This is a genomic window from Rhodococcus sp. P3_B8 (genome assembly GCF_056402775.1).
In genome coordinates this window covers 1-57,671 of sequence record NZ_JBFUGT010000008.1, presented here as the reverse complement: position 1 = coordinate 57,671, position 57,671 = coordinate 1, and the positions used below count along the sequence as shown (strand labels likewise).

The window sequence follows — 57,671 nt, the reverse complement described above, 5'->3', positions numbered from 1 at the left end:
GGTGGGCGGGTAAGCCAGACCGTGCCTACCTTCTGATCGGTCTTCCATTGCAGAAATTGCAGATCCTTCATCGAGGTTCCTTTGTTCGAACGGGCGTAAGCAGGAGCTGTGACCGGCCGGGTGCGGATGGTCGCCTCCGTGAGGCGGCATGTCCTTGATCCCTAGTGGTTTGCGCCACGACCGGGTGTGCTTCTACTCACATTAGTAGGCCCCACTCCCTAGATATGTCAATAGCTCGTATCTGAAAATGTGAAACTGCTCAGAGCTAGAGAGTTCTGAGGATGCATGGTTGATTTTTCGTCCATTCGGAAGCATATGACCTGTTGAGGCCGCAAATGCCGCGCAGGAAGAGCTGCCGTTCCGCTAGTGAACCGCGGCAATGCGAGGGGCGCATCGCTAAGTGTTGAGCCGAAAATGTCAGGCAAACGTATCTTTCATCGAATCAAGCACGTAGCATCATGTAACGGAAGTTGTCCATGACTCTTATCGAAAATTGTGCATGCTGTTCGGACTGCGGCCGTAGTGGAGACTTCACCTACGCTCGTACGCAGTGCGCCTGCGCCGCCCCGCGTAGAAGGAGGCATTGTGTCCGATCGGCCCTCGAACGGCGGTAGTGCGGGGTACTGCGGGGGGACCGTCCGCCGCCGGTATATCGTCAGAAGGCTGTATCAACGGCTGCGCCGCCAGTCCGGACATCGTGTGCATCMGTATGGGCCTCGAGGAGGAAAAGGGGCGTCGTGACCGCATCGCAAACTGTGAAGACGTCCGCTGCCACGCGCCGGCGACCCCGTGACCGGCGTGCGCAGATACTCCACAACGCCAGTGAATTGTTCACGAAATACGGGTTTCACGCCGTGCGGATGGAAGACATCGCCGAGGCAACCGACGTCACCGCACGGGCGATCTACCGGCACTTCGCCAACAAGCAGGATCTACTGTCGCAGGTGGTCCTCGAAGACCAGGACCGACTGCTCATGGCAGCCCAATCCGCCGAGCGCTCCGAAACCGGCGTCTGCAGCTTAGAGGAGTTATTGACGCGGATGGTCGAGGCATCACTGGAGAGCCTTCGACTCGGCCCCCTATGGCAGCGAGAAGCACGGCACCTCACCGCCGATGACTTCGAGCGAGTGCGCGAGGGTACTCGTCGCATCGGAGGCGCGGTGCGAAGGGCCATTGAAAAAGCCGATCCCTCCAAGAGCAGATTCGGTGCCGACGTACGCGCGTGGATGGCGGTGAGCATCATCACCAGCCCAGGGCACTACGACCGGTCACTGTCACAGCGTCGCCTGTCCCCACTGCTGGTGTCTGCTGCGTTGGCAGCCATCAATACCCCCGAATGCGCGTCAGCGTCACCCGAGTTCCGCGATGCGCCAGCGGCGGAGGCTCCAGTCGCAAATGAACGACCAGGTACATCACGTCGCGAACAGATCATCGCAGCAGCGGCGCGCGCGTTCCGGGAGCGCGGTTTCGGTGGAGTCAGCCTCGACGAGTTCGGCATCGCAGGCCCCGCCGTCTACCGGTACTTCGACAGCAAGGCCGACATCCTTTCCGCCATGATCATCCGAGTACAGGAATGGATGGCCCTGGAGAGCTCCAGGGCCATGCATCACAGCGCCTCCGATGAACAGGTCATCGACGGCCTCGTGAGAGGTTATGTTCGTATCGCAACCGAAGCAACGGATCTGTTCGCGGTTTCAGTTACCGAAGCCCTCAACCTCCCCGCTAGTGCTACCGAGCGTGATCGGCGAATCCGCCAGGACGACCTCGCCGAATGGGTCAAATGGCTACGAACCTCGCGTTCAGAAGTCACCGAGGCAGACGCACTCGCGCTGGTGAATGCGGTTCGCACAGCACTCAACGATCTTGTCCGTATTCCGCACCTCTCACGACACGCCGAGTTCCCCGACGAGCTTGTTGCGTGCTCGATGAATGCTCTTCTAAATACCCCGATGCCATCGGCACGATCGGGTCGGCGGCGTGATGAATAACCGAGTAAACGCCGGCGATGGTTGCGATCGCGACAAGAGCGCTGGTACCTATCGCGGCTTTCCTCACCCTCATGATCTAGGTATCGCCCCAAGTCGACGCAACGTGACAAGCGCGTGCAACACCGACTCCCTGGTTTGCTCTCCATCATCGATCGGCACTCCGCAGGTTTGAATATCCCGCATTACCAGTAGCGTCGTACGCTCCGAGGATCAGCACGGCAACCGACCGGCTGCAGCCGACGAAGCCGATCGCCAAACCGAACTGCGAGTCCGGATTGCGTGCTTGATCCAGGCTCGGCTCCGCTGGTCCGGAAGGTAGATCGATGTCGACCGTTTGGCCAAAATTCCCCTCCATTCCAGCACTGTTCGCGGCATTTAGCATGATTCTGCTGCTCTGATTTTCCCAGTGCGGGGGGACGGTGATGGGCAGGCCGCCGACGTTCTGGATGATCGACTCCAGTTCGGCCAGCTCCGCCCGCCGATCCAGGTAGGACGCGCTCATGATGTGCAGGTCGTCGAACGCCAGGACGTCAAAGGGTAAGAATGTCACAGGGATTCGTCGTTGAAACGGCTTCGTCGCGTGTGCAATCCCCATGCGCCGCTGGAGCAGGCCGAACGAGGGCTTGCCGTGATCGAGTACGACGACCCCGCCGTCGAGAACGATGCGTCCGCGGCCGCCGATCTCGGGATATGAGGTGTCACCACGTTCATGGCGCGGGTCCACAGCACCGGCTCGCAGCCGCCCACCGAGGCCAGCATCCGGCACCCGTCGTACTTCATCTCGAAACTCCACGGACGGTCCGTGTTGTCCGGGAGTGTGCCGGCCGTGGCCAGCATGGGCGCGATCAGACGCATACGCCCGGTTAAGCCCGTGACCTGGCCAAAGACGGTCCGCTTATTCCGGAACAGCGGTGATGTGGTCCGCCATAGTCATGTCAGCTGCGCGCGGTAGGTACTGGGTCAGTGCCAGGAGTTCCACCAGAGAACGATGGGCACCAGCCAAGGTGTCCACACCATCCAGCTGTCGCCCAACCCGTACGGGGGATCGGAATCACTGTCATCACCTCCGGGGTTAGTTGAAGCATTCGATCAATGCCGCGATGGCACGCGCAATGTCCTCCGGCTCGGTTGGGTCAGGCGGTGATAAATCTGCTCGTTCGTGGTTCTCATACTGAGCTCGCGGGCGGCTGGGCGGTCATTCTCCGGCGATACCGCCCCAGCCTCGAGCGATTCAGGTGCTACTCACCTGTGAAGGAACCCGGACGCTTCTCCATGAACGCGCTGACGGCCTCCCGGTGGTCGGCGGTGTGATGGGACAGCGCTTGCATGGCAGCGGACAACTCGAGCAAACTATCGAGACTCAGATGCTGGGATTCACGCAAAAGCTTCTTTGCCATCCGCACCGAGTTCGGCGGATTGACCGCTACGCGCTCCGCCAGCCCGCGCGCCTCGTCGAGCAGCTGCTCCGGGGCGACGACCCGGGAGACCAGCCCCCATTCCAGTGCAGTCGCCGCGTCGACGCGGTCCCCGGTCAACGTCATCTCGGCAGCGCGGGCAGCGCCGATCGCGCGTGGCAGCAACCACGCTCCACCGTCCCCGGGAATAATGCCCAGCTTGACGAAGCTTTCTGCGAAGAAGGCCGTGTCGGAGGCGATCCGCATGTCACACATGAGCGCGAGATCGCAGCCGGCGCCCACTGCGGGGCCGTTCACCGCCGCAATCAGGGGGACGTCGCAGTTGTACATCGCCCGAGGTATACGTTGAATTCCCTTCCGATAGCCCTCGCGCTGCTGGTGAGGCTTGCCTCCGAAGAGCCCGCGGCCTTCCGCCATGTCCTTCACGTTACCGCCCGCCGAGAACGCGGAACCGGCGCCCGTCACGATGACTGCTCTGGTCTCATGGCTGGCATTGACAGCGGACACGCACGCTACGAGCGCGTCGATCACGTCCTCGCCGGAGATCGGGTTGCGTTCTTCGGGCAGATTGATTGTCCAGGTCTCGATAACACCGTCGCGCTGGACGAGAACGGGATCATCCATGAAAGTTGCTCCTTGTGTGAGGGTCAATCAGTCACGATGACTGACTTATAGTTGTCGGTCCCGACTTCGGCTGCAGTCCGCAGATTGTTCAGTATCGGCACGGCCCGCTCACCTGCTGAGCGGAGGGCACCACGTCCAGTTGATCGGGGGCGCCGACGTTCAGTGAGAACCGAGGGTGGGTTCCGGCCTCTCGCGCGACCGAGGTGGCCGAACGAGAAGTCGGAGTCGCTCGCCGAAAGTCGGTCAGGCCGGCTTCGAGGCTCGTTCGGTCAGAGTCTCGCCGCCGATGGCCCAATCGTCCTTCGACACTTCTTCGATCGTCACCCAGACACTTGCCGGTTTCGCTCCTGTCGCGTCCACGTATGCAGCGGTCAGCTTTTTCAATAGCTCACGCTTTGCTTCGGCGGATTGGCCGGGGGTCTGGGTCACATGCAACAGCGGCATAGCGTGCTCCTTGAGGGTTTTTGTTGGGGAAAGGCACTCGACAAACCACTTCGCTAATCGAGATCAGTTGATCGGTGGGAACCGTGCCACGGCCAAGGGTAACAGCCTTGAGTATCGATTAAAAAGGGTTGGGGTGCAACGAATATGATGATAAATGGTTGGTGTGTCGTGTCACTTAGCTTGCAGTAAAGCAAGTGTCAGATAGCCATTCTTCATGGTGGATGAGATCATCCGTGGAATAACCGCGTTGACGACGCGTCGGTAGTACGGTGCCTGGAAGGCGAGCCCTCCGGGGCCTTCAGAGTTGATGGGCGAAAGCGCGCGGTACGAACATGAGTTTTCTGAGCAATTGTGAAACACCATTACGAGATTGGGCGTGAATCTATGATCGAACTCGATCGCGACTGGCCGCGGCTTCACGTGGTGGCCGCGACCGCCCCGCCGCACTGCGCGACGACGCCGAGGCGCTGCGGGAGTGGCCGACGGCGCGACTTCTGCGAGTCGACGGGCTCGGGCAGGTTCGTCTCACGGAGAAGCATGTGCTGCTGGAACCGGCCTCCGACCGCTACTTCGAGCCTCCCGAGCATGCGGTGCTGCTCGGTGTCTTCGACGGGGACCACGAATGGGCAGTGTGGGGCACCGAAGGTTTCAATGGTCGCTTACTTCCGGGCCGGTGCGATGGCTCGCTTGGATCGGGTTGGACGAGGCGTTCGCGCTGTGGGGTGGACCGCCGCTGATGTTGCGGATGGACAACGGACCGGAGTTCGTATCCACTGTGCTGCAATCGGTATGCCGTCCTCGGAACGCTCCCGAATGACGGATTTCACGGGTGTTGCGGCCCCGCTACTCCGGCAATACCCCGGAGCGGCGTAGAGACGCAACTTCGTTCTCGGAAAATCCGAGCTCGTCGAGAACAGCGTCGGTGTCGGCGCCGCGGTGGCGAGGGCCGAATCGCACCGAACCGGGGGACTCGGACAGCTTTACTGGTACGCCGACACCTCGGTACCCGTCGCACTCGATCACCATCTTTCGGTGCCGCACCTGCGGAAGGTTGAGTGCCTCCCCGACGTTGTTCACGGCCCCCGAGGGAACACCGGCCAGTCGAAGCGCGGCGGCCAGGGCCTCGCGCTGCCAACCGCCGATGAGTCCGCCGAGGACCTTGCGCAGCTGTACTGCGTTCGCCATACGATCGGTATTCGTCGTGAACCGTGGGTCCTCGGCGAGCCCGGGCGCGTCCAACGCGTTGGCGAGCGACCGGAACTGCCGGTCGTTGCCGGCACCAATGAAGAACGGTCCGTCACTGCAGATGAACGTCTCGTAAGGACAGATGGTGGGATGGGCGACGCCGGTGCGTTCCGGCGCGACGCCGGTAGCGAACCATTTGCCGGCGTGTGGGTGCAGGATCGACACCGCGCTGTCGAGCAGCGCGAGGTCGACAAGCTGCCCGCGCCCGGTCTCGCGCCGCACGTGCAGCGCCATGAGGATGCCGTTCATCGCATTGAGGCCGGTGATGATATCCACCAGCGGGATCCCGATCCGCATCGCCTCGCCGTCAGCTTCGCCGTTGATACTCATAAGCCCGGACAGTGCCTGAAGCACGGCGTCGTACCCGGGCGCGCCACCAAGCGGCCCGTCGGTACCGTACCCGGTGATCCGGCAGTGTACGAGGCGCGGGAACTCCGCGGCGAGTACTTCGTCGCCCAGGCCCCACCTCTCGAGCGTCCCGGCCTTGAAATTCTCGATCACGACGTCGGCCTCGGCGAGCATTCGGCGCAGGAGTTGCTGTCCTTCCTCGATTCGTAGGTCGACGCTGATGTTGCGCTTGTTGCGGTTGAGCCCGTCGAAGTACGTGCTGTGGTCTTCTCTGACGAACGGCGGGCCCCAACCGCGGGTTTCGTCGCCGGCTGGTGGCTCTACTTTCGTTACGTCCGCACCGTGGTCAGCGAGCATCTGCCCGCACAGTGGTCCGGCGAGCACCCGCGACAGGTCGACGACGCGAATGTCTGTGAGCGCGCCAGTCCGCGGAGGCAGCGCGGCTGAATTGGAAGAGGCGTCCCAGGCGTCGGCCGAAAGGGCGTTGACTGTCGAGTTGGTCATGGCTGCTCATTCTGGTGGGTATTGAAGGGTCGGGCCGGCCGAGGGGGAAGGTAAATCATGAAGCCTCTAGGCATCCAATTGAACAGGGAGTGGGGTCGGAAGGCTCCGAGGCGACTAGACATAGATGGACCTGTATTYAAGATAGTAATCCAGCGCCTCAGGGCCGAATTCTCGCCCAATTCCGCTGTGCTTCACGCCACCGAAGGGGGAGCCCATGTCGATCGAAAAATAATTGATCCCCATTGTGCCAGACCTGATCCGTGACGCGATATCTAGGCCATGCTCGTGATCGTCAGTAAAGACGACCCCGCCCAAACCGAAGACGGTGTCATTTGCGATACGAACGGCCTCATCCTCGGACCCGTACGGGATAACGGAGATGACAGGACCGAATATCTCCTCCTGTGCCAGTCGACTGTTATTGTCCACGCCTCCAAAAATAGTAGGCGAAACAAACCACCCTCGCGTTAGGCCATCAGGCGGCTCGGCGCCGCCACGGACAAGCTGGAATCCCTCAGACTCCCCAAGCCGGATATAGTTTCTAACTCGCTCTCGGTGTCGATCGCTCACCATCGGGCCCAAAGTGACCGCGTCGTCAAGCGGGTCCCCCATCGCCAGATCATCCACATAGGCAGCCAGGACATCTAGAACTTCCCGGGAACGACTATGGGGAACCAAGATACGGGAGTTTGTGGTGCACGTCTGCCCCCCGTTCTTGAACACAGCGTCGTCCAGGCTCCTAGCGAAGACATCCAGATCCGCATCAGGGAGCACAACGGCCGCCGACTTGCCACCGAGCTCGAGCGATACCCTCTTAAGGGACCGGCCTGCCGCCTCGCCTATCGCCTGCCCTGCAGCCGTTGACCCGGTAAATGCAATCTTGTCCACACCCGGATGAGCCACAAGGGCCTCGCCCGCGCGAACGCCACCAGCAACAATGTTGAGGACTCCAGGCGGTAGACCTGCATCTTCCGCTGCTTCCCCGAGCACATAGGCGTCAAGCGCAGTTTCGGGGGCTGGTTTCAAAACGATAGTGCACCCAGCGGCGAGAGCAGGAGCGATCTTGGCCATAGCCAGCAACTGAGGATAGTTCCACGCAACGATTGCACCAACAACACCGACTGGCTCTTGCCGCACAATGGTGTGCCCCTTCTTGCTGGGGCGGCGAGTCTCAAAAGTCCGTGCCTCGGCGAGCTCAGCCATTGAACGCAGTATCGCTACCGGGGCCGCAGCGTTACTGATAATCGATAAAGGCCTAATCATGCCATTCTGCTGACTGACCAAGCGCGCGGTGGATTCTCCTCGGCGCTCGAGGCTATCGGCGAACCGCCGCATAGTCTCGGCCCGTTCGTGCGGGGTGGAACGCCCCCAGGGGCCGTTGTCGAGTGCCGCCCGCGCGGCCAAAACAGCTTCGTCAATCTCCGAAGGACCACCCATTGCGGCAACGCCCAGCGGCCGCTCGGTTGCTGCTTCTGCAATAGTAAATAACTCTGGGTCGACAGCCTCTCGCCACTGGCCGTTAATATAAAACTGTCTGCGGTCGGCGCCACCGGCTGGGGGCATAATGTAACCTCTCTGAAGTGGTCATATACCTTGTCTTCCAAGGTTGCTTACGAAAGACGATTACGGTCAATACGCTGCCGCAGCCAAACGAAGGGCAAAGCGCTGGAGCGTCTACAGTTGAAGCGAATGACTAGATGACTGCTCGGCACCGTACCGATCGGTCCGTCTCGGGCCCGATCGAACTCCGACGGCCCACATCTAGGGAGATCAGGCCGGCCTACTGTGCGACGCCACGTCGATTCACCTGCGCGGTGCGGACGGTGCCTTGTGACTTACCTTCACCGAACTGCTCGAGAGTGGTCGCATTGCAAAACATGTACAGCACATCCAGGTCTGATCCGCCGAACGTGCACGCAACAGCCCAGGCGTCAGGCACGAGAACGGAATCGGTGATCTCGCCGCTCTCCTCAACGCGATAGAAGCCGCTCTCCGGACCGTTGGTCACGCCATTGCCGAACCAGACGCCACCTTCGGTGTCCAGTGCAATCCCGTCAGGGTGCATGCTCTCGTCGAGTTGTGCCCACACTCGGAAATTAGTCAAGGAACCATCGGCGTTTACGTCAAAAGCATCAATCCGGTGACCGAAGGTCTCCGCGAGGAGCAAAGTTCGACCGTCCGCACTAAGAGCAGCTCCGTTCGGGAATATCGCATCGCCTTCAACTCTGCTTACGTTGCCCTCGGGTGTTACGTGGGCCAAAGTTGTTGCCTTCGGATCCTCAGCCCCGAGGTCAAAGCCAAAGTTGCCAATGTAGGCATGTCCGGACGGCGATACCAGCATGTCGTTTGCCATTCCGCGGGCGATATGCGCGATATCGGCGTACTCGCTGACGGATCCGTCGGGCGCGATTCGCACAACCTTCTTCTTCGTCGGATCCAAGAGGACCACTAAGACCGATCCATCCTGTAGGAAACCGAGCCCAGACGGTGACTCTTCGAGCGTCGCGAATGCAGTGTGGCTGCCGTCCTCTTCGAAATGAAGGATGTGCTTGCCAAAAAAGTCGCTGGCCCATAGTCGACCATCGTGCCAGCGTGGTGCTTCGAGGTAGCCATGCCCACTGGATATTGTCTGCAGTGAATGGTTCTTCATTGCCTGCCCTTTCGGTGGTAGATATGGCGATTGCAGCTTCGAGTTAACGCATCCTAGGCGCTGGTCACGCCTCAAATTGCACTACGGTGTATTTCGCCGCGAGCTTGGAGAGCAACTCCTTTGCGCGAATATGAGTAGGATGCACGTCGTACTCGGCATAGCCTGTTGGATCATGAAACGCAGCGGAAATCCCGTAGTCGCTGCTCACGTCGCGCGAACTGATGTCTCTTCCATGAGCGTAGGCATGTAGCAGTTCTGTACATTCGGCGGACAGCTGATCAAGCGCAATTGCGAAAGCCGATATATTCGAGTCATCGATCGACCGGGTCCATGATATAGCGACCAAGTGATGAAAAGTCATGACACGGTCAGCCCATCGGTATATCCGGACTCCTTTTCCTTCTGCCAGAACTGCAAGTATGTCGGTACGCCGTTTAGATACTGCAGCATCTGCATTTTCTTGCCCGGAATGTTGCCCCCGTTGTACCAAGACTTCGCCCGATTGAATAGCGCCGTGTCGTCGGTCTCGTTGATGTGCGCGGTCCAAGCTTTGTCCGCTTCAACTGTCGATTCGAAACGGGTGAGTCCGTTTGACCGAAGAAATTCGAAAAAGTCGACCATGACCTCGCCCTGAAGCTCGGCGTTCGTGGACCCGTTCGCAAATGCAGCAGGACTCTGGGGGCCGTAGACGAAAATGGCGTTCGGGAACCCGGCTGTGACTGCTCCGAGGTACGCGTCTACGCCCTGGCTCCATTTGTCACGTAAAGTGACGCCATTCGCGTTCTGAACGTCGATCGAGGTTAGTGCGCCGGTGTTGTTGTTGAAGCCTGTAGCGAGAACGATAATGTCAAACTCGCCGTGCTCGACTCCGTCGGCTGTGCGAATCCCAGTTTCGGTGAATCCGACGATCGGGGTCTCTTTGGTGGAGACAAGAGAGACGTTCGTCTGATTCATCACCTCATAATAGTTTTGATGGAGGGCCGGCCGCTTGGCTCCGAAGGGATGAGGGGCGATTTCTGGGACCAGCAGCTCTGCTTTGACTGGGTCTTTGATCTGGGGCTTGATCTTGTTCTTCCAGAACTCATATGTCAGCGCATTTGTTTTGTCATTGAATAGATAGTCCGAGAAATTTCCCAGCCAGAATGCGAATCCGCCCTGATTCCATAGGCGCTCAAAGACAGCATTGCGCTCGTCCTCTGGGGTTTCGACACCGCTCCGGGGGTCAAAGTCGTAGTCGATCGCTGCGTGGGTTTCGCGACATTTCGCGGCAACCTCGGGCATTTTGTTCTTCAGGGCGGCTTGTTCCTCATCATCCAAGTACTTCTGTTGCATAGGCAACGAAATATTCGGAGTGCGCTGGAAAACCGTGAGGTTTTCGACTACTGGGCCTGCTTCCTGCACTACCTGAACAGCGCTTGCGCCAGTTCCGATAATCGCGACGCGCTTGCCCGTCATGTCCAGGTCGGAACGCCATCGGGCGGTATGAACCAGTTCTCCTTGGTACGCATCCATATCTGGGATGGATGGTGTGTAGGGTTCCGTGGTCGACCCTGTCGCGAACACCACAAACCTTGCCCGGAAAGTGGCTCCGTCCTGTGTTTCGAGGTTCCACATCCGCTGCTCTTCGTCGAACGTTGCGCCCACGACCTTAGTGTTGAATCGACTGTCCTTGCTCAGGTCCAGTTTGGAATCAACATAATTGAAATAGCTACGCATTTCCTCATGATCGGGGTACATCTGCGAGAAGTCCCAATCCTTCCAGAGGTATTCGTCAGTGAACTGATATACCGGTGCGTGGCTGTCCACCCTTGCTCCCGGATAGCGATTGAGGCTCCATGCCCCGCCGAAACCGCCACTGGCTTCAAGGAGGATCACAGAGAATCCCCGGTCCCGAAGATGGCGTAGCTGATAGATGCCACCGAAACCACCCCCGACAACGATGACGTCATAGGTAGGTGTTTCCGCAGACTGTGCCAGGTCGTTCTTTGGAGCGTGGATTGCGGTCATCGATTTGGACCTTTCGAACGCTGAGATGGGGCAGGGTTGCCGCTCGCTGTAGCCCTCTGATCAGAGGTGATTAGAGGGCCGAACGAGCTGGAGGGGAGCGAGATCTGGAACCTGTGTGACTGCGACCAAGTCTCGCTTGGGATGTGGTGTACACCATAGGCTTCAGGCTTCAAGTCCGCAACTAAAGAGAATAATTCATAACTACGTAAAACACGGTCGCTTCAGTAGTGTTTTGCTGCGTTGGCCGCGCGGCGCGGGCGGGCGATGGCTGGAGCGGCGAGCACGATGGTCGGGTACGCCTCGATCGACTCGCGGGTGCGGTGGAAGACCGGTCGGGCCTTCAGTTCGGACTCGGTGAGGCGGAAGAACTGCTCGACTTTCCGCAGGTTGTGATAGGTGGCCACGACCGCCTTTCCGACCATCGCGGTCGGCTCGATGTCGGTGACGTAGCCCTTGTGGCCGGCGGACTGGCGGGCCCGCTCGATTGATGCCTCATCCAGGATGACGCTCTGTCCGGTGACCTTGACGGATCGTTACCTTCGTAGTGGTTCTGCCAGGTCGCCTACGCGCTGGGTGCGGTCGATCTGCGCGTTAGTGGTGCGCCGGTCGCGTTGGGCGCGCTGCCACTTTTAGTGCCACACCACCCTGCGGTCGCGCCGGTCAGGGCCCTGGCCCATCGAGCGGGTCAGCTCCGCGGTGTCACCTTCGGCGATAGTGTTACCGCGGCGGCCGAAGTTATCCTCGAGTTTCCCTGGGGGCCTTGGAGGTTCGGGAGGCGACGATGAACGACGGCCCCGCAGGTTGGCGTCGATCGTGTTTCGGGGCGTGCCTGGACGCCGATGTCTTCGAGCGCCCGGTCGTGTCGAGTTTGCCGTTCGGCTCGATCAGTCGGGCGCACACTAGCGACTTTGAATGTCTCATCGCCGATCTCATCGAACCCCAGCGCCTAGTACGTCCCGGCCAGGTCGGCCCACAGGACCTCGTTTGAGTGCGAGCGCACCACCGCATCCCCGCCCGCGCAGACCTGCGACTCCGGCTCCAGCTCCAGCTCCAGCTCGAGACGCGTCTGATCAGTGTCGATCCTGCCCCTGGTCACCGCCATCAACGTCGTGAGATCGCCCTCGGTATGAGCGAACCCGATGTGCTCCACTAACGGGAACGACCCCAGTGGCACGAAGCTCTCCTGGTGCGGGAGTCTCAGCACCAGCCGTTGGAGTCACTGCTCTCGAGCGGTCGGCCGCTCCGTGGGCGCTCGCGCATCACTCCGAGGTCCACCGTGAGGCGCTGACGGCGTTCGCGGGCAAACGCGCCGGCAAGTATCAGGGGCGTTGACACGAGAGATCGCGTTCGTCCTACATCTTGTGAGAACGTTCGTGCACTCGGCATTCGCACGGAGTCGCGCGCCTAGCGGTCAGCGAAAGCCCCACTCCTCGGCGTGCCGGAGACAGATCTTAGCGAGCTCGTCGCGCCGCTCGATGATCGTCTCGCGAACGCCGACCACACCGAGTGTGGCGATGGTTCGGCCGCGTTCCCGGAGAGCCACCGACACGCCGTCACCGCGTTCGACAGCCACGCCTGGGGCTGCACACACGCCGGTCGCCCGTAGTGCCTCGAGGGCGTAGAGGAACTGCTCGATGTAGTCGGCGTCGGCCACCGGGCGGGAGTTGAGGTAGGCCCAGATGTCGCGCTGCTCGCGGTCGGCCAGTAGCAGCCACCCCGCGGACGTGCGCAGCAGGGAGCGCCGCAGGCGGTTCTCCGCCAGGTACGCGTACTCCGGTTCAGAGGAGACGTGGTCAACGTAGAACAGGTCGTCGCCCACCGAGGTGGACAGCGCGATGGTCAGTCCGGCCTCGGCGTGCACTTGCTGGAGCTGTTCGTGACTTATCGACGTGACCGGGGGGCGTCCCGCGATGACGTTGAGCAGGTAGGGCGCTGTACCGAGGGTGTAGATACGGTCGCGCTCGTCGAGGTAGCCGACGKCGACGAGACCGTTGAGCAGCCCATGCACCGAACTCACTGGGGCGTTGAGAGCCTTTGCCACGGCCGTGAGGGTGAGACCGGCACCGGAGCGGGCGACGAGTTCGAGGATTGCCGCGACCCGGTCGATCATGCGATGGCGGGGACGCTCGGGAACCTGCTCGAAAGGTACAGCTCCGGCGGCCGGAGAAGTTTCCGTCATTGCGAAAGCGTAGCAATGGCATCCACGCTCACTAGATAGCGTATATACGTAACCTGCTTCGCTATTGTGTATCTCTAGCGTTTCTGGAACACTTTCCAAGTGATGCGGGGCATCCTTCGCGGCAGGGCGACCCGCGGTCTGGACTGACCCTTGATTTGACTGTGCGCACTCCCCGAACAGCGGCACAGTCGACCCCGATCGCCCGGGCGCCGCCCGGGCAGGACTCATCAGGAGGCCCCATGAGTTCGACTCTCGCGCCACCGACCACGGTGGCGACCGATGAGATGAACGCCCTGCGTGCCGAGGTACGCGCGTTTCTCGCCGAGGAGGTCGACGCCGGGCGGCTCATACCCTGGATCGACACCTGGCTCACCCGCTGGGACGAGGACTTCACCCGACGCCTCGCCGAACGCGGCTGGGTCGGGATGACGATCCCCACGGAGTTCGGTGGCCGCGGCCGAACCCACCTCGAGCGCTTCGTCGTCACCGAGGAACTGCTCTCCGTGGGCGCCCCCGTCGCCGCGCAGTGGGTCGCCGACCGGCAGATCGCCCCGTCCCTGCTTCGCTACGGTACCGAGGAGCAGAAGCACGATTACCTGCCCCGCATCGCCGCCGGCGAGTGCTGCTTCGGCATCGGCATGTCCGAACCGGACGCCGGCTCCGACCTGGCCAGTGTCCGCACCAAGGGCGTTCAGGTCGACGGCGGCTGGCGGATCACCGGGACCAAGGTGTGGACCTCCGGGGCCCAGCACGCGGAGGCCTTCATCGCGCTGTGCCGCACCGAACCGCTCGACACCTCGTACCGTCACGCGGGTCTGAGTCAGTTCATCGTCGACCTGCGCAGCGAGGGCGTCACCATCCGGCCGATCGTCTCCCTCTCGGGGGACCACCACTTCAACGAGGTCGTCCTCGAGGACGTTTTCGTGGCGGACTCAATGGTCTTCGGCACCCTCGGTAACGGTTGGGAACAGGTCAACTCCGAGCTCGCCTTCGAGCGCAGCGGCCCTGAACGGTTCCTCTCCTCGTTCCGCCTGTTCGCCGCGGAGATCGGTGCGATCTCCACCGGAGCCCTGCCCGAGCGCAGCGACCTCGGCCGGACCGTGGCCCGGATGGCCGGACTGCACAACCTCAGCCAGAACATCGCCGGCGCGCTGCAGCGCGGTGAACCCGCCGACACCCCGGCAGCCCTCGTCAAGCTGCTCGGCACCGCCACCGAGGGTGACATCGTCGACACCGTCTCCACCCGGCTCGGCGACGAGCTGGCACCCGGTTTCGCCGGCACGAACGGCACCGCCGCGGTCGCCGAGATCCACGGCCTGCTGCGCGCGGGCCTCCACCAGCGCCCGGGCTTCACGCTCCGCGGCGGCACCAACGAGATTCTGCGCGGCGTCATCGCGCGGGGACTGGGGATGCGCTGATGACCACCGCCACGACCGTCGACCTCTCCGTCGACGAGGACCTGCAGGCGATGCTCTCCGACGTCGTCTCCGGTTTCTCCGGCCCCGACGTCCGGCCCGACGCCGACGCCGTGTGGTCGACACTGCGGGAGGTCGGCGTCGCCCGGCTCACCGCGCCCGAGGACGCCGGGGGCAGCGGAGCCGGCTGGGCCGAAGCCGCCGCGCTCCTGCGCACCGCGGCTGCCGCCGGTGTGGCCGTCCCGTACGCCGAGACTGACCTGCTGGCCGGGCCGCTCCGGCGCGCCGCCGGGATCGACGACTCGTCCGACTCCACCGCCACCGTCGCGCTGCTCGATTCCTCGGGGACCGCGCACGGTGTCCCGTGGGCCGGTGCCACCGCCACCGTCGTGTGCGTGCGCCCCGCCGGCGATACCCATGAGCTCGCGGACGTGCCAACCGACCGCTTGACGATCACGACCATTGAGGGCATCTCGGCAGTGCCGACCGGCTCTGTCACCGTCGGTGAGGGCATCTCCTGGTCACCCGTACCCACCGCGGCCGTCGAGGCGTACGTCCTGCGCGGCGCGCTCGCCCGTGCATTGCAGTGCGTCGGCGCGATGGACGGCATGCTCGCCTCGGCGATTGAGCACACCACCGCCCGCAGCCAGTTCGGTCGCGCCCTGGCGAAGTTCCAGTCCGTGCAGAACCTCGTCGTCGACATCGCCGCCGAGTCCGTGCTGGCCCGCGCTGCCGTGGACACCGCGCTCGCCGACGCCCTCACCGACGACCTCGACGGCGAGCTGTCCCAGTTCCGCGTTGCGGTCGCGCGCAGCGTCGTTTCGCAGGCCCTGGCCGTGGCGGTGCGCAACGTCCACCAGGTGCACGGCGCGATCGGGACCACCCACGAGCACACCCTGCACCGGGTCACCCTTCCCGCCCTGCAGTGGCGCGGCGAGTTCGGGTCACCGGCGTTCTGGGAGGGGTTCCTCTCCCGCGCGGCCATTGTCGGCGGCATGGACGGTGCGTGGCCGATGGTCGCCGAGGGCGCCCGCGTCGAGGACGCCGCGAGCCGGTACCTCGACGCCGTGATCGCAAGGTCCGTGTCATGAAAACGGAACCGCCACGATCTCCTCCGTAGCCGAGCCTTCAGCTCCCTACTCGAGGCCGAACACAGAAACCGACCACAGAAACCGACCACAGCCGACACCCTCACACCTCCGCCCACCCGTGAGGCTCGGCGGTTCGGATCGTCACCGGCGTAGCCCGGCCGCCGTGGTGGTCAGCGGCCGCCCGGGGTGCCGGGGACATGTCGTGCCGTTCTGTGAGCCCGAGGGGGGTCATAGTGGAACGTGATGTGAACACGACGAAAGGAAGATCGTGGACCATAGCGCGCTGTTGACCGACGCCTTCGATCGCATTCAGGAGACCGTGCATTCCACGCTGGCCGATCTCCCCGCCGACGCCCTGACGTTTCGGGTGGACGCGAAGGCGAACACGATCGCCTGGCTGATCTGGCATCTGACGCGAGTGCAGGACGACCACGTCGCCGGTGTCGCGGGCACCGCGCAGGTGTGGACCTCCGGCGGGTGGGTGGAGCGCCTCGACCTCCCGTTCCCGGTTGCCGACATCGGTTACGGGCATTCCGCGGACGAGGTGGCGAAGGTTCGGACCGGCGCCGGCCTCCTGCGGGAGTATCACGATGCCGTGCACGACCGCACCGTCGATTACGTCCAGTCGATCGGCCCGGACGACCTCGACCGGATCGTCGACGAGAATTGGGATCCGCCAGTCACTCTCGGTGTCCGGTTGATCAGCGTCGTCTCCGACGATCTTCAGCATGCCGGGCAGGCGGCGTACGTCCGCGGCATCTACGAGCGCCGCTGAGCCCGCGACGACGTCTCGTTGGCGGCGAGCCACGCCTCGACTCGTCGCCGGGAGCGTCGGCCGACGCGGTCACGGACCGCCGGACTCACTCTGGCTGCACCGTGCAGCGTCCCGTTCCCCGCCAGTGCCAGCGGAACGAACCAGGCGGGCACGACCGGCAATCCGAGTTCCTGCATGCCGCGCTTGCCGGAGAACAACCGCTGGATGCTGAGCAGACGCTGGCGGTTGAGCCGGCGTCGCAGGGACTCTGCATGCGGGTAGTGGAAGGTGGCCCACGACTTCTGCAGTGAGTCGGCCAGCACCCTGGAGTTGTCGTCGGGACCGGGAGCGAACATCCCGATCTGGCACATGTTGCGGCGTCCGGTGTTCTCGTCGTCGACCAGCCAGTGCTCGTCGATGCCCATCAGCCAGCCGATGTACCGCCACAGATGCATGACGTCGCGGCCCTCGTCGGCGGAGACCCACACCCCCAGCGACCGGAGTCCGACGAGGAATGTCGTCGAGAAGAGGGCGAGCGTCCCGGCCTGATCCGACTGGTTGATCGGCATGCCCCAGTCGGACACGTCCCAGTTCTCGTCCTGCAGCAGGGTCAGGTTCACGAACGCGTGCATCAACCGGACGTGCACGGACAACTGCCAGCCCCGGCGGTCGCGGTCCATGCCACCGGGCAGGACGCACTCGTACCACCACCGCACGGTCTCGGCCACGCGCTGACCGGCGCCGTCCCCGACGAGCCTGCCGGTGGCCACGAGTTGGCGGGAGGTGGCGGCGCTGCGGTAGCCGTTCATGAGGGAACCGGTCGCGAGCAGGTCGAGTCCGGTCATGCCGCTGCGCAGGCAGACGGCGGCCCCGTGCTCGAGGCGGCGGTCGTCGACCCACGACGGCCGACGGTCCACTGCGTCGAAGAACGCGACCAGCGGTTGCGCGGCGTCGGGCACGCTGCCGATGCCGTCGGAGAGTGCCCGGGAGTACTGGGCCATCATCACGGTCTTGTCGACGAGGACGGCCCGCGCCAGAGCGGCACCGATCTCGTCCTGACCGACCACCGCCCGGGCGTGGAGTTCCCGCTCCGCCGGGGTGGGCGTCGGGTCGCCGTGCACGAACCGCGACAGCGTCCGCATCGAGCGGCGACCCCACTCCGAGTCCATGTCGAACCGCCGCGGCGGCGTGAAGTCGGAGAAGCCGGGCGCCGACTCCCGGGACTGGGTTTCTGTCATTGCGGTGCACTCGATTCGGTAGTCGAGAAGGGGGCGTCTTTGTGCCTCAGCCCCGGCTCGCGGGGCTGTGAGTTACAGTTCACCCCACCGAATCGGACGGGTACAAGTCGCATTGTGAGGCAGACCGGGAGGGTTCAGCGAATGGGCACTGGCCAGCGGAAAGACCCCTCCCAGCAGCGGTCGCAGGAGACGGTCGCGCGCATCTTGTCGGCAACTGGTCAGGTTTTGCGGGCCAAGGGTTACACCGGCTGCAGCACGAACGCCATCGCGGAGGCCGCCGGCATCTCGAAGGGGTCGGTGTACCAGTACTTCGCGAACAAGGACGAAATCATCGAGGTCCTGATCGACAAGATCATGGAAGAAACCACCGCCACGTTCGGGACGCAACTCGAGCAAGCCGTCGCGAAGGGCACGTTCCTGAAGGACGCGGCGCTGCAGTCCCAGCTCCTCGCCGTCCTGGACAGGTATCGTGACATCCTCGGTTCGCTGCTCAACGACGCCCCGCACCTTGCCCTCACCGCGCACCGTTCGGTCCGGATCGAGGAACGGTGCCGCGACCTGTTGCGTACGTATGTGACGTTGAATCCGTCGGCGATCGGTCCGGATGTCGACCTCGAAGCCCTGCTCCTGGTGCTCACCGTCAGCTACCGCGAGGTGAGCCTCGAATATCTCCGCCGCGACCTCCGCGAGCGGCGAAACGAGCTGGCCACCGTCCTCTACGACATGACGATGGGCGGCCTCGCCGGGCGCGCGAAACGCGGGGTGTAACGCCGAGGGGGCTTCGAGAGAAATACACAGTGAGCCCATGGCGCTGTCGGACCCCGACCCGGCAGCGCCAGGGGCCTTCTTTTTTGCGACGGCCGCTCCTACCGCCGCCGCCTGGTCGGCGACCCCGGCACCTCCAGCCACACGACCCTCTCGAGCGCACGCAGATCGCTTTCGATCCGCCGGAACAATTGATACACGGCGATGAAGGCGAAGATGCCGCCCAGACACAGCGCGCGCACCGTCGCGTTCACGGCGTCGCCGGTGCTTCCGCCGACGAAGCTGAGCCCGGCGACCCCGATCAACGGGACGGCCGCGGCGACGGCGAGGTACCGCGGCATGCTCCGGCCGAGGGCCCGGATGTTGCGTCCGTCGTTTCCGCGCAACTCGCCGTGCGACAGCAGGATCGGGCAGAGGCATCGCACCGCGTAGAACGTGAGGATGAAGAACGGGTAGGCGAGCGCGACAGCCCCGCACACGGCGAGGGACGCGAGGAGTTGCGTGTATGCGCGCAACGGAATCCCGCCGGCGGTGATCTCCAGGGCGACCGGGTAGGCGACACCGGCGACGACCCACAGCCCGAAGCTGACCACGACCGCGCGGTGGCCGAGCCCGAGCGTCGTGGCGCGCGCCTTCTCCAGCACCTCGGAACTGTAGGTTCTGCCGTTGCGGAGACCGCGCGGCACCGTGAGCGCGAGTCGACACCAGTAGACGATGAGCACTGCGCCCAGCGGGAACGCGATCCCGCCGATCACCAGGTGCACGAATTCGAGATCCTCCTGCGCCTCGATTGGCAGCGTCGCGATGATCAGCACCTTGTTGTAGTAGTAGTTGTATCCGGCTGCCAGCAGGTTCGGGATGCCGACGGCGGCGATCACGATGGGAAGCGCCCACCGCCACATCGTGGACCGCACGCTTCCCGGCGCGGGGTCGACGAGATCGCGGGCGTGCGGGTCGAGGCACAGCGCGAACTGCCGTGTCAGCTTCCGGCCACTCGACCACCGATCGTCCCGGTCGGGTGCGAGCGACTTCACCAGGATGCGCCGCAGCGCGGCGGGACAGTCCTCGGGAAGCGCGGATCGTTCCGGGTCCACTCCCCGGCGTCGGGACTCGAGAAGGACCCGAGGCGACGGCGGTGACGTGGTTCCGTCGTCGTCCGGGAACGGCCGTGCCCCGGTCAGCAGTTCCCACAGCATCACGCCCAACGCGAAGATGTCGCTGCGGGTGTCGAGGTCGGACGCGGTCCGGTGGATGGACGGGTCGATCACCTCGAGCTGTTCGGGCGACATGTAGGCGACGGAGCCGCCGATGAATCCGCCGGCGCCGCGATTCTCGACGCTGTCGCTCGAACTGACGTTGAAGTCGGCCAGCTTGGGGATGCCTTCGAGCCCCAGCAGCACGTTCGCCGGTTTGATGTCTCGGTGCAGGACGCCGTGCTCCTCGGCGTAGTCGAGCGCGTCGGCCAATCGCAACCCGATCCACGCGACCGTCTCCGGCCACGACAGTGCCGCGATCTCGTCCCGCACACTCGAATACTCCGGCTTGATCTCGCCTCTCTCCGCGAGGATCCGGTCGACCGAATCGAGCAGCAGCTGTCCGGATCGCTGCTCCGGCGGGGTCTTGCGGACCAGCCGCACCACGTCGAGGAGCGTGCCGCCGGGCACGTATTCCATGAACAGCACCCGCAGCCGGCGGTCCTCCAGCACCCGCTGGTCGTAGACGCGGACGATGTACGGGTGGTCGAGCTGCGCGAGTGTCTGCGGCTCGTTGCCGATGTTGCGGGAAATCTTCAGCGCCACCCAACGCTGCATCGAACGCTGCCGGGCGAGGAACACCCGCGCGAACGCGCCGTGACCCAGTTCCATCATCAGGTCGAAATCGTCGAGGCGTTCACCGACGTCGAGGTCGTCGCCCGGGCCGAGTTCCGCAGTGATGGTCCGCCGGTCCATGCGGCGGTCGTGTTCGAGGAGGGTCTCGAACCGGGCCGCCTGCTGCGGGTATTCGGTGACGTACTCGGCGGAATCCACGTCGGCGCCACTTTGACGGCGGACCCGGTACTCCAGGTAGACGAGTTCCGGTGGCAGAGGTTCGGCGAGCAGTTCCGGGAACTCGAGGCAATAGTCGGCGATACGCTTCGGGTGGCCCGACCGCAGCCACCGGTACTCGAGGTCCACCTTGATCAGCTCGATCAGCGCGGCCCGCCTGATCGCGGCCGTGTCGGGGAGATACTCGGTGAGCTCGGCCGGTGAACCGGACGACTCCCAATCCGCGACCAGGCGTTCGACGCCGCTTTCCACGACGAACACCGATTCGGCGCCCGACGTTGTCGACGGCGGCAGCTGGGTGTCCTGACCCAGTTCGGTGGGCGGCCCAGACGCGACCGTCGAATCACTCGGCGGGCGATCGTTCATGGCGGTCCGATTCCGGGCGTTGCAGATTCCGGGAGGTGCATGGGGGCGTACTTGCCAGGGTATTCCTGACGGTGCGCGAAGGGTACGGAACAGCAGGCCGTCACGCGCTCCCGGCGGGGCCGGAACCAGTGCGAGGGGTGTTCACCTATGGCGGGCAATGATGTGGTCCTTGGTACCTCCACGAACTGAACGGGCAGGTAATCACGACGTCGGCCCAGCCGGCGGGAAGGTCGCGGCCTTCTTCACGGCCGGGACCTCGCCGCCCTCGACGATCTGCACGTGCCAGCCGTACGCCTCGTAGCGGGCGGCGGTGTCCTCGGACAGCGCGATGGCGGTGTCGTCCTCCGGCGGCATTGCCGTCGAGTCGTCCCGACTTGACGGCACGGGCAAGGGACGACTGGATACGGTCCGCTGCGGCATTGGCCGAGGCGGTGTCGCGCTCGAGGCGCATAGGTATGGGTGTCGGTGAAGAAGTCGTACCGCGGCGCACCAGGCGATGGCGACGAACGGCCCAGGTGAATGGTTGGGAAGCAATTTCCAACCACTCCTGGGACCGAACACCAGGTGCGCCGCCGACGGACACCACACCGTCTATGGCTGGACGTGTGCGGTGACAGTCACCGCGGTGTCTGGCTGGACGGTGTTGATGAGGTCGCCGTGGCGGAGCCGGTCGAGTACGGCCGCCGCTGGGCGAGGAGAATGGGGACTGGTCTTACGGCGTCCCGGACCGCTATCTCCGTGGGCTGGGTCGCCTACTGTCGCGACGGCTACGAATGGCGCAAAGGCAGAAGCCGCCGTCAACGCCTACGAGCACCATCGCGTTGTCCTTCCTGGAGTGAGTCGGTAGGTCTCTCGAAGAGTCATGCGATGGCCGCCTTCGCGGGTTTGCGACACGCCGGTCAGATCCGATTCCGTTTCATGAATCATCATCTTCAATGGGCAGCCAGTGTTGCGAAGTAGGACACGAGTCACCTCATCCGTACTTCTAACCTTCTCAGGTGCGCAATCCGTGTGCATGTTCGGAACCGTTTCTTTCCCCCACTCGAGGAGTGACCATGGCCTTGTTTGCTGTGATCTGGTCGTATACCACCGATGCCTCTGTCAAAGAGGCTGCGCATGCCGAACACCTGATTTTCGTCAAGGATGCCGCTGCCCGAGGCATGCTGCAGGAGGCCGGCGCCTGGGCCGACGGCGCCGGAGCCCTACTGGTATTCCAGGCGGCCAGCGAAGACGCTTTGCGTTCCTTGCTTGCGGAGGATCCTTACGTCAAGCAGGGTGTCGTCGTAGAGCAGCGCATTTACCAATGGAATCCAGTCATAGGCCCTCTCGTCGGCATCTAGTGACAGTGGGGCACGCTCATACCCTGGTGGCTCGGTGTCGAGGTATCTTCACGGTTTTCCTTCGGTAGGTACCTGGTCGGCGGTGTTGGTCCAGACGAACGGCGCGCAGCGGGTGTTACATCCGTTGATGAAGGCGCGGATCTTGGTGGTCAGCTCCTTCACGGAGCCGAAGGTCCGCGGTGGACGGCCTGCCGTTCTCATTCCGAACCAACACCTCCACAAGCTTCATCCATGATGCCGAGTGGCGATGTCCGTGGCGGAGAACAGGGTGAAGGTGCGGTGTCGGGCGTAGTCGTGAGTGTGCTTCCCTCCCGAGCCGATCCGCATCGACTGGGTCGGCGTGGTCCGGTCCAAGGCCTGAATCTGCGATGTTTGGTCCACACAAGCACGATTGCGTTCAACTGCGAACAGTGAGTTTCAAGCCGCGGCAGTAAAGTCACCTCTCCGTCTATGACGGTTGATCTCTCTGTGGCTCAACCTACGCTCCCGACTTGTGCTGTAGCTCCAGCGAAGGTGACCGCTGCCAACCCGCACCCTTCTCGCTTGACAACGACGTCGGAACTGCGGTGACGGGCATGCCTGCTTGTGAAGTCCAGTTTCGAAGTCTCTGCGGTCAAGACAGATTGGCGCGCGTGCGTCCCCAAGAATATGTTGCGCAAGGTTGTAAGGGGGCGCGGGTATGCCGCCAGGATCGACCATCTATGCCGCCCACCACTTCGATCCCGCTACGTTTGTCGTGCATCTTCCCGCTCGGCACGAGCCGGCCGAAGCGTCAGGCAGCAGCGAGTCTGATGCCTGTGAGTCTTCAAAACGCGCTGAGTGCAGGACATTTGAGGACAAGGAAGCGAATTTCCAATTCCTTTCGACTGCAGAACTGCCGAGAATGGTTTCGTACTGGCACGCCTGCCGCGCAGCACGGACGGCTGATCAGGCGATTCAACTCCGCGCCGGATGGTGAACTTCCAAACCAATTCTGCGCCTATATAGATCGGGGAACAAAGATGTCCGTAAACGTGGACCACCCAGCATTGCCGTCATCGATCGCTGACGGGAGAACGCTGTATATCGCAGGCCGATGGAGCGCTGCCACCGACACTTACGAGCGGGTAGATCCCTCCGATCTCCGCCGCGTGACGGGAATCTACGCTTCGGCGACTCCCCGCAATGTCGAGGCTGCCTATGCGGCCGCCGGCAGTGCTCAACCAGCGTGGTCCGAGACAACAGCGATTCAGCGGTCGGACTTTCTTCGTTCTGCCGCTGACCTTTTGGAAATCCGCGTTCACGACGCTGCCCTGACGATCACCGCGGACATGGGGAAGGCGATCCGCGACGCACGCGCCGAGGTCCTGCGAAGTGTCGCCATTCTCCGCTACTACGCCGGTGAGATCCTGCAGCCCAGTGGAGAGACATACCCCAGTGCTGATTCACACACGATGCTGATGACGGTGGAGGAGCCGCTCGGCGTCGTTTGTGCAATCACACCGTGGAACTTCCCCTTCGCGCTTCCGGCATGGAAAATCGCGGCGGCAATAGGTTTCGGGAACACAGTTGTGTGGAAGCCTGCAGAACCGGCCTGCGGATCCGCAGTGTTTCTGACGCGGATCCTCGCAGAAGCCGGGTTGCCCGCGGGGGTCCTCAATCTGGTGACGGGCAGCGGTAGAAAGCTTTCGGGGGCACTCACCGGGAACGCGCGACTCGCAGCCTTGACGTTCACCGGTTCGGGTGCAGTCGGGTCGCGACTGCGTCAGGCCGTCGCCGATCGCAACGTGAAGGTCCAGCTCGAGCTGGGTGGCAAGAACCCGTCCATTGTTCTCGCCGACGCCGATGTCGAGGATGCAGCGCAACAGATCGTGAAGAGCGCGATGCTCCACACGGGACAACGCTGCACAGCGACGAGCCGGGTCTACGTGGACCGCGCCGTCGCTCCCAGACTACGAGAACTGCTGGTGAAGCACGCTGACGCGCTCGTCGTCGGTGATCCGTACGACGAAGCCACCGACATCGGGCCCCTTGCCTCGGTGGAGCAACGTGACACGGTGGTCGGATACCTGCGACTCGCCCGCGACGAGAACGCCGAGTTCCTTACGGGAAGGGAGTTCGATTCCGACACTTGCTATATCGCACCAACAGTCCTGGCCGGAGTATCGGAGGAGAGCAGGCTCGTCAGGGACGAGATCTTCGGGCCAGTCGTGACCGTGCAGGAGGTCGATGGATTCGACGGTGCGCTGAAGGCCGCGAACGACACGGACTACGGCCTGTCCTCTGGAGTGTTCACCAGAGACATCGCGACGGCGATGACCTTCATCCGGCGCACACAATCGGGGTTGGTGCATGTCAATCGCGAGACGAGCAGTGTCGAGCCACATGTGCCGTTCGGTGGCCTCAAAGGCTCGAGCAGCATGAGTAGAGAACAGGGCAAGGCCGCACGTACTTTCTTCACAACCACCAAGACTGCGTATGTCCGCTGGACCTAGAAGCTGCACCGGACGAGCTTTCCCGCAATCAGTTCGTCACTTTCTGCGACACAGAGCGGAATCGACAAACCCCAAGTAGCCCTTGACATCAAGAGGAGGCCAACATGAGCAATGCCGCACCAGCCGTGACCGAAGTACTCGACGTTCTCGTTGTAGGAGCCGGATTCGCCGGGCTGTACCAGCTCGAAAATCTGCGGAGTCGAGGCTATTCGGTGAAAGTAGTCGAGGCGGGTGAGGGTCTGGGCGGAATCTGGCACTGGAACCGCTACCCGGGTGCCCGAGTGGACAGCGAAGGTCCGATCTACCAGTTCACGCGCCCCGACCTTTGGGATGAATTCGCATTCTCCGAGCTCTACCCCGGAGGTGACGAACTGCGCCGCTACTTCAAGTACGTCGACGCGAAGCTCGATCTGAGCAAGGACATCTACTACAACACCCGAGTCGCTTCCGCCGAGTTCGACGAGACGGCGAACACCTGGACCGTGACCGCGGAGAACGGAAGCGCTTTCGTCTGCAAGTACTTCGTTCTGTGCACCGGATTCGCGGCAAAGCCGATCTTTCCGAAGCTCCCGGGAATGGACAGCTTCGCAGGGATCAGCCACCACACCGGTCTGTGGCCTGAAGGCGGAATCGATTTCGCAGGAAAGCGAATCGCCATCATCGGTACCGGCGCCAGCGGCGTGCAGGTCGCTCAGGAGGCGTCGAAGGAAGCCGCACAGCTGACCGTCTTCCAGCGCACCCCCGTTCAGGCGCTCCCGATGCGACAGCGCCAGCTCACCGACGAGGACAACGCGAAGATCAAGTCCGATCTGGCGGACAGATTCAGTCGTCGTTCGGCGTCATTCTCCGGCTTCGACTTCGATTTCATTCCCAAGTCAGCCCTCCAGGTGAGCGACGAGGAGCGAACCACCACTTATGAGCGATTGTGGGAGTACGGTTTCGAGTTCTGGCTCGGAACGTACCAAGACGTCTTCGTCGACGATGAGGCAAACGACACGGCCTACGAGTTCTGGCGTGACCGGACGCGTGCCCGGATCAAGGACCCGGTCATCGCCGAGAAGCTGGCGCCGATGAAGAAGGCGTACCCCTTCGGCGTGAAGCGTCCGTCGCTGGAGCAGACGTACTACGACATCTTCAACCAGGACAACGTGCGCCTCGTCGATCTGCACGAGGACCCGATCGAGACGATCACGCCCACCGGGCTGAAGACCACATCGGAAGAGCACGAGTTCGACATCATCGTCTATGCAACGGGCTTCGACGCCGTCACCGGTGGACTGACCGCCATCGACATTCGCGGCACCGACGGTACGTTGCTCCGGGACAAGTGGTCGAACGGTGTGCGGGCAAACCTCGGGGTCGCAACGGCAGGATTCCCCAACCTGCTGTTCCTCTACGGACCGCTGAGTCCGTCGGGCTTCTGCAACGGGCCAAGCTGCGCCGAGATCCAAGGTGACCTCATCGTGGACACCATCGACTACATGCGGGACAACGGATTGAACCGCATCGAGTCCGAGGCGGACGCGGATGCTGCCTGGTCCGATCACGTCGCCGAGCTGACGGCCGAGGCGCTCTATGACAAAGCCGACTCCTGGTACATGGGTGCCAACGTCCCGGGTAAGCCGCGGCAGTTGCTGAACTACCCCGGTGGTCTTCCCCTTTACCTGGCCAAGTGGGACGAGACCGTGTGTGCGGGATACAAGGGCTTCACGCTTTCCTGAGCAGTCAATTTGCCTCCCTCGAGTAGTGATGAAAGTGAGCAAAACATGTCCGTGAGCAAAGAATCCCTGTTCCTCAACGAGCTGTACGCTTCGTGGCTTACCCGGTCCGAAGGAATGGACCTCGCCAGTCAGCGAGATATGTTCGAAGAGTGGCATCTTCCGACCATCGAACCCATCGGCGTCACCTATGAGGAAGTGACAGCCAACGGTGTGCCGGCAACATGGGCCAAGCCTTTGGGGGCCGCCGAGGACCGCGTGATTGTCTTCACCCACGGTGGTGGGTTCGTGACAGGTTCACGGTTCTCACACCGCAAGCTCGCAGCACACCTCGCCAAACTGGCGGGTGTTCACGCCCTGATCGTGGACTACCGGCTCGCACCGGAGCACAAGCACCCGGCCCAACTCGAAGACTGCATGGCCGTCCACAAGTGGCTTCGCACGCAAGGTTACAAGGCGGAGAACACGGCGACTGTCGGCGACTCGGCGGGTGCGAATCTCGCGATCTCGACAGCATTCGAACTCGCGAGCGTGGAACTACCCACTCCTGCTGCCGTCGTCACGCTTTCGCCTTGGCTCGACATGGAGATCAAGGGGTTGACGGTCGAATCGAACGACGCGGTCGACGTATTGGCCAAGAGGGCGGTTCTGGAAATGATGCGGGAGATGTTCCTCTCCGAACCCGCAAATGCAACGGACCCGCGCGCGAACCCACTGCTCAACGACTACACCGACTTCCCTCCGGTGTACGTATCGGTCGGAGGCTTCGAGACGCTGCTGGACGACTCACGTCGGTTGGCCGACTTGATCGAGAAGGTGAGCGGCGAGGTCGTGCTCGACGTGGTCGATGAGCAACAGCATGTATTTCACTTCAACGCGGGACGGGCACCCGAGGCGGATCAAGCGTTGAGCCGGATTGCCCAGTGGCTGCGACCCAAGTTGGGCCTCGCCTGAACTGCGCCCGCGCCGCGTGCGTATGAACGCGAAGGCTCTCGGCGGCAAGAGGTGAACGTGCTCGTCGACGGCGGTCTGTCTGGACCGCCGCCGACGAGTTCGTTCGCGTGCCGGTCGGGTATCAGTTGAACGATCGATCCGCAGTGAAGATAAGGGAGATACACCCATGGATAGTCCAGTCCTCGTCCAACGCGACGGGTTCATCGAGACATGGACGATTAATTTACCCGCGCAGAGCAATCCTATTTCCGGGATGGAGGTGGTCGACGCATTGGTCGCCTGCGTCGAGGCCGTCAACGCCGACTACGGTGTGCGAGCTGTCATCGTCACCGGTGCCGGATCGACGTTTTCCGCCGGCGGCAACGTCAAGGACATGGCGAATCGTCGCGGATTGTTCGGGGGGAAGCCTCACGAACAACGGGATGGCTACAGAGCTGGGATACAACGGATTCCGCGGATCATGTACAACTGCGACGTGCCTCTCATCGCAGCAGTGAACGGCCCTGCCATCGGTGCCGGATGCGACTTCGCCCTCATGTGCGACCTCCGCATTGCCAGTGAAAAGGCATTCTTTGCGGAGAGCTTCGTCAAGCTCGGAATCATCCCGGGTGACGGTGGCGCGTGGCTGCTGCCCAAGGCCGTCGGGATGGCGCGGGCAGCAGAGATGATCTTGACGGGCGACCGTGTCGACGCGATCAAGGCACTCGAGTGGGGATTGGTCTCCAGTGTCGTTGCGCCGGAGAAGCTGCTCGACGAAGCTCGCGCGCTCGCCGGCCGGGTGGCCGCCAATCCGCCACATTCGGTACGGATGGCCAAGAGGCTCCTCCGCGAGGGACAGCACCAAAGCCTCGACAGTCTCCTCGAATTGTCCGCTGCCATGCAGGCGCTGGTTCAGCAGACGACCGATCACACGGAGGCAGTCAACGCCTTCATGGAGAAGAGAACTGCCGCCTTCACCGGCGAGTGACGTTCCCGAGAAACCGAAGAACTCCGTGGATGCGAATTGGATGCTTCCACGGAGTTCTTCTTTCAGGTCTGCTCGCGAAACTGGTGCCCCTTCTGGTGACGCCTGGGCACTTCAGCGGGTGATGAGGCCCCAGATATTCTCGCAACCTGCTTCGAGAGCGGCGGTAGTCAAGGTGTCGTCCCAGTAGTGGACGGATCCGAATTCCGAGCGCCACGCCAGGGCGGGTTGGGTGAATTCGTGCAGCCTGTGCTCGCGGGTGGTGCCGATCGCACCGTGTACCTGGTGTGCGTTACGGACGACGACCGATGCCGCGTGTCCAGCACACGACCGGGCGACGGCAATGAGGAGTTCGAGGTTCTCACTCGACCACTGTGTGCGGACCGCTTCCGTCAGTGCTGCTTCGGTCGCTGTTCGGGCGAGGGAAGCTTCTGCTGCCATGTCAGCCACCAGGTTCTGCACGGATTGGAACMTGGCCAGTGGGCGTCCGAATTGCACTCGTTCGGTGGTGTGGGCGACGGAGAGATCGAGGATGCGGTCGAGGGCGGCACACACCTGCAGCGCTCGGATGAGGGCGCCCCGCAGAAAGAGTTGTCGGATCACCGAGTCCGACACTGCGGTGCCCGACAATGCGATCGTGTCAGCGGAAACGACGTCGCGGGGTTCGTCGGCGAGGTTGGACCCGGAGGTGATGTCGAAGAAGGTTGACTCGAGGTCGGCGACGACGTACGTGTCGTTCTTCCGCCAGACCGTGACGATCTTGTCTGCCTGGGTCGCCCACGGCACGCCGCGGGCGACGCCTTTCTCGTCGAGTACGCATGCGGTGAGGCGCGCATCGTCCATCGGTAGGCCGGCCTCTTCGAGAAGCCAACCGGCGAGCAGGTCGTGTTCGGCGAGAGGAACCCGGACCCCGTGCGATGCCGCGGCGCGCACGAGTTCCGCGGCCTCGTACCAGCCTGCGCCGCTGCCGCCGGTCTCTTCGCGGCCGGTCAGCCGGACAAGACCCAGTTCGTCGAGTTGTGCCCACAGGGAGGGATCGCACGTGGCCATACCGTTCTCGGGCCCGTTCCGTTCCCGGTGGGCGGAAAAGACCGCGGACATCATGTCGGTGAGGTCCGCGTCGACCGTGGTTGGTGCGTGCATCAGCGCATCCCCAATCCCCGCGCGATCACGCCGCGCAGAACTTCGTTGGTGCCGCCCCGCAGAGTAAATCCTGGGCGTTGGACGATGGCGTCCTCGAGCATCGAGGCGTAACCAGTAGTCGAAGATTCATCGGTGAGGAGGTCGGCAAAGTCGGCTATGTCGCCTTCGGTGGACGTCCCGAGGACCTTCACCACGGCTGCGGCGGTGTCGGCGGGCTCGTGGCGCTCGAGTGCGCCCGCCACTGCGGTCGACATCTGGTGCAGACCGGCGATCCGTCCGAAATACCGGCCCAGATTCGAATGCCGCGGCAAGGTTCCCTGCTTCATCTGTTCGGCGGTCTTCGCGAGCAGGACGAACGTCGACAGGAATCGCTCCGGGCCGCTGCGTTCGAAGCTGAGCTCCGAGGTGACCTGCTGCCACCCGTTGTCGATGGTGCCGAAGACCATCTCGTCCTCGACAAGGACCTGGTCGAGGAGGACCTCGTTGAAGTGGTGCTGCCCGTTCATCGACACGATCGGCCGGATGTCGACTCCGGGGGCGTGCAGATCGACGATGAACTGGCTGAGGCCATCGTGTCGATGTGCCGGATCGAGTTGGGCGGTGCGGGCAAGGCAGATGAATGCGTCAGCGCGATGAGCACCGGAGGTCCAGACCTTGACTCCGGTAATGGACCACCCTCCGTCCACTCGGGTGGCCTTTGTGCGCACACTGGCCAAGTCGGACCCGGAATCCGGCTCGCTCATACCGATACCGAAATAGCATTCTCCGCGCGTGATCGCCGGCAAGAACTTGTGCTTCTGGACCTCGGTGCCGTACTTCAGCAGCGACGGGACGATCTGCCGGTCGGCGATCCAGTGGGCGGCGACGGGGGCGCCGGCGGCGAGCAACTCTTCGGTGACGACGAACCGTTCGAGGTGGCGGCGACCATGGCCGCCGTACTCGGCCGGCACGGTCATGCCGAGCCATCCGCGGGCGGCCAATGCACGTGTGAAGTCTTCGTCCCAGCCAGTCAACCAGGAGTCGACCTGTCGGCCGATCTTGCCTTCACTGAGTTGCTCGGCAAGAAACTCACGGACTTCGGTCCGCAAGTCGTCCATGGCGTGTGGGTCACTGGAGACCGGGGGCACCAATCTGAGGTTGGTCATGATGGTTCTTCCATTCAGGAGGAGGTGGCCTGAGGCGACGTCGCCGTCACGACGGATGCATCGGCCAGCGCATGGACGCGGTCGGCGGAGAGTCCGACGACCTTGTCGGCGATGACGTATGGGGCATAACGAGGTTCTCCGTCGATGAGTTCCGCGAGTTTCGCGGCGCCGGACGCGGCTTGCACGATGTCGTCATAGGCGGGGTAGTCCCGGAAGGCGGTCTCGGAGCCGTACGCCTGTGCGGTGCAGAGGATCAGTCCCGGATTGACCTCCGAGAGTCGCTCGTAGGTGATGCCCAATTTCTGCCGGGAGCGCGGCCATAGATTCGTCACCAACACATCCGCGTTGCGCACCAGATCGTCGAGGATCTCGCGGCCCTCCGCGGAGGCGAGGTCGATCGCGATGCTGCGCTGTTGCGCTGAAGGTTGAGTGTCAGAGCGCTCATACCGTCATGGCGGCGGGCACCTACATCTCGGCTCATGTCACCGTCGAGACTCTCGACCTTGATGACGTCTGCGCCCATGTCGGCGAGGGTTGCGGTGGCGAAGGGGCCCATGATCACGGTCGTCAAATCGATGACGCGCAGACCGTGAAGAGCGCCGGGTGTGAGTTTCACTGAAACCTCTTTCGCTGCGACAGGAAGCACTTCATGGACTATGTCAGTCTCAACAGATTTCCGCAATAAGGGTGTGAATTACATATATAAGTAAGATAGAGTGGTGGTGACCGCTCGGATGGAGCAGTGCCCGTAGGGAGAATGTGCCGTGATGCAACCAGATGACGCCCCCAATGTTCGAGGCCGCAGTCGCCATCGAACCGTGGACCGCATTGCTGCGATTCTCGAGCTCGTAGCCCGATCCCACACCGGACTCACCTTGAGTGGGATGGCCAAAGAGCTTGACGCGCCGATCAGTTCGACGCAAGGTCTCGTCAACGGCCTCGTTGCGACGGGTTATCTCGAGGAGCACGAGCGACGGTACTCGCTCGGCAGTGCCCCGTATCTACTCAACCGCCTCGCTGGGCGGCAGCCCGTCTCGACGGTCACGCACGCCGACCTCGAAGACGTCCACGCGAGTTCCGGCTTGACGACCGTGCTGTCGATCGCCGTCGGTCCGAACATCTTCTACGTCGACTACTGCTCTTCCGACCCACGGTTCGCGTACCTCGCCGAGAACTACGTGAGGCGATCGCTCATCCGTACCTCCGGCGGCTGGATACTGCTTGCCGGGATGGAGAAGCGTGACCTCTGGGCGTACATCCAGACTCTGCCCGACGAGGATCGCGACACTGTCGAGCGGTTCTTCGCTGCCCTACCGGAGATCGAACAGACCGGAATCTGCGCCTCCCCCAACGAGTCGACCGACGGCGACGGTGTCTCGGTCGCGGTTCGTGAGAACGGCAAGACCGTCGCCGCCGTCGGTGTCATCGCACCACACACCGTGATCACGAAGGAGCGCGACAGGCTGGTCGCACTCTTGGAGCAAGGTGCCCGGAGTTGGTCCGATCGCAGCGTACGACCGTAATGCAGCCGACCCGGGGCACCGTGGTCAGCCGGCGAACTGCTTGCCGAGGAATTCGACGACGGCGCCGTGCAGTTCAGCGCTGCGCGGAATGGCACCGGTCATCCAGTACACGGCGTGGACAAGGCCTTCATACAATTCGACCTGCACGGGGACGCCCTGGTCGGCCAACCTCCGGCCGTAGTCCACGCCCTCGTCCCGAGTGACCTCGTATTCGTTGAGCAACAACAGGGTGGAGGGAAGCCCCGACAGATCCGCGGCCTTGGCCGGGGAGGCGTACGGATTCTCGGCGTCTTCCGGGGTGGCCAGGTACTGCTCCCAGAACCAGTCGATGGCTGCCGTGGTGACCAAGTACCCCTCGGCGTTCTCCTCGCGCGACGGGAATCGTGCCGTGCCGTCGATGACCGGATAGATCAATACCTGAGCGCGCAGTGCCGGGGCGCCGGTGTCGCGTGCCCGGAGGGCTGTGACCGCGGCCAGGTTGCCTCCGGCGCTGTCACCCATGACGGCTACGCGCGTGCCGTCGCCACCGAAGTCGGCTGCGTGCTCGACGACCCAGTTCAGTGCGGCGAACGCATCTTCGGGTGCGGCAGGAAACTTGTGCTCGGGAGCCAGCCGGTAACTCAGTGCAGCCACGATGACTTTCGCATCGGCGGCGAGCGCGCGACATGGCTGCTCGGTGACGTCGAGGCTGCCGGCGACCCAGCCACCGCCGTGGATGTACACCACGATCGGCAGAGGTGTTTCGGACTCCGGGATGTAGAGACGCACTGCCTGGTCGCCACCGGGGCCGGGGTAGACCGTGTCGACGACACGAGCGACGTCCGCGTTCGGTGCCTGGAGGTCGCTGAAGGACTCGACGACCCCACGGACTTCAGCAATGCTCATCTGCTCGAACGACTTCAGTCCCTGCTCGTTCAAAGTGTCTATCAAATTCTTGACCGCAGGATCGAGTGCCATGGTGTTCTCCTTCATGTCATGAGCAAGTCTGTTCAGCCGACAGGTGGAGCCACACTATGGGTGCGTTCGGCGCGGGGAGTGTCCGAAAATCACACACGCACCCGCGCCCCGGTGTCACAGGCGTGTGTTTCACAATCGGACACACCGACGCCCTGCGGTTCTAGTTTGATTCGGAGTGATCAACAGACGGCTGGAATTTCAGCGTCGCCGACAGAGAGGAACGGCAGTGAACGCGATTGCAGCGATCGAAGGAAGCGGTGACCATCGGATCCTGGTGTTGCACGGCTGGGCGCTGGACAGCAGCGTATGGCTTACCGCCCGAGCCCGGACGGATCAGTCCCGCTTCACCTACGCGTACCTCGACTTTCCGGGATACGGGGTCAACCGGCCCGAAGCACCGGCCGACGGAATCGACGGGATGGCCGCGGTCGCCCTCGACGCCGCCGATCAGCTCGGATGGTCGACCTTTTCCGTTCTCGGACATTCGATGGGGGGCACCACAGCGCTTCGGGTGGCGACCCTCGCACCTGAACGCGTGACCTCGGTCGTCGCCCTGACGCCCGTCTCCCCGGCAGGTACCCCTCTCGACGAAGCGACCTACGGTTCCTTCGCCGGGGCCTGGGCAGACCCGGGTGCAGCCATCCGTGGCGCACTGGCACCGCACATCGACGAGACAGATCTGAAGAATCTCGTCGACCGCAACCGCTCGACGATGGACCAGGCAACCTGGGAGTCCTACCTGAAGAACTGGACCAGTCCCGACTTCCTCGACCGGATGGGCACCTACGAAGGGCCTACCACCCTGATCGTGGGTGAGAGCGACCCGTTCGTCACCGCCGAGTACCTCGGGGACACGTTGGCGGCCTTGAAGAACGGGAACCTGAAGACCGTTCACGGCAAAGCCGGGCACTACCCCATGGTGGAGAACGCTCCGGAGACGGTGGCGTTGTCGGAGCAATCTCTGTACTGATCTGACCGGGAACGCAATCCGGGTTCCGACCATGCCACGTTCGAATCACGAATCCAGGGAGGATTCTCACCATGTTGAATCACGTTGTGACATTCAAATGGAAGCAGGACATCAGTGACGAGCACATTGAGTCCTTTCACGAAGCTCTGAGCGCAGTCTCGGAGAAGATTCCGGAGGTCGTGGAATACCGTTACGGAAGGGATCTGGCCCTCAAGCCCGGCAGCGGCGACTACGCAATCTCCGCGACCTTCGAAGACGTTCCCGACTTTCGCACATACCTGGCACATCCCGATCATGTGCGCCTCGTCCAGGAATTCATCTCGGTGATGGCCGAATCGTATTCGTCCGTTCAGATCGAATTCGCCTCGCGATAGGCGCGACCGGACCGTCGTTCGTCGAACGGCGGTCCGGTCGACAGTGTCGCTCGTTTCCGAAAGTTGTGATCCAGTGGTGAGTGTCGAACACACCGGGCAGGCCCCGTCACGTGGTGCCCTGAGCCGTCCCGTCTCGGTCCGTGACGATGCGGCTGCGTGGGTAGAGGCGTGGCCGGATGCCCGAATACTTCGCGTGAACGGTCGCGGTCAGGTCCGGCTTGTCGACAGACAACTGATGCTGGAACCGGCCGCCGACCTCTACTCCGAGCCTCCCGCGCGCGCCGTGCTGCTCGGCGTCTGTGGCACGGTTCACGAGTGGGGGGTGCGGGACGAGTTCCTCGCTGACAATTCCTCTGCGGGAACCGAGGTCGAGCTCGGTGACCTGCGCTCACACGGAGCACTCCTCGATGCTGCTGACGCCGACCGGTATGTCACAGCGTTGGCATTGCTGACGTGGCAGGACGACGCCCATTTCTGCGCGCGGGATGGGGCGTCGACAACGATCACCTCGGGTGGTTGGATGCGCGTGTGCACGGCGTGCGGCCGGGAGGAATATCCGCGTACCGATCCCGCGATCATTTGTCTGGTGCACGACGGGGCGGACCGAGTACTGCTGGCACGTCAGGCGAACTGGCCGGCACGGAACTTCTCGACGCTGGCGGGCTTCGTCGAGGCGGGTGAGTCTCTGGAAAGCTGTGTGGCACGGGAAGTTGCGGAGGAGGTTGGTCTCGTCGTCTCCGACGTGGTCTACGTCGGAAGTCAGCCCTGGCCCTTCCCGCGCTCCCTCATGCTCGGATTCCATGCCACGGCCGATCCCCGAGAAGAGCTCGTCTTCATGGATGGCGAGATCGGCGAAGCTCTCTGGTGCACCCGCGCGGAGGTACGGGAGGCTCTGGCTGTAGGGGATTGGACGAGCTCGGCGGATGCGCACGTGTTGTTGCCCGGCGCAGTCTCGATTGCGAGGCGCATGCTCGAGGCCTGGGCGCGAGCCGGTGATTGACGCTCTGTCTCGATCGGCACGGTTCCGTCATCGACTGGCACTACTGCGGAAGGAACCGGCTTCCGTCGATTCCCAGGGCGCGCATTTTGCGGTAGAGGGTGGAGCGAGCTACCCCCAGGCGTTGCGCAGCCAGTAGTTTGTTGCCGTCGGTCTCGACGAGTGCCCTGAGCAACGCGTCACGCTCCGCCAATTCGAGTGAGGTCGAGGCATTTCGGCGGCGTAGATCACCGTCGCGGTATCCGTCGGGCAGATGCTGCACTCCGATGTCGGAGCCCATCGACCGCAGGAGCGAGGACGCCAGAACCGATTCGAGCTCTCTGACGTTTCCCGGCCAGTCCCGCGCGACCAGCAGTTGCAGAGCAGTGGGTTGCAGTCGCAGGCCGTTGCGGTCCGGGGAGTGCTTACGTAGTAGGGCGACACTGATGTCGGCGATATCTTCGGACCGATGTCGCAGTGGATCGATCTCTATGCGGCGCATGAAGTGATCGCACAGTCGCCCGGCGGGGCCTTGACGGATCCCTTCGCCGGCGGTGGCAATGATGTGAGCGCGATTGTCGACGGCCTCGCTGAGGATCGCGCAGACGTTGGAGACCAGTTGTTCCGGCAGGAGATCGAGATGCCGGATGATGAGGGCTCCGTCGACCTTGTTCCAATTGACCAGTCCGGCAATCCACGCGTCGGGGTCGACGGAGGCGGTACCAGCGTCGAACACGGTGAAATGGCCGTCGGCATCCTGCATCCGGTGGAGGGCGCTCGCGGCAAAGAACTTGCCGGCGCCGGGTTCTCCGGTGACGAGCACAGGTGCGTCGATCGCGGCGAGTCGCTCGAGTTCGGTCTGCAGTCGCTTCGTCGCCAAACTGCGGCCGGGAATCTTGACAGTCTCCGTGCGCCTTTCGACGGAGGAGGCCGACGCCAATTGACGGGCGGGCGACTTCTTCGTATCGCGGGGATGTGGCCGCATCTCGATGACGATGCCCGCCGGCGTTCGGGAGTCTCCGACTCTACGTGCAGTTGCGGAAACCGTGACGTTGTCGGCGAGTCTGACGTCCCCGATGAACTCGTCGCGGCCGGCCAGCATTCGGCATGCCCAATCCCACAAGAGCGCCTGGTCGGACGTGTCGACGATCCGCGCGGCCATCGGAGTGGTCATGATGACATCTTGATTCAAGGACACCACTGCAGAGGAGCCACGTCGAGAGGCCTGCAGGAAGGACTGGAGAAGCAGTTGCTCGCGATCGGAGGACTCGGCGTAGAGGCGCGACTGAATTTCGCGCACGGCTGATTGCGCCAGGGCACCCATCAGCGCGTTGGAGTCCGACAGGTTGGAGGTGATGTCGAGGATCCCCTCCACGGTGCGGGTGATCGGATGGATGATAGGAACACCGACGCACGCCAGGCTCTGCAGCGCCTCACGGAAGTGCTCACCACCGCTGACTTGGAACGGTCGTCGCTCCTCCAACGCGGTGCCGATCCCGTTGGTGCCGGTGTCCTCCTCGGCATAGCGGAAACCGGGTGCCACGTAGGCGCGGTCCAAACGCGCTCGCAACCCTGCGTCGCCCGCCCTGCGGTCGACGATCTGAGCGGCGGAATCGGCCAGCAGGATGGTCGCGGGCGCGTCCTGCAGGTGTAGGACGAGGTTGTCGATCACGGGATCGGCGGCTCTCCTCAACCGGCTGTCACGATCCACGTCCGGCGTGTAGGGAAGGTCGCCATCGCCGGACGAGACGCCGATAACTTCACACCGCCGCCATGACGCCTCGATCTCGGGTCGGAGGGTGCTCAACTCCTGGCTCTCTCGTGATGGCGCTGATGTCCAGAATCGTTCACGTTCGTTCAATGGCTCGCGGCCCGCCTTGTTGATACTCATAACCACCTTACATCACTGGTCAGGGGATTTTCCGAGCTGACCCTCCTTTCAATGTAACCTGGCTCACATCTTTGGGTGTGTCCCGTTTTGCTACAGCCCGCTCGCTGTCCCGGACCTGGTGGGGATGACTGCAACGCTGTGATCGCCACCATCGGAGATGGTGCTCGCCTGGTCCGTCGATGTGGGCTGACCTGTGGTTTCCCGATGCTGTCGTCTGATGTCGGCTTTGTCGATCTTGCCCATTGCAGTCTTGGGGATCTCATCGACTCTCACGAAACGATCGGGCAGCCAGAACCGGGGGAGGGTTGTCGCCAGGAACGTCCGGAGCTCCTCGTCGGTCACGTCGGCGTCCAGCCGGAGCCACGCGAGGGGGCGTTCCTGCCATGTGTCGTCCGGCACGGCGATGACGGCGGCCTCCGAGACAGCAGGATGAAGCATGAGCGCATTCTCGAGGTCCACCGAGGAAATCCATTCCCCGCCGCTCTTGACGAGGTCCTTTTCACGGTCTTTGATCTGCAGGCCGGCGTCTGGGTGAACGGTCGCCACATCGCCGGTGCGCAGCCAGCCGTCTCGAAAGCTGTCCGGCGTTCGGGGATCGTCCAGGTATTCCCGGGCGACCCACGGCGAACGTACTTCCAGTTCGCCGACGGTCTGACCATCCCAGTCGTGTGGTGACCCGGATTCGTCTACGACGCGGAGCTCGAACAACGGCAGTGGCCTGCCCTGCATCGAGCCGCCGGGGGAGAACGTGCCCATCGGAGATGTCTCGGTCATTCCCCATCCATTTACGACGCGGGCGCCTTGCTCAGCCCACCACCGCGCCAGCGCGACCGGCGGCACCTGCCCGCCGAGCCACATCGTCTTCAGCTCCGAGAGGTCGTAGCCACAGTTACGGCGTAGGTGCTCGTCGCGCATGAGGGCGGCGACCGTCGGCGAGCCGACGAAGGTGTCGGGCCGTTCGCCATGGATCAAGTCCAGGAACCGCTCGGGTGTGGGGTGCGGTCCGGGCAGCACCAGACGTGCGCCCTGGAGCGCCGCCGCGTAGGGGACACCCCAGCCGTTGACGTGCGACATCTGGGTGGCGAGCAGGTAGGCCCGCTCCGCGTCGATCTCGACTCCGCCCTTGGTGCTGATCGCCATGGCGTGGAGCACGATGCTCCGGTGGCTGTAGACGACGCCCTTGGGCAACCCGGTCGTGCCCGAGGTGAAGCAGATCGACGCCGCAGTGTTTTCGTCGATCTCCTGGAAGGACCCGTGGGTGGATGCACGTGAAACGAACTGATCATAGGGAATGACCTGGTCGAAGCCATCGATCGCACCGGGTTCGCCCACCACGACGAGGTGACGAACCGTGGGAATCCGACCACGCATCGCCTCCACCGACGGGAGGAGATCCTCGTCGACGATCAGAACCTCATCTGAAACATGGTTGATCGTATAGGCCATGTGTTCGACCGGCATGCGGTGATTTACCGTGTGCAGGACGGCCCCGAGCGCTGGGACCGCGAAGTAGGCCGCCAGGTGCTGACGGGTATTCCACGCCATGGTTGCGATTCGGGACCCGCGTTTCACGCCGATCGATGCGAGCGCACCGGCCAGATCCCTCACGTCGGAGACCAGGTCCCGGTACGTGAAACTGCGAACCCCGTCCGAAGTCCAGGCCGTGTTGATCCGAGCGCCATTCACGTTCTCGGCGCGCCACAGCAGCCTCGCCACCGACAATTGACTACTCATCATGAGCCCATCCACCGGTCCCACCGCCTTTCATCAGATCGCTCCAAGTCGGGTCCTCGATGGATGCCAACTCTGCGACCACGTAATAGGCCGATCCTGTACCCCCCGTCAGGCACACGGTGTCCTATAACGAGTCATCCCTTGCCCCAACGTGGTGTTGCATTTTCGGACATTCGTTTGATCACTCAGCCGACAACAGTGGTGGAAACCGCGGGTTTGAAATGCCGAGCCCGAAACGACTCCAAATCTAAAGGGGCACAACCATGACCGAATACACGCTGCGAACCATTGTCGATGGCTACTCGTACCTCGAGGGCCCCCGCTGGCATGACGGACGTCTCTGGTTTGCGGACTTCTACACCCACACCGTGAATGCCGTGAACGCCGACGGCAGCATCGAACTTGTCGCGACGGTCCCGCACCAACCCTCTGGGCTCGGTTGGCTGCCGGACGGGCGGCTGCTGATCGTGTCGATGAAGGACCGCAAGGTGCTGCGTCAAGAGTCGGACGGCACACTCGTCGAGCATGCCGACATCCGCGACCTATGCGGTGGCCATGCCAACGACATGGTCGTGGACGCCCAGGGAAGGGCCTACGTGGGCAACTTCGGATTCGACCTCATGGGTGGGGCGCCACACGAGCACACCACTGTCGTCCTCGTCGACACCGACGGAAGCGCCTCGATCGTCGCCGACGGACTGTCATTCCCCAACGGCATGGTCATCACTCCCGATGGCTCAACCCTGCTGGTCAACGAATTGTTCGGCAATCGGATCTCGGCATTCGACATCCACCCGGACGGTACGCTCGGCGAGCGAATCGAATGGGCCGGCTACGGAGATCTCGGTGCCGAGCCCGACGTCGGCGCACGACTCGAGGCCGCCACGATCGTGCCCGACGGTCTGACCCTGGACGCCGAAGGCGCCGTGTGGATTGCCGATGCCGGGAACAACCGAGCGGTGCGGATCGCCAAGGGCGGCGAAATCCTCGACGAGGTCAGCACCGCACCCGACGGGGTGTTCGCGGTCGCGCTCGGCGGCGACGACGGGCGCACCCTGTTCTTGTGCGTCGCACCGAATTTCGACGAGAACGAACGCACCGCAACCCGGCTGGGGCGCATGCTCGCCACCGAAGTGGACGTACCACACGCCGGACGCCCCTGATCCTCCGGATCCCGCGGCGGAACCGTCTCCCGCAGCGGGTTCGGCGTTGATCTCACATCTCAACTGACCAAGGAGCCCCGGGGTGTTCACTACCTCCTTCACACGGATCTTCGACGTGGAGCATCCCGTCGTCTGTGGCGGCATGACTGCGGTCGGCACTGCCGACCTCATCGCCGCCGTCGCAAACGCGGGTGCTCTCGGATTCCTCTCCGCTCTCTCCCAGCCGACACCCGAAGCCTTGGCCGAGGAGATCGCAAGATGTCGGTCCATGACCGACCGACCCTTCGGTGTCAATCTGACGATCCTGCCAACCCTCAAACCAGTTCCCTACGAGGACTACCGCGCTGTCATCATCGACTCCGGCGTGGGCGTCGTCGAAACGGCGGGTAGCAACCCCGCTCCCCATCTGCACGCCTTCGCCGCCGCCGGCATCAAGGTAATCCACAAGGCCGTCTCCGTTCGCCACGCGCTGAAGGCGGAGCAGCTTGGAGTCGACGCGGTCAGCATCGACGGGTTCGAATGTGCCGGCCATCCCGGAAACGACGACGTCCCCGGTCTCGTCCTGATCCCTGCCGCCACCCGCAAATTGTCGATTCCCGTCATCGCCAGCGGCGGATTCGCCGACGGTGCCGGCCTGGCGGCGGCTCTGGCATTGGGGGCCAGCGCAATCAACATGGGAACCAGATTCGTCGCCAGCACAGAGGCGACGGTCCACGAGAACGTCAAACGCCAGATCACCGTCAACGACGAACGATCCACGCAACTGGTGTTCCGAGAGTTCAACAACACCGCCCGCGTCGCCCGCAACTCCATCTCGGAGAGAATTTCCGAGATCTCCGCGCTTCCGAACGCAACATTCGACGACGTCGCCGATCTGGCCTCCGGGGTGCGCGGTCGCCAGAAGGTGCTGGCCGGCGGTGAGGTGGATGCCGGCTTGTGGTGGGCCGGGCAATCACAGGGACTGATCGACGAGATCCTCACCTGCGAGGAGATCGTGACCAGCACGGTCAACCAAGCCCATGATCTGATCGTGAACAGACTTCCCCAACTTACGGGTGCCATCCGATGATCCGCACCGTGGATGCCGAGTACGAGACGATCGCCCTCGAGCTGCGCGACGGCGTGCTGATCGTGACGCTGAATCGACCGGAGTCGCTCAACGCCTTCACCATCACCATGGCTGATGAGCTCGAGCACCTCTTCCGGGCCGTCAATGACGACGACGATGTCAACGCCGTGGTGGTGACCGGCTCGGGCCGCGCGTTTTGCGCCGGTATGGATCTCACGACCGACGGCAACGTGTTCGGCCTCGACGAGACGTTGGAGCCGACCCTCCACGATATGGGTGACTTGCAGGACCCGGTCATTGCCCGCGGCGTCCGCGACACCGGTGGTCGGGTCACACTTGCGGTGTTCGACTGCCTCAAACCCGTGATCGCCGCCGTCAACGGCCCCGCTGTGGGCATCGGAGCCACCCTGACCTTGTCCATGGATGCCCGACTCGCTTCCACAGCAGCACGACTCGGATTTGTCTTCGGACGCCTCGGGATCACACCCGAAGCAGCCTCGACCTGGTTCCTGACGAGGATCGTCGGACTCGATACCGCGCTCGACCTCGTGTACTCCGCCGACATCCTCGACGCGGCCGACGCGGCCGAGATCGGCCTGGTTCGCTCGGTCCACCCGCCGGACGAACTTGTCGATGCGGCGGTTGCACTGGCACATCGCTTCACTCGCGATCGGTCGCGTGTCGCGACCGCCCTGGCCCGGCAGATGACGTACCGCAACGCGCTTCTCGATCACCCCGCCGAAGCTCACCGCATCGATTCACTCGCGATGTTCTACACCAGTATCGGAGATGGAAAAGAAGGTGTCCAAGCATTCCGAGAGAAGAGGAAGCCCCAGTTCAAGGGACGCGTATCCACCGACCTTTCTGACTTCTACACCGACTGGATAGAGCGGTAGCGCCGCTGAGACATAGGCTGTGATGCCGCTCGCGGAATACGGGTAGCACCTTTCGTCGTCACTGCGTACCGGTCAGCGAATCCCAGCAGTGTCGACGAGCCCACGGGTGCCAGATGGCTCGCTACTGATCGTCTTGCCCACCTCATCGACGAAGGCATCCATGTCGCCGACCCGGAAGTCCGTGGCAACGCGGTACCAACGAGAACACGAACGGCATGGTTCGCCAGTACTTTCCCAAGAGCACCGACTTGCGCACCTACGCCATCGACGACCTGCGACGGGTCTAGGACCTTCTCAACAATCGGCCGCGCAAGAGTTTGCACTGGGCCACACCGGCAACGGCTTTCGCCGCTCGACTGCCACAATGATTACGCAAGCATTGCGGCGGCCACTCGAATCCGCCCGGTCGTCTTCAGTGACCAGATTTGATCCACCCGATGTCTCGGTCATGTCGATCGCAGCGAGCATCTCGCCACTGCATAACCTCGGGAGCCAGTGCTGTTCTGCCCCTCACTGGTGAGGTGGGCAAGTACGGTGCCATGAGGTCGGGTGGATGCCGACACAGAAGCTGAGTTCCATGCTCTACGTGCAGAGTTGGGCAGAAGTGTCCGGATTCGCTACAGGTACTGTTCCGGTCAAAGATGTTGCTGCAGTTGCAGGGTGGATGCCGGCTGATGAATTGGCCGTTCGCCCCGCGAGGCGTGCGTGCACGTGTGCCTGGCGCCCTCCGGGTGTCCGGTGGATCGATATCGGACAGTCCCAGGTTCTCGAACGACCCTAGCGTATGTGATGTCGGTCATACGAACCGGCCGGACCGGCACACATCGATCTGCTCCTCGGCGCGGGTCCCAGGCATTTCACTCAAGGAGGCAACATGGCCACGATATCGATCCATCCAAGGGAACTCGACGAGACGAACGGCGTCTTGGACGTCCTCGTCGTCGGAGGCGGCTTCGCGGGTCTGTATCAACTCGATCAACTTCGTTCACGCGGATTTTCGGTGAAGGTCGTCGAAGCCGGTGACTCGCTTGGGGGCATCTGGTACTGGAATTGCTACCCGGGTGCTCGAACCGACAGCACCGGGCAGATCTATCAGTACTCACGCGAGGACCTGTGGAAGGACTGGAGTTACGATGAGCTCTACCCGTCGTGGTCCGGTGTGCGCGACTATTTTGCCTACGTCGACGGCAAGCTCGATCTCTCTCGAGACATCATCTTCAGTACCCGGGTGACGTCTGCGGACTTCGACGGCGAGCGGAACCAATGGACAGTGCGCACCGATACCGGCCGGACGCTGCGTGCCAGGTCTGTGGTGATCTGCACTGGATTCGGTGCCAAGCCTTACATTCCCAACATCAAAGGGCTCAACAGCTTTGCCGGCGAATCTCACCACACCGCTCTGTGGCCCCAAGAAGGTCTGGACATGGCCGGCAAACGCGTGGGGATCATCGGCACCGGGTCGAGCGGCGTTCAGGTCACCCAAGAGGCCGCCGCAGACGCCGAACAGATCACCATCTTCCAGCGGACGCCCAACCTTGCGCTGCCGATGCGGCAGCAACAGTTGACAGGCCAGCTCAAGGAGAAGCTGAAGGAGCACCTTCCCGAGCGATTTGCCCAGCGCCGGAGGTCGTTTGCCGGATTCGATATGGACTTCATCCAGAAGAGCGTGTTCGAAGTCTCGGACGAAGAGCGAGCCGACACCTACGAACAGATGTGGGCTACCGGCGGTTTCGAGCTATGGCTCGCCAACTATCAAGATATTTTGCTCGATGAACACGCGAACCGCACCATGTACGATTTCTGGCGCAACAAGGTCCATCAGCGCGTCACCGATCCGGTCAAGGCCGAGAAGCTTGCCCCGAAGGATCCGCCCCATCCGTTCGGGACGAAGCGACCCTCGCTCGAGCAGAACTTCTATGATGTGGTAAACCAGGAGAACGTCGACATCGTCGACGTCAACGAGGATCCGATCGAGCGGATCTCCCCGACGGGGGTCCAGACCAGGTCCGGTCTACGCGAGTTCGACATCCTGGTGTTCGCGACAGGTTTCGACGCGAACCGCGGTGGCATCACGTCGATCGATATCCGAGGCACCAATGATCAACTCCTGAGCCACAAGTGGTCCGAGCGGCTCGATACCTTCATGGGACTCGCCACTGCAGGATTCCCCAACCTGATGTTCGTGTACGGCCCGCAGAGCCCTGCTGGATTCTGCAACGGGCCCACTTGCGCGGAGGTGCAAGGAGAGATCGTTGTCGACTTCCTGACCCACGTTCGCGACGGCGGATACCAGCGGTTCGAGACCAGCGAGGACGCAGAGCAATCATGGACGGCGCACGTGGAGGAAGTCTTCCACATGTCGCTTTTTCCGCGGGCCAAGTCTTGGTATCACGGGGCAAACATTCCCGGTAAGCCGAGCCAGATGCTCAACTACTCTGGCGGCCTTCCTTCCTACTTCGACCACTGGGAGGAAAACGTCGCGGCCGGATACAAGGCATTCACACTGTCCTGATCACGCGCGCGAGCCGCCGGCCCGACGATCGTCCGGCGGCCGCTCGTCGGCAATGGCCCCAAAGCGGCGCAACTGCTGTTAGAGCTTGTGGATGCACGAGCTCGAGCGCCGCGGTTTGTCGGCGGAGCGCGGACCACCACGCCCCCGAACGGACCCCTCAACCACGACCGGAAACGTCCGGAACGAGCAAGGACGGACAGCGCGGTGGCCGCTGATGCTCAATCATCTATGGAAATCTGCACCGTACGATCACACGGTGTGGTGGTCGGCGACCGGTAATACGTGACCTCGGACGAGTTCCTTTCGCGTCCCGGCGATCTACTGGTTTTCCGGACCGCCGGTCCGGGGTCAGAGCAGTAGATGGAAGATGTCGAAGGCGACGTTCCATTCGGCGGTGCCGGGGTTCTTGCGGTCCGGATCGACCGTGACGAAGGTATGCGCCAGTGCCACGCTCAAGCCTCCGGCGATCAGCGGCAGTCGCTGCTCGGTCTCCTCGGAGAGAGCCACGTCCAACGGCGGGCGGGCCGTCAGTTGATCGAGCAGAGGTTGAAGTTCGATCTCCTCGTCCAGTTTTTCGAACCGGTGGATGCTCTCCTGCAGCCCCTTGGTGATCGGCAGGTCCCACGGTTCGATCACGTCACGCAGGTTTGCCTTTGCCGAGGCTTTGCCGATGAGGATCAAATCGTAGATCTTGTCGTCGATGAAATCCGTATAGCGCTTGAGGTCGTTCCGGTCGACCTGTAGTCCAGCCGCTGCCCGGAAGAACCGCTGGAATTTCACGGTGCCCATCACTGGCATGTCGTCAGCTCCTTTCGAAGTATTCATGGATTTGGCGTACCGCCATCGCTCCTTCACCGACTGCGGATGCGACTCGTTTCACCGAGCCGCGGCGGACGTCGCCCGCCGCGAACAGGCCGGGCAAGCTGGTTTCGAGCGTCCTGGACAGCCCGGCGCTGATCGGCCGGTTGCCGTCTCCTCGGGCGTGGACAGCGTCCATGCCCGTGAGGACGAAGCCGTGGTCGTCGAGTGCGATCGCGTCGGCCAGCCACCCGGTGTGCGGCGTCGCCCCGATGAAGACGAACAGGGCATGTACCCGGATCGTGTCCTGGTCGCCCGTGCGATTGTCCTCGACCACGATTTCGTCGAGGTACTTCTGACCGTGGACCGCACGAATCTCGGTGTTCCGGTGCACGGTGACGCGCGGGTGGTGCTCGATCTGGTCGACCAGGTATCGGGACATGCTCTTTCCGAGGTCGTCGCCGCGGATGAGCAGGTGCACGTGGGAGACATGGTCGGCGAGGAAGACGGTGGCCTGGCCGGCGGAGTTTCCGCCGCCGACGATAGCCACCGGGTCGGTGCCGCACATCCGCGCTTCCTGATGGGTCGCGGCGTAGTACACGCTCGTCCCCTCCAGTTCCTCGATCCCCGGAACGGCCAACTTGCGATACCGCGCCCCGGTGGCGAGCACGACCGCCCGGCCGCGAACCGCGCCGCCGTCCGCCAGCCGGAGCACATGGTTCCCGGCCTCGGATCCCAAACCGGTCACCTCCGCCGACACCAGGATGCGGGCGCCGAACTTACCGGCCTGGATTACGGCCCTCTCGGCCAATTCGGAGCCGGAGACCCCTGCCGGGAAGCCCAGATAGTTCTCGATCCGGGAGGAGGTACTGGCTTGGCCGCCGGCGGCGATCGACTCCAGTGTCACCGTGTTCAACCCGTCCGAGGCGCCGTACACGGACGCGGCCAGACCGGCTGGTCCGGCACCCACGACGACGAGGTTGCACACGTCCTGGGCTGCGTCCGGGACCGAGTCCGGGACCGGAAGCCCGACGATGCGTGCGAGTTCCGCATTCGTCGGATTGCGCAGCACCTTCTCGCCGTGCCAGATCACGACGGGAGTGTCCTCGGGGGCGACGTCCAGGCTGCGCAGCAGCTGCTCCGCCCGTTGGTCCCGCTCCAGATCGATCCACCTGTGGGGCAATCGGTTTCGCATGGCGAACTCGCGAAGCCGCAACGTGTCCGGCGAATAGCAGGAGCCGATGATCCGGAACCCCGAGCCGAGCCCGATCAGTAGGTGCCGGCGCACCAGGTAGGCGCGCAGGATCAGATCGCTGAGCACGGGATCTTGGGCCACCAGCTCGCGCACCCGCTCGGCCGGGACGACGAGGACCTCGCCGTCCTCGATCGCTTCGGCGGTGAAGAACGCCACCTGGCCTTCCAGCAGTCCGAGCTCGCCCAGGAAGCGGCCTGGACCGTGCACGCGCAGTATCCGGCGTTCGCCGTCCCCGTCGCCCTCGTCGATGACCGCGACCTTGCCGGAAAGGATGACGAAGAAATCGTTGCTGGGCGCGCCCTCTCGGATCAGCACCTCACCGGCGCGAACCGATCGACGCGTGCCACCGGTCTCGAGGCTCGCGACCTGGTCGTCCGTCAGCCGCGGGAATGCTCCGACTGCATCCGGAGTCTCGTCGTCGACCGGCGGACTGTTGCCGACGGGTGCGGCGTCCTCAGACGAAGTTCTGGTCGACATAACACCACCGCCAATCTTCACCTGGCTCCATCGACTGGACGATCGGATGGCCGATGGCGTGAGCGTGCGCGCTCGCGTGCTTGCCCGGCGAAGAGTCGCAGCAACCGACGTGTCCGCACGTCAGGCACAGCCTCAGATGCACCCACGGGGTGCCGAGGCGAAGACATTCCTCGCAACCCTGCGGGGTCCGGGGCACCACGTCCCGGATCGCGGTCACGTGTGGGTCGGCATGGACATAAGTCATGACTTCGCCTCCTTGCCTGCATCTTCCGAGAGCGCCTGATCGAGCCACGTGCGCAGCTGGGGTACCGGAGCTGCGCCCGCCTGACGAGCGAGGACCTCACCCCGGTCCATCACCAGCAGAGTCGGTACGGCGCGGACGGTGAACCGTTCGGCCGTCTGGGGCGCAGCATCCACGTCGACCTTGACCAGCTTGATCTGACCTGCGCGTTCTGTGGCGAGCTGCTCGAGCGCCGGGCTGACCATGCGGCACGGGCCGCACCACGTCGCCCAGAGATCGACGAGCACAGGCACCGAGGACTTCTCGGCGACCTCCGCGAAGTCGCCGTCCCCTGCCGAGGCGATCCAGGGCAGCGGCTCGTGGCAGTTCCCGCAGCGGGGTCTTCCGTCCCCGGCCGCCGGCACCTTGTTGATCTTACCGCAGTGCGGGCACTTCACCTTGTCGGATCCCATGACGACACCTCTTCTCAGGCCGCCGCGACGGCGGGTTCCGCATACGCGACGGCGAGCTCGCCGCCGTCCACCGTGACACTGATGGTGCCACCCGGTGCGATTTCGCCCCGCAACAGCGCACGACCGATCTTGGTCTCGACCTCGTGGGCGATGTACCGCCGCAGCGGCCGCGCACCGTAGACCGGGTCGAAACCGTGTTCGGCGATGAGCCGGCGTGCTTCCGGCGTGATATCYAGGTGTATCTGTCGCTCCGACAACCTGTTCCGAAGATCGGTGAGCTGCAGCTCGACGATGTGCTCGATCTGGGGCAGCGTGAGCGGGGTGAACAACACGATGTCGTCGACCCGGTTGAGGAACTCGGGACGGAAGTGTCCGCGCAGTTCCGCCAGCACCCGCTCCCGGGCGTCCGGCTTGATCTCGCCGTCGGCTGTGACTCCCTCGAGGAGATGCTGGGATCCGATGTTGGAGGTCATGATGATCACCGTGTTCCGGAAATCGACTTGCCTGCCTTGAGAATCGGTGATCCGGCCGTCATCGAGCACCTGCAGCAGGGTGTTGAAGACGTCGGCGTGGGCCTTCTCGATCTCGTCGAAGAGCACCACGGAGTACGGCTTGCGGCGCACCGCCTCGGTGAGCTGGCCACCCTCGTCGTACCCGACGTACCCGGGGGGCGCACCGATGAGCCTGCTCACCGTGTGCCGCTCCTGGTACTCGCTCATGTCCAGGCGCACCATGTTGTCTTCGCTGTCGAAGAGGGCACTGGCCAGCGTCTTTGCGAGCTCGGTCTTTCCCACGCCCGTCGGTCCCAGGAAGATGAACGAACCGATCGGCCGGCGCGGATCACGGATACCGGACCTCGCCCGGATCACCGCGTCTGCGACCAGTTGCACCGCCTCGTCCTGACCGACGACCCTCTCGTGCAGAATCTCGTCGAGCTTCAACAGCTTTTCCCGCTCACCTTCCTGCAGCCGGGCGACCGGGATACCCGTCCATGCGGCCACGATCTCTGCGATCTCGTCTTCGGTGACCACTTCACGCAGCAACGGATTCCGGCCCTGCCTGGTAGCCAGTTGCTCCTCCGCCGCCTCGAGCCTGCGTTCCAGCGCGGTGATCTCGCCGTACCGCAACTCGGCGGCCCGATTGAGGTCGTAGTTGCGTTCCGCCTCCTCGGCCTCGTGGCGCAATCGTTCCAGCTCTCCCCGCAGCTCCTGCACCCGCCGGATCGCCTGCCGCTCCGCCTCCCACTGAGCGTGCCGGGCGTCGGCCTCGGCCCGTAGATCGGCCAGTTCCTTACGTAGCTCTTCGAGGCGCGTCTTGCTGGCCGCGTCCGTTTCCTTGGACAGCGCGGCCTCTTCGATCTCCAGCCGGGTCACCTTCCGGGTGAGCTCGTCGAGTTCGGCGGGCATCGAATCGATTTCGGTGCGTAGCCGGGCGCACGCCTCGTCCACCAGATCGATCGCCTTGTCCGGAAGGAAGCGGTCGGTGATGTACCGGTGCGAGAGGGTCACGGCGGCCACAAGTGCGCCGTCCTGAATCTTCACGCCGTGAAACACCTCGAGGCGTTCTCGAAGTCCGCGCAGAATCGAGATCGCATCCTCGGCGCTGGGCTCGTCGATGAGAACCGTCTGGAAGCGACGCTCCAGTGCCGCATCGGATTCGATGTGCTTGCGATACTCGTCGAGAGTGGTGGCACCGATCATGTGCAGTTCGCCGCGGGCGAGCATCGGCTTGAGCATGTTGCCGGCGTCGAGAGACCCTTCGCCGCCGACTGATCCCGCACCGACCACTGTATGTAACTCGTCGACGAACAACAGGATGTGCCCCTCGGCCGCCTTCACCTCGGACAGCACCGCCTGCAGTCGCTCCTCGAACTCGCCGCGGTACTTCGCACCGGCCACCAGGGAACCCATGTCGAGCGAAAAGATCGTCTTGTCGCGCAGGCCCTCGGGCACGTCGCCGCGGACGATCCGCTGGGCGAGGCCCTCGACGATCGCGGTCTTACCAACGCCGGGGTCGCCGATCAGCACCGGATTGTTCTTCGTCTTCCGGCTCAGGATCTGCGTTACCCTGCGGATCTCGGCATCTCGGCCGATGACCGGATCGAGTTTGCCTGCCCGCCCCTCGGAGACGAGGTCGCGTCCGTACTTCTCCAGCGCCTCGTACGCCCCTTCCGGGGTGGCCGAGGTGACGCGCTGATTGCCGCGCACTTTCGTCAGCGCCGTGAGGAAGGCGTCTCGTGTGACCCCATGACTGGCGAGGACCCGTCCGGCCGCGCTGGCCGACCCCTCCTCGGAGAGGGCCATCACGAGATGCTCCACCGACACGTAGGAATCCTTGAGTCGCTTCGCCTCCCGTTCCGCGGCGTCGAGCAGCTTGGCCAGGCGCTGGGTGATCGTCACCTGACCGGGTGTCGCGCCGGGGCCGCTGACCTTCGGCCTACGCGACAGTTCACGTTCCAGATCGGATCGCAGGGCATCGACGTTCGCGCCGGCCTGCTCGAGCAGTCGGGGTACCAACCCTTCCTGCTGATCGACCAACGCGAGCAGCAGGTGCTCTCCGTCGACCTCGGTGTGACCCATTCTGGTCGCGACGTTCTGGGCTTCCTGCAGGGCTTCTCGTGACTTTTCAGTCAGGCTGCCGGTGTCCATGGGGGTGTCCTCCTTCTGCGGGAAGCTGCTTCGAGTTTCTCGATTCGATCCAGCAGATCGAGCACGAGCCCGATTGCCGAGTAGTTCAGGCCCAGGCCGGTCCGCAGCCGTTGGATGCGGGCGGCGTGGACCACTTCGGATGGTTCGAACGACATCTCGCCGCCGGCGTCGCGGTGGGCGTCGAGCAGGCCGAGAGCCACAAGCTTTCGTGCCAGGTCGGGGTGCAGCCCGGTACGTTCGGCGAAGGCATCTGGCGACAAACCGGCACGGCGAACCAATACGTACTGGGTGACCGGGGTCGGGGTGCTCATGAGTCTTTCCTCGGATCGAAGTTCGATTCGGTGGCCAACTGCTCGAACAGCTCGCGTTCGCGTGCGGTCGGTTTCGGCGGCACCATCACCTTGATTTCGGCGTAGAGGTTGCCGTTGGCGCCCCGCGGATTGGGCATTCCCTCTCCGCGCAGGCGAAGCTTCCTTCCCGTCGACGAGCCCGGCACCACTTTGACTTTCGCCTCGCCACCCGGGGTGGGAACGACGACGGTCGACCCGAGGACCGCCTCCCATGGCGATACGGGCAGGTCGACGTAGATGTCCCGGCCCTGGACGCGGAACCGGGGATGCGGCTTGATCCGCACCACGAGGTACAGATCCCCGGGCGGCGCGTCACCGTTGCCCCGGCCGCCTTGCCCGGCCAGCCGGATTCGCTGTCCGTCCAGGACACCGGCCGGAATGTCGACGTCGTACTGCCGGCCGTCCAGTCTGAGAGTGCGTTTGCCGCCCCGATACGCCTCTTCCAGGGGCAGTTCCAGTTCCGCTTCCTGATCGGCGCCGGGAATCGGCCCGTACCCGCCACCGCCGCCGAACATCTGCCCGAAGAGGTCCTCGAAGTCGACGCCGCCCTCGCCACCGACACCGTGACCGAAGTGCACCCTTCTGCCCCCGCCCCCACCGCCGTACCCGCCGCCGCCGAACCCGCCGCCGTACCCACCGGCGCTTGCCCGGACCCGTTCGTCGTAGTCCTCTGGCACACGCCGGAAGTCGTCACCGAATCGGTCGTAGCGTTTCCGGGTGTCCGGGTCGGACAACACCTGGTAGGCCTCGTTGGCCTCCTTGAACTTGTCCTCCGCAGTGGGGTCCTTGTTCACGTCGGGGTGGTACTTGCGGGCCAGCTTGCGGTAGGCCTGCTGGATTTCGTCGGTGCCGGCGCCCCGCGGGACCCCGAGCACTTCGTAGTAGTCACGCGCCATCGGTGCTCACCCCTCGGGGCGGCTGACGACCACCGCGGCGGGACGCAGTTGCCGCCCGTCCTCTCCATAGCCCGGGCGCAAGACCTCGACCACGGTCCCGGAGGGAAGGTCGGGTTGGGCCACCACACTGACCACTTCATGGAGCTCCGGGGAGAACGGCACACCGACCTCGTCGTGGCGCTCGAAGCCGAACCGTGAGAGCACCTGCACCGCCTGATCCCGGATCGCCTTCACACCCTCGACGACGGTCTGAGGATCGCTGCCCGCATGGGCCAGCGCAAGCTCCAAATTGTCCAGTACCGGCAGCCACGCCGCGGAAACCTTCGCCACCTCCGCGGCGCGTTCACGATCCAGATCCTTGGCATACCGCTTGCGCAGGTTGTCCAGATCTGCGAGGGCCCTGCGCCAGCGGTCCTCGAGTTGAGCCAACTCGGCCCCCGTGTCGGTGCGATCCGGCGCCGTCTCGGTCTGATCCCCGTCGGTACCGTCGGTAGCCGGCTCGGTCGTCGAATGATCTGCAGACCTTTCCATCGTGTGCCTCAGCTTCGATCGAATTCGGCGTCGATCACGTCGTCGTCATCCGACGACGCAGCCTCTGCGCCGCCGGCCTGGTGTCCGTCGCCGCCGTCCTGGACTGGCGCGAGCCCGTAGAGCAGCTGCTGGAGCTCCGAGGTCAGGGGCTCTACCTCCGCGGGTGAAGCACCGTCTTTGACGGCCTTCCTGGCGTCGGCGATCAGCATCTCGGCCCGCGCCTTGTCGTGCGGTGGCGCACTGTCACCGAGTTCGGCGAGTCGCCGTTCCACTTGATAGGCAACCGAATCGAGCGCGTTGCGTGCGTCGACCGCCTTGCGCAGCGCCTCGTCCTCACCCCGGTTCCGTTCGGCCTCTGCCAGCATGCGCTCGACGTCACTCTGGTCCAGGTTGCCCTGCTCACTGATCGTGATGCTCTGCTCCTTGCCGGTGTCCTTGTCGCGGGCGGTGACGTTGAGTTTGCCGTTGGCGTCGATATCGAAAGTGACTTTCGACTTGGGCCTCGCCACGTGGCGCGGGGCGGATGTCTTCCAGCCGGAACCGGCCGAGCACCCGGTTGTCGGCAGCCCGTTCGCGTTCGCCCTGCAGCACCACGACGTCCACGGCGGACTGATTGTCTTCCGCCGTGGAGAACACTTCGCTGCGCCGGGCCGGGATCGTCGTGTTGCGCTCGATGATCTTGGTCATCACCCCGCCCTGCGTCTCGACGCCGAGGGACAGCGGGGTGACATCGAGCAACAGCACATCGGAGACCTCGCCCTTGAGCACGCCCGCCTGGACTGCGGCACCGAGCGCCACGACCTCGTCCGGGTTGACGCCCATGTGGGGGTCCTTACCGCCGGTGAGCCGGCGAACCAGCGCCTGCACCGCCGGAATACGTGTCGAACCACCGACCAGGATCACCTCGTCGATGTCGTTGGCGGTGACCTTGGCGTCACTCATCGCCTGCTTCACGGGGTCGAGGCAGCGTTCCACCAGATCCGCCGTCAGATCCTCGAACTTCGATCGCATGATCGTGGTGGTGAGGTGCTTGGGACCGTTCGCGTCAGCGGTGACGAAGGGCAAGTTGACCTGGGCCTGTGTCACCGAGGACAACTCGACCTTGGCTTTCTCCGCGGCCTCGAAGAGGCGCTGCAATGCCTGCGCATCCTTGCGCAGATCGATATTCTCCGCACGCTGGAATTCGTCGGCGAGGTAGTCCACCAGGCGTCGGTCGAAGTCGTCGCCGCCGAGGTGGGAGTCGCCGGCCGTGGAACGAACCTCGACCACTCCCTCGCCGACATCGAGCAGACTCACATCGAAGGTGCCGCCGCCGAGGTCGAAGACCAGTACGGTTTCGTGGGTCTGCTTGTCCATGCCGTACGCCAGTGCCGCAGCGGTCGGCTCGTTGATGATCCGCAGAACCTCGAGGCCAGCGATCCGGCCGGCGTCTTTGGTGGCGTTGCGCTGCGCGTCGTTGAAGTAGGCCGGAACGGTGATGACCGCTTCCTTGACCTTCTCACCGAGGAACTTGCTCGCGTCGTCGACGAGCTTGCGCAGCACGAGGGCGCTGATCTCCTCCGGCGCGTACTTCTTTCCCCGCACGTCGAATCGGGCCTCACCATTGTCACCCGGCACGACGTCGAAGCTGACCGCTTTGGCCTCCTCGGAGATCTCGTCGTAATGACGTCCGATGAAGCGTTTCGCCGAGTAGATCGTGCCCTTCGGATTCAAGATCGCCTGCCGTCGGGCAAGCTGACCCACCAGGCGCTCGCCGCTCTCGGTGAACGCCACCACCGACGGCGTCGTCCGCGCTCCCTCGACATTGGAGATCACCACCGGCTCGCCGCCTTGCCAGCTTGCGATGACCGAGTTGGTGGTGCCCAGGTCTATACCCACAGCAGTCGCCATGACTCATTCCTTTCGATCGGTCCGGCCGGTGAGCAAGCGGACGGCTTCGTCCGCGACCTCGACATCGGCGAGGACTTCGTAGTGACGTGGTTGTAATGACTGGATTGAGGTGAAGTCGCGCCGGCCGCCCTGCAGCGCATACATGAGCAGGCCGAGCAGAGCGCCCACAACGGCACCGAATACCAACCCGTAGAAGGCGAGCGCGAGGCCCGTGAGCAGCGGCTGGACCCAATCGAGTAACCCGAAGATCCAGCCGAACAGCGCACCCGTCAGCGCGCCCGCGGCGGCGCCGCGCAGAGCGGCCCAGCCGTAGTTCAATCGGCCGACGACCTGCTCGACCAGCTCGATATCGCGACCGACGATGGCCAGTTTGTCTACCGTGAAATGTTGGTCGGAGAGATAGTCGATGGCGCTTTCAGCGTCGGCGTAGTTGTCGAACGTTGCTACAACCTGGCGGGCAGGTCGGTTCGGACGTACCGCGGAGGTCCCGCCACTGGACTCTGACATCACGCTCCTAGGCGTCGATGACTTGGGATTCGCCGAGCCCGCGTACCAGTTCGGCGTTCGGTCGATCAGTCAACCGTTTGAGCTCACGGAGGCTCAACCGCCTGAGAGTTCCTCATCCGCCTCTGGGCGTCATCAAGATTCACCTAATGGGCGTCCACACAACGGGAGACAGTGGCGCCCACACCCCACCCAGGGCATAGACGTCCGCCGGAACCCGCTCGAGGCGGCCGGTACGCGCACTCCGGGCATCAGCCACTGCTTCGGGAATTCCATGAGTAGAACGCCCGAAATCAAATTTTCGCAGCCGAAGGAGGTGGGTGACTAGGGCCCAGCAAGTCGAAAGCAGGACGCCGATTCCACCCTGACAGTACAGTCGCGGGAGCACTGGGAGTAACAGCTTCTTCATCCTCACGTAGAGGATCAGGCCCTCGGTGGTGGGACATAATCCTGTGGTGCAGAATCGAACCAGTGTCAAAACCCACTTTGCGGCTGTTGCATAAGCCCATCCGGTGGAGCCGATACAGTCGGATTTCGCTGTACCGCAACCGAATCGGGCAGAACCCGGGAAGCTGGCCTGAAAGTAAAAGTAGTACAACAGTATACGGCTCGTCGCCGCAGCAGTTGAGGCACGCGCACTGTAGTCGTCGATGTAGATCTTCCAAGGGTAAGTGACGCGGGTCGGGAGTCGCCGACCACGGAGGAAACAGGGGTATGTTGATCGGGTGGGCCCACTCGCAGTAGGTGCATGTAGGAGACCGATGTCGTACGGGACCGGTCGCTGATGCGCGTGCCGTCGACCGTACGTTCCTCGATCTGGGTGCCGCTGGTCGCGATCGCGGTCCTCCTCCTCGCGGGATGCGGCGCCTCGGCTCCCACCACCTCGACGCCCTCAGCCGGGCCTGCCGTAGACCTGCCGGCACTGGTCCGGCAGGTGGAGGCCTCGGTCGTCACCGTGCTCACCGGGTCCGGCGTGGGCAGCGGCATCGTCTACAAGACCGACGGCACCGTCGTCACCAACGCCCACGTGGTCGAGGGTGCCCGGCAGGTGAGTGTGGCGTTCGCGGACGGGCAACAGGTGTCCGCGAACGTGCGGGCCGTCGATCGTGTGACCGACGTCGCGGTCCTTCAAGCGGACCGCAAGGATCTGACTGCGGCGACGTTCGAGACAGCGTTGCCAGAGGTCGGCGCGCTCGCCGTAGTCGTGGGCAGTCCGCTGGGGTTCGAGGCCACGGTCACCTCGGGCATCATCTCAGGATTGCACCGTCAGATCCCCGGGTCGGCTTCCACCGGGGCGCCGCTGGTCGACCTGATCCAGACCGACGCCGCGATCTCGCCGGGTAACTCCGGGGGTGCCCTGATCGACGGACAAGGGCGGGTCGTGGGGATGAGCCAGGCCTACATTCCCCCGTCGGCGGGTGCGGTGGCTCTGGGCTTCGCCATCCCCGCGGCGAATGTCGTCGATGTCGCGGACCAGCTGCTTGCCTCCGGAACCGCCCAGCATGCGTACGTCGGCATTCAACCCGGCACACTGACCCCGCAGATCGCCGAACAACTGGCAGTCGACCGCACCAGCGGTGTCGTCGTCCTCGAGGTCGTCCCGCTCGGTCCGGCAGCGACCGCGGGTATCCGGCCCGGCGATGTCATCACCGCGGTCAACGGCCACGACACCGAGTCGGCGGAGGACTTCATCGCGGCGATCCGTGCCGTCGACCCCGGCGATCGAGTCGAACTGACCGTGCTCCGCGGCGGCGAGACCCAGCAGATTTCGGTTACCGTGACAGACCGCCCCGCCAGCTGACGACGATTCCAAGAGCGACCGACACGGGCGTGGACAGGATCTGTGTTGCGGCTCGGCACGTTGCGTTGGCTAGCCGGTTGTAGTCGTGTCGACGGTGCGTCCTCGGACGCTCGTGGTGTCTGCCGGACAGAGGCAGCGGCAATCCGCGGCGGCGATGTGGTGGACTCGCACGCACTGGCTGGAGTTTGGGGGCAGACCGAGCGGGTACGCGAAGGCGTGAACGAGCATCTGCGGGGAGGGCAATCCAGTTCGGCCGGTGAGCAGGTCTCGGTGCTGTTCATCGCGGATCCGGGCACGCCTGCGGCTCTCGCGGAACGTATCGCGGAGTACCTGCCGCAACGCCTGCAGAGCAGTGATCGCCCCGAGCGTCGGTGGACGACGTGCGTGCGCCGAAAACCGTACCTGCCCGACGAGCAAGCAGACTTCGCTGATGTCATCGACACAGTCGATCCGTCCTCCGAAGAGGAGGACATCGTCGTGTACCTCACCGATCTGCCGCGACGCGAGGACACCCTGCCCGTGGTGGCCGAMGTCAGCGCCGACCACAAATTCGCGCTCATCTCCGTCGCCGGAGTGGGCGGCGTCAACATCGAGCGCCGCGTCCGCACCGTCACCGAACTCGCGATCGCCCGCATCCTCGGTGAACCGGAACTCAWGCCCCCCGGCGGGGCGCGRCGGTTCCCGTCTGCGCAGATTGAGGACGGCATCCGGTACTTCGCGCCCKCGGGACTGCGGCGACTGCGACTGCTGTCGGGGATGGTGCGGGTCAACCGGCCGTGGCGACTGGTCACCGGACTGTCGAAGGTGCTCGTCGGCGCGTTCGCCACGGGTGCGATCGCCCTGGCCACCGAGACGATCTGGTTGTTCGCCGACACGATGGGCCCATGGCGTATGAGTGCGGCGACGGTCCTGTCGATCGTGGCGATGATTCTGTGGCTGATCCTCGA

The 57,671-nt window shown here is 63.6% G+C and carries 48 protein-coding genes and 5 pseudogenes (1 of these 53 running past the window's edge); 21 read left to right on the top strand and 32 right to left on the bottom strand.

Features of this window, described 5'->3' with window-relative positions:
- On the bottom strand, positions 1 to 71 hold the 5' portion of the coding sequence (locus tag AC1D1G_RS05500) for an enoyl-CoA hydratase-related protein (RefSeq protein WP_005264718.1). Its footprint begins 703 nt before the window's first position; the window shows 71 of its 774 coding nt (coding positions 1-71); its start codon is at positions 69 to 71; its stop codon lies off the left edge, out of view.
- Positions 72 to 737: 666 nt separating this feature from the next.
- Between AC1D1G_RS05500 and AC1D1G_RS05495 the strand changes: the two genes are divergently transcribed.
- Positions 738 to 1,988, top strand: coding sequence for a TetR/AcrR family transcriptional regulator (locus AC1D1G_RS05495; protein ID WP_283351100.1), 1,251 nt, complete (start codon positions 738 to 740; stop codon positions 1,986 to 1,988).
- 145 nt (positions 1,989 to 2,133) lie between these two features.
- On the opposite strand, the gene AC1D1G_RS05490 is transcribed toward AC1D1G_RS05495, so the two are convergent.
- From AC1D1G_RS05490 to AC1D1G_RS05435, 12 genes and pseudogenes are all read right to left on the bottom strand, one after another.
- Positions 2,134 to 2,781, bottom strand: coding sequence for a DNA ligase-like domain-containing protein (locus AC1D1G_RS05490; protein WP_283351101.1), 648 nt, complete (start codon positions 2,779 to 2,781; stop codon positions 2,134 to 2,136).
- Between the two features lie 445 nt (positions 2,782 to 3,226).
- Positions 3,227 to 4,027, bottom strand: coding sequence for a crotonase/enoyl-CoA hydratase family protein (locus AC1D1G_RS05485; RefSeq protein WP_283351102.1), 801 nt, complete (start codon positions 4,025 to 4,027; stop codon positions 3,227 to 3,229).
- Positions 4,028 to 4,270: 243 nt separating this feature from the next.
- Positions 4,271 to 4,471 carry a tautomerase family protein gene (locus tag AC1D1G_RS05480; RefSeq protein WP_005264727.1) on the bottom strand — a complete coding sequence of 67 codons (201 nt, stop codon included), beginning with the start codon at positions 4,469 to 4,471 and terminating at the stop codon, positions 4,271 to 4,273.
- A 416-nt stretch (positions 4,472 to 4,887) separates the two neighbouring features.
- Complete coding sequence (locus tag AC1D1G_RS05475; RefSeq protein WP_477951455.1) at positions 4,888 to 5,058, bottom strand: hypothetical protein; 171 nt, start codon at positions 5,056 to 5,058, stop codon at positions 4,888 to 4,890.
- 256 nt (positions 5,059 to 5,314) lie between these two features.
- Positions 5,315 to 6,568 carry a CaiB/BaiF CoA transferase family protein gene (locus AC1D1G_RS05470; protein WP_283351104.1) on the bottom strand — a complete coding sequence of 418 codons (1,254 nt, stop codon included), beginning with the start codon at positions 6,566 to 6,568 and terminating at the stop codon, positions 5,315 to 5,317.
- A gap of 114 nt (positions 6,569 to 6,682) precedes the next feature.
- The gene (locus AC1D1G_RS05465; RefSeq protein ID WP_477951454.1) at positions 6,683 to 8,131 is read right to left on the bottom strand and encodes an aldehyde dehydrogenase; all 1,449 of its coding nucleotides are present in this window, start codon (positions 8,129 to 8,131) and stop codon (positions 6,683 to 6,685) included.
- A gap of 217 nt (positions 8,132 to 8,348) precedes the next feature.
- Positions 8,349 to 9,218 (bottom strand): SMP-30/gluconolactonase/LRE family protein, encoded by an 870-nt coding sequence (locus AC1D1G_RS05460; protein WP_283351105.1) that lies wholly within the window; start codon positions 9,216 to 9,218, stop codon positions 8,349 to 8,351.
- A 64-nt stretch (positions 9,219 to 9,282) separates the two neighbouring features.
- Entirely contained in the window at positions 9,283 to 9,579 is a 297-nt protein-coding gene (locus AC1D1G_RS05455; protein WP_283351106.1) for a Dabb family protein, read from the bottom strand.
- Complete coding sequence (locus AC1D1G_RS05450; protein ID WP_005564477.1) at positions 9,576 to 11,225, bottom strand: flavin-containing monooxygenase; 1,650 nt, start codon at positions 11,223 to 11,225, stop codon at positions 9,576 to 9,578. Before AC1D1G_RS05450 ends, AC1D1G_RS05455 begins: the two co-directional genes overlap by 4 nt.
- Positions 11,226 to 11,482: 257 nt before the next feature.
- Positions 11,483 to 12,029: pseudogene (locus AC1D1G_RS05445) on the bottom strand (IS1634 family transposase); the annotation flags it as partial.
- Between the two features lie 142 nt (positions 12,030 to 12,171).
- Positions 12,172 to 12,399 carry a hypothetical protein gene (locus AC1D1G_RS05440; protein ID WP_283351108.1) on the bottom strand — a complete coding sequence of 76 codons (228 nt, stop codon included), beginning with the start codon at positions 12,397 to 12,399 and terminating at the stop codon, positions 12,172 to 12,174.
- A gap of 237 nt (positions 12,400 to 12,636) precedes the next feature.
- Positions 12,637 to 13,404 (bottom strand): IclR family transcriptional regulator, encoded by a 768-nt coding sequence (locus AC1D1G_RS05435; protein WP_477951453.1) that lies wholly within the window; start codon positions 13,402 to 13,404, stop codon positions 12,637 to 12,639.
- A gap of 239 nt (positions 13,405 to 13,643) precedes the next feature.
- Here AC1D1G_RS05435 and AC1D1G_RS05430 point away from each other — a divergent pair, with 239 nt between their 5' ends.
- The 3 genes from AC1D1G_RS05430 (at position 13,644) to AC1D1G_RS05420 (ending at position 16,685) form a co-directional block, all read left to right on the top strand.
- The gene (locus AC1D1G_RS05430; RefSeq protein ID WP_283351109.1) at positions 13,644 to 14,822 is read left to right on the top strand and encodes an acyl-CoA dehydrogenase family protein; all 1,179 of its coding nucleotides are present in this window, start codon (positions 13,644 to 13,646) and stop codon (positions 14,820 to 14,822) included.
- On the top strand, positions 14,822 to 15,910 hold the full coding sequence (locus AC1D1G_RS05425; protein WP_283351110.1) for an acyl-CoA dehydrogenase family protein: 1,089 nt from the start codon (positions 14,822 to 14,824) through the stop codon (positions 15,908 to 15,910). The genes AC1D1G_RS05430 and AC1D1G_RS05425 overlap by 1 nt, the downstream gene beginning before the upstream one ends.
- Before the next feature lie 268 nt (positions 15,911 to 16,178).
- Complete coding sequence (locus AC1D1G_RS05420; RefSeq protein WP_283333083.1) at positions 16,179 to 16,685, top strand: mycothiol transferase; 507 nt, start codon at positions 16,179 to 16,181, stop codon at positions 16,683 to 16,685.
- On the opposite strand, the gene AC1D1G_RS05415 is transcribed toward AC1D1G_RS05420, so the two are convergent.
- Positions 16,670 to 17,902 (bottom strand): oxygenase MpaB family protein, encoded by a 1,233-nt coding sequence (locus AC1D1G_RS05415; protein ID WP_283351111.1) that lies wholly within the window; start codon positions 17,900 to 17,902, stop codon positions 16,670 to 16,672. The two genes, AC1D1G_RS05420 and AC1D1G_RS05415, sit on opposite strands and share 16 nt — an antisense overlap.
- Before the next feature lie 141 nt (positions 17,903 to 18,043).
- On the opposite strand from AC1D1G_RS05415, the gene AC1D1G_RS05410 reads away from it, so the two are divergent.
- Positions 18,044 to 18,670: a TetR/AcrR family transcriptional regulator gene (locus AC1D1G_RS05410; protein WP_280779562.1), complete on the top strand. Its 627-nt coding sequence runs from the start codon at positions 18,044 to 18,046 to the stop codon at positions 18,668 to 18,670.
- Positions 18,671 to 18,768: 98 nt separating this feature from the next.
- Here AC1D1G_RS05410 and AC1D1G_RS05405 read toward each other — a convergent pair whose 3' ends face one another.
- Together AC1D1G_RS05405 and AC1D1G_RS05400 are read right to left on the bottom strand one after the other, a co-directional pair.
- Positions 18,769 to 21,078 (bottom strand): serine/threonine-protein kinase, encoded by a 2,310-nt coding sequence (locus tag AC1D1G_RS05405; RefSeq protein WP_283351112.1) that lies wholly within the window; start codon positions 21,076 to 21,078, stop codon positions 18,769 to 18,771.
- Positions 21,079 to 21,312: 234 nt separating this feature from the next.
- A pseudogene (locus AC1D1G_RS05400) lies at positions 21,313 to 21,426 on the bottom strand (hypothetical protein); the annotation flags it as partial.
- A 707-nt stretch (positions 21,427 to 22,133) separates the two neighbouring features.
- Between AC1D1G_RS05400 and AC1D1G_RS05395 the strand changes: the two are divergent.
- From AC1D1G_RS05395 to AC1D1G_RS05375, 5 genes are all read left to right on the top strand, one after another.
- On the top strand, positions 22,134 to 22,418 hold the full coding sequence (locus AC1D1G_RS05395; RefSeq protein WP_283351113.1) for a YciI family protein: 285 nt from the start codon (positions 22,134 to 22,136) through the stop codon (positions 22,416 to 22,418).
- Positions 22,419 to 23,419: 1,001 nt separating this feature from the next.
- On the top strand, positions 23,420 to 24,892 hold the full coding sequence (locus tag AC1D1G_RS05390) for an aldehyde dehydrogenase family protein (protein ID WP_349307480.1): 1,473 nt from the start codon (positions 23,420 to 23,422) through the stop codon (positions 24,890 to 24,892).
- Between the two features lie 104 nt (positions 24,893 to 24,996).
- Complete coding sequence (locus AC1D1G_RS05385) at positions 24,997 to 26,613, top strand: flavin-containing monooxygenase (RefSeq protein WP_477951452.1); 1,617 nt, start codon at positions 24,997 to 24,999, stop codon at positions 26,611 to 26,613.
- Between the two features lie 9 nt (positions 26,614 to 26,622).
- The gene (locus tag AC1D1G_RS05380; RefSeq protein WP_477951451.1) at positions 26,623 to 27,564 is read left to right on the top strand and encodes an alpha/beta hydrolase; all 942 of its coding nucleotides are present in this window, start codon (positions 26,623 to 26,625) and stop codon (positions 27,562 to 27,564) included.
- 166 nt (positions 27,565 to 27,730) lie between these two features.
- Positions 27,731 to 28,531, top strand: coding sequence for a crotonase/enoyl-CoA hydratase family protein (locus tag AC1D1G_RS05375; RefSeq protein ID WP_283333076.1), 801 nt, complete (start codon positions 27,731 to 27,733; stop codon positions 28,529 to 28,531).
- Positions 28,532 to 28,642: 111 nt separating this feature from the next.
- Here AC1D1G_RS05375 and AC1D1G_RS05370 read toward each other — a convergent pair whose 3' ends face one another.
- The 3 genes and pseudogenes from AC1D1G_RS05370 to AC1D1G_RS05360 form a co-directional block, all read right to left on the bottom strand.
- Positions 28,643 to 29,671, bottom strand: a complete 1,029-nt coding sequence (locus tag AC1D1G_RS05370; protein WP_477951450.1) for an acyl-CoA dehydrogenase family protein — start codon at positions 29,669 to 29,671, stop codon at positions 28,643 to 28,645.
- A complete protein-coding gene (locus AC1D1G_RS05365) occupies positions 29,671 to 30,816 on the bottom strand; it encodes an acyl-CoA dehydrogenase family protein (RefSeq protein ID WP_283351118.1) in 1,146 nt (381 codons plus the stop codon). Before AC1D1G_RS05365 ends, AC1D1G_RS05370 begins: the two co-directional genes overlap by 1 nt.
- Before the next feature lie 14 nt (positions 30,817 to 30,830).
- Positions 30,831 to 31,372: pseudogene (locus AC1D1G_RS05360) on the bottom strand (CoA transferase).
- A gap of 211 nt (positions 31,373 to 31,583) precedes the next feature.
- Here AC1D1G_RS05360 and AC1D1G_RS05355 point away from each other — a divergent pair.
- A complete protein-coding gene (locus tag AC1D1G_RS05355; RefSeq protein ID WP_283333348.1) occupies positions 31,584 to 32,339 on the top strand; it encodes an IclR family transcriptional regulator in 756 nt (251 codons plus the stop codon).
- Positions 32,340 to 32,363: 24 nt separating this feature from the next.
- Here the strand turns inward: AC1D1G_RS05355 and AC1D1G_RS05350 are convergent, their stop codons facing one another.
- The gene (locus tag AC1D1G_RS05350) at positions 32,364 to 33,296 is read right to left on the bottom strand and encodes an alpha/beta hydrolase (protein WP_280779572.1); all 933 of its coding nucleotides are present in this window, start codon (positions 33,294 to 33,296) and stop codon (positions 32,364 to 32,366) included.
- Positions 33,297 to 33,522: 226 nt separating this feature from the next.
- On the opposite strand from AC1D1G_RS05350, the gene AC1D1G_RS05345 reads away from it, so the two are divergent.
- The 3 genes from AC1D1G_RS05345 to nudC all read left to right on the top strand — a co-directional run bounded on the left by AC1D1G_RS05345 (position 33,523) and on the right by nudC (position 35,640).
- Positions 33,523 to 34,266 carry an alpha/beta fold hydrolase gene (locus AC1D1G_RS05345; RefSeq protein WP_280779573.1) on the top strand — a complete coding sequence of 248 codons (744 nt, stop codon included), beginning with the start codon at positions 33,523 to 33,525 and terminating at the stop codon, positions 34,264 to 34,266.
- A gap of 71 nt (positions 34,267 to 34,337) precedes the next feature.
- Entirely contained in the window at positions 34,338 to 34,640 is a 303-nt protein-coding gene (locus AC1D1G_RS05340) for a Dabb family protein (RefSeq protein ID WP_005568216.1), read from the top strand.
- Positions 34,641 to 34,713: 73 nt separating this feature from the next.
- Positions 34,714 to 35,640, top strand: a complete 927-nt coding sequence (gene nudC, locus AC1D1G_RS05335) for an NAD(+) diphosphatase (RefSeq protein WP_283351119.1) — start codon at positions 34,714 to 34,716, stop codon at positions 35,638 to 35,640.
- Between the two features lie 40 nt (positions 35,641 to 35,680).
- On the opposite strand, the gene AC1D1G_RS05330 is transcribed toward nudC, so the two are convergent.
- Together AC1D1G_RS05330 and AC1D1G_RS05325 are read right to left on the bottom strand one after the other, a co-directional pair.
- A complete protein-coding gene (locus tag AC1D1G_RS05330; protein ID WP_317569468.1) occupies positions 35,681 to 37,423 on the bottom strand; it encodes a sigma-54-dependent Fis family transcriptional regulator in 1,743 nt (580 codons plus the stop codon).
- Positions 37,424 to 37,597: 174 nt separating this feature from the next.
- A complete protein-coding gene (locus AC1D1G_RS05325) occupies positions 37,598 to 39,244 on the bottom strand; it encodes a long-chain fatty acid--CoA ligase (protein WP_283351121.1) in 1,647 nt (548 codons plus the stop codon).
- Positions 39,245 to 39,504: 260 nt separating this feature from the next.
- Here AC1D1G_RS05325 and AC1D1G_RS05320 point away from each other — a divergent pair, with 260 nt between their 5' ends.
- The 5 genes and pseudogenes from AC1D1G_RS05320 to AC1D1G_RS05300 all read left to right on the top strand — a co-directional run bounded on the left by AC1D1G_RS05320 (position 39,505) and on the right by AC1D1G_RS05300 (position 44,881).
- Positions 39,505 to 40,404 carry an SMP-30/gluconolactonase/LRE family protein gene (locus AC1D1G_RS05320; RefSeq protein WP_283333067.1) on the top strand — a complete coding sequence of 300 codons (900 nt, stop codon included), beginning with the start codon at positions 39,505 to 39,507 and terminating at the stop codon, positions 40,402 to 40,404.
- An 82-nt stretch (positions 40,405 to 40,486) separates the two neighbouring features.
- Positions 40,487 to 41,473 (top strand): NAD(P)H-dependent flavin oxidoreductase, encoded by a 987-nt coding sequence (locus AC1D1G_RS05315; protein ID WP_283351122.1) that lies wholly within the window; start codon positions 40,487 to 40,489, stop codon positions 41,471 to 41,473.
- Positions 41,470 to 42,369 carry a crotonase/enoyl-CoA hydratase family protein gene (locus tag AC1D1G_RS05310; protein ID WP_477951449.1) on the top strand — a complete coding sequence of 300 codons (900 nt, stop codon included), beginning with the start codon at positions 41,470 to 41,472 and terminating at the stop codon, positions 42,367 to 42,369. The genes AC1D1G_RS05315 and AC1D1G_RS05310 overlap by 4 nt, the downstream gene beginning before the upstream one ends.
- Before the next feature lie 170 nt (positions 42,370 to 42,539).
- Positions 42,540 to 42,737: pseudogene (locus AC1D1G_RS05305) on the top strand (transposase); the annotation flags it as partial.
- A gap of 506 nt (positions 42,738 to 43,243) precedes the next feature.
- Entirely contained in the window at positions 43,244 to 44,881 is a 1,638-nt protein-coding gene (locus AC1D1G_RS05300) for a flavin-containing monooxygenase (protein WP_283351124.1), read from the top strand.
- A gap of 348 nt (positions 44,882 to 45,229) precedes the next feature.
- Here the strand turns inward: AC1D1G_RS05300 and AC1D1G_RS05295 are convergent, their stop codons facing one another.
- The 10 genes and pseudogenes from AC1D1G_RS05295 to AC1D1G_RS05250 form a co-directional block, all read right to left on the bottom strand.
- The gene (locus AC1D1G_RS05295) at positions 45,230 to 45,670 is read right to left on the bottom strand and encodes a DUF1931 family protein (RefSeq protein WP_280779761.1); all 441 of its coding nucleotides are present in this window, start codon (positions 45,668 to 45,670) and stop codon (positions 45,230 to 45,232) included.
- A 13-nt stretch (positions 45,671 to 45,683) separates the two neighbouring features.
- Entirely contained in the window at positions 45,684 to 47,411 is a 1,728-nt protein-coding gene (locus tag AC1D1G_RS05290; RefSeq protein ID WP_317569472.1) for an FAD-dependent oxidoreductase, read from the bottom strand.
- The gene (locus AC1D1G_RS05285) at positions 47,389 to 47,655 is read right to left on the bottom strand and encodes a ubiquitin carboxyl-terminal hydrolase 14 (protein ID WP_280779583.1); all 267 of its coding nucleotides are present in this window, start codon (positions 47,653 to 47,655) and stop codon (positions 47,389 to 47,391) included. Before AC1D1G_RS05285 ends, AC1D1G_RS05290 begins: the two co-directional genes overlap by 23 nt.
- Positions 47,652 to 48,104, bottom strand: a complete 453-nt coding sequence (gene trxA / locus AC1D1G_RS05280; RefSeq protein ID WP_005259202.1) for a thioredoxin — start codon at positions 48,102 to 48,104, stop codon at positions 47,652 to 47,654. The genes AC1D1G_RS05285 and trxA overlap by 4 nt, the downstream gene beginning before the upstream one ends.
- Positions 48,105 to 48,118: 14 nt before the next feature.
- Positions 48,119 to 50,752, bottom strand: a complete 2,634-nt coding sequence (gene clpB / locus AC1D1G_RS05275) for an ATP-dependent chaperone ClpB (RefSeq protein ID WP_477951448.1) — start codon at positions 50,750 to 50,752, stop codon at positions 48,119 to 48,121.
- On the bottom strand, positions 50,734 to 51,063 hold the full coding sequence (locus AC1D1G_RS05270) for a chaperone modulator CbpM (protein ID WP_005259200.1): 330 nt from the start codon (positions 51,061 to 51,063) through the stop codon (positions 50,734 to 50,736). Before AC1D1G_RS05270 ends, clpB begins: the two co-directional genes overlap by 19 nt.
- The gene (locus tag AC1D1G_RS05265) at positions 51,060 to 51,998 is read right to left on the bottom strand and encodes a DnaJ C-terminal domain-containing protein (protein WP_477951447.1); all 939 of its coding nucleotides are present in this window, start codon (positions 51,996 to 51,998) and stop codon (positions 51,060 to 51,062) included. Before AC1D1G_RS05265 ends, AC1D1G_RS05270 begins: the two co-directional genes overlap by 4 nt.
- A 6-nt stretch (positions 51,999 to 52,004) precedes the next feature.
- Positions 52,005 to 52,529, bottom strand: coding sequence for a nucleotide exchange factor GrpE (locus AC1D1G_RS05260; protein WP_005259196.1), 525 nt, complete (start codon positions 52,527 to 52,529; stop codon positions 52,005 to 52,007).
- 8 nt (positions 52,530 to 52,537) lie between these two features.
- Positions 52,538 to 54,419: pseudogene (gene dnaK / locus AC1D1G_RS05255) on the bottom strand (molecular chaperone DnaK).
- Positions 54,420 to 54,422: 3 nt separating this feature from the next.
- Entirely contained in the window at positions 54,423 to 54,926 is a 504-nt protein-coding gene (locus AC1D1G_RS05250) for a YflT domain-containing protein (RefSeq protein ID WP_477951446.1), read from the bottom strand.
- 781 nt (positions 54,927 to 55,707) lie between these two features.
- Here AC1D1G_RS05250 and AC1D1G_RS05245 point away from each other — a divergent pair.
- Together AC1D1G_RS05245 and AC1D1G_RS05240 are read left to right on the top strand one after the other, a co-directional pair.
- Complete coding sequence (locus tag AC1D1G_RS05245) at positions 55,708 to 56,724, top strand: S1C family serine protease (protein ID WP_477951445.1); 1,017 nt, start codon at positions 55,708 to 55,710, stop codon at positions 56,722 to 56,724.
- A 216-nt stretch (positions 56,725 to 56,940) separates the two neighbouring features.
- The coding region (locus AC1D1G_RS05240) for a hypothetical protein (protein WP_477951444.1) at positions 56,941 to 57,671 on the top strand (731 nt) is incomplete at its 3' end.

Excerpts from the sequence above, each read along its gene's own strand:
- AC1D1G_RS05485 (WP_283351102.1), bottom strand. The coding sequence starts at position 4,027 with ATGGATGATCCCGTTCTCGTCCAGCGCGACGGTGTTATCGAGACCTGG.
- AC1D1G_RS05480 (WP_005264727.1), bottom strand. The coding sequence starts at position 4,471 with ATGCCGCTGTTGCATGTGACCCAGACCCCCGGCCAATCCGCCGAAGCA.
- AC1D1G_RS05475 (WP_477951455.1), bottom strand. The coding sequence starts at position 5,058 with ATGCTCGGGAGGCTCGAAGTAGCGGTCGGAGGCCGGTTCCAGCAGCAC.
- AC1D1G_RS05470 (WP_283351104.1), bottom strand. The coding sequence starts at position 6,568 with ATGACCAACTCGACAGTCAACGCCCTTTCGGCCGACGCCTGGGACGCC.
- AC1D1G_RS05460 (WP_283351105.1), bottom strand. The coding sequence starts at position 9,218 with ATGAAGAACCATTCACTGCAGACAATATCCAGTGGGCATGGCTACCTC.
- AC1D1G_RS05455 (WP_283351106.1), bottom strand. The coding sequence starts at position 9,579 with ATGACTTTTCATCACTTGGTCGCTATATCATGGACCCGGTCGATCGAT.
- AC1D1G_RS05450 (WP_005564477.1), bottom strand. The coding sequence starts at position 11,225 with ATGACCGCAATCCACGCTCCAAAGAACGACCTGGCACAGTCTGCGGAA.
- AC1D1G_RS05430 (WP_283351109.1), top strand. The coding sequence starts at position 13,644 with ATGAGTTCGACTCTCGCGCCACCGACCACGGTGGCGACCGATGAGATG.
- AC1D1G_RS05425 (WP_283351110.1), top strand. The coding sequence starts at position 14,822 with ATGACCACCGCCACGACCGTCGACCTCTCCGTCGACGAGGACCTGCAG.
- AC1D1G_RS05415 (WP_283351111.1), bottom strand. The coding sequence starts at position 17,902 with ATGACAGAAACCCAGTCCCGGGAGTCGGCGCCCGGCTTCTCCGACTTC.
- AC1D1G_RS05410 (WP_280779562.1), top strand. The coding sequence starts at position 18,044 with ATGGGCACTGGCCAGCGGAAAGACCCCTCCCAGCAGCGGTCGCAGGAG.
- AC1D1G_RS05405 (WP_283351112.1), bottom strand. The coding sequence starts at position 21,078 with ATGAACGATCGCCCGCCGAGTGATTCGACGGTCGCGTCTGGGCCGCCC.
- AC1D1G_RS05395 (WP_283351113.1), top strand. The coding sequence starts at position 22,134 with ATGGCCTTGTTTGCTGTGATCTGGTCGTATACCACCGATGCCTCTGTC.
- AC1D1G_RS05390 (WP_349307480.1), top strand. The coding sequence starts at position 23,420 with ATGTCCGTAAACGTGGACCACCCAGCATTGCCGTCATCGATCGCTGAC.
- AC1D1G_RS05385 (WP_477951452.1), top strand. The coding sequence starts at position 24,997 with ATGAGCAATGCCGCACCAGCCGTGACCGAAGTACTCGACGTTCTCGTT.
- AC1D1G_RS05375 (WP_283333076.1), top strand. The coding sequence starts at position 27,731 with ATGGATAGTCCAGTCCTCGTCCAACGCGACGGGTTCATCGAGACATGG.
- AC1D1G_RS05365 (WP_283351118.1), bottom strand. The coding sequence starts at position 30,816 with ATGACCAACCTCAGATTGGTGCCCCCGGTCTCCAGTGACCCACACGCC.
- AC1D1G_RS05355 (WP_283333348.1), top strand. The coding sequence starts at position 31,584 with ATGCAACCAGATGACGCCCCCAATGTTCGAGGCCGCAGTCGCCATCGA.
- AC1D1G_RS05350 (WP_280779572.1), bottom strand. The coding sequence starts at position 33,296 with ATGGCACTCGATCCTGCGGTCAAGAATTTGATAGACACTTTGAACGAG.
- AC1D1G_RS05340 (WP_005568216.1), top strand. The coding sequence starts at position 34,338 with ATGTTGAATCACGTTGTGACATTCAAATGGAAGCAGGACATCAGTGAC.
- AC1D1G_RS05325 (WP_283351121.1), bottom strand. The coding sequence starts at position 39,244 with ATGATGAGTAGTCAATTGTCGGTGGCGAGGCTGCTGTGGCGCGCCGAG.
- AC1D1G_RS05320 (WP_283333067.1), top strand. The coding sequence starts at position 39,505 with ATGACCGAATACACGCTGCGAACCATTGTCGATGGCTACTCGTACCTC.
- AC1D1G_RS05310 (WP_477951449.1), top strand. The coding sequence starts at position 41,470 with ATGATCCGCACCGTGGATGCCGAGTACGAGACGATCGCCCTCGAGCTG.
- AC1D1G_RS05300 (WP_283351124.1), top strand. The coding sequence starts at position 43,244 with ATGGCCACGATATCGATCCATCCAAGGGAACTCGACGAGACGAACGGC.
- AC1D1G_RS05295 (WP_280779761.1), bottom strand. The coding sequence starts at position 45,670 with ATGGGCACCGTGAAATTCCAGCGGTTCTTCCGGGCAGCGGCTGGACTA.
- AC1D1G_RS05290 (WP_317569472.1), bottom strand. The coding sequence starts at position 47,411 with ATGTCGACCAGAACTTCGTCTGAGGACGCCGCACCCGTCGGCAACAGT.
- AC1D1G_RS05285 (WP_280779583.1), bottom strand. The coding sequence starts at position 47,655 with ATGACTTATGTCCATGCCGACCCACACGTGACCGCGATCCGGGACGTG.
- trxA (WP_005259202.1), bottom strand. The coding sequence starts at position 48,104 with ATGGGATCCGACAAGGTGAAGTGCCCGCACTGCGGTAAGATCAACAAG.
- AC1D1G_RS05270 (WP_005259200.1), bottom strand. The coding sequence starts at position 51,063 with ATGAGCACCCCGACCCCGGTCACCCAGTACGTATTGGTTCGCCGTGCC.
- AC1D1G_RS05265 (WP_477951447.1), bottom strand. The coding sequence starts at position 51,998 with ATGGCGCGTGACTACTACGAAGTGCTCGGGGTCCCGCGGGGCGCCGGC.
- AC1D1G_RS05260 (WP_005259196.1), bottom strand. The coding sequence starts at position 52,529 with ATGGAAAGGTCTGCAGATCATTCGACGACCGAGCCGGCTACCGACGGT.
- AC1D1G_RS05250 (WP_477951446.1), bottom strand. The coding sequence starts at position 54,926 with ATGTCAGAGTCCAGTGGCGGGACCTCCGCGGTACGTCCGAACCGACCT.
- AC1D1G_RS05245 (WP_477951445.1), top strand. The coding sequence starts at position 55,708 with ATGCGCGTGCCGTCGACCGTACGTTCCTCGATCTGGGTGCCGCTGGTC.